Origin of the sequence: Lentibacillus kimchii (assembly GCF_042666895.1) — a bacterium.
In the GTDB taxonomy this organism is placed as follows: domain Bacteria; phylum Bacillota; class Bacilli; order Bacillales; family Amphibacillaceae; genus Lentibacillus; species Lentibacillus kimchii.
Genome location: NZ_JBHTGR010000006.1, coordinates 115,343 through 163,758 on the forward strand (window position 1 = coordinate 115,343; position 48,416 = coordinate 163,758).

Sequence of the window (48,416 nt, forward strand, 5' to 3'; positions counted from 1 at the left end):
GATTTCGAAACTGATTGACAGTTTCACAAAATTGCCAGGGATTGGCCCTAAAACTGCTGTCCGTCTGGCATTTTTTGTATTAGATATGCAGGAAGACGATGTTATGGAATTTGCCAGATCGCTGGTGAATGCCAAGCGGGAGCTGACCCATTGCTCAACGTGCGGTCATATTACCGACCAGGATCCGTGTGCCATCTGTCAGGACACATCACGGGATGGTTCTGTCCTTTGTGTCGTCCAGGATCCAAAAGATGTGATTGCCATGGAGAAGATGAAAGAATTCAACGGGAAATATCATGTGCTGCATGGTGCGATTTCACCGATGGATGGTATCGGTCCTGAAGATATTAACGTATCTGATCTGATTAGCAGACTGAAGGATGAAGAGGTCGAGGAGCTTATTCTAGCGACGAATCCGAATATTGAAGGTGAAGCGACGGCGATGTATATTTCCCGTCTGGTGAAGCCATCCGGTATTAAAACCAGCCGGATCGCCCATGGATTACCAGTTGGCGGAGACTTGGAATATGCAGATGAAGTAACACTCTCTAAAGCATTGGAAGGCAGACAAGATTTATAAAGGTGATGCGTATGAAGCAAAAAAAACAAAGGCAGGAAGCTGACAATCAATTATTGGAAGCTTTATTTTCGGCGGAAAATGAGTGGAGACAAATTCAGGCGATCATGGATAAGAGTGTTGAACCGACGGAAGGTGGCTGGTTCCAGTTAAAACTTGCACAAGCAAAATATCTATTTTTGCTGCGGGAAGCAAGACGGCGGGACGTCCGCGCGATCCAGCAGCATTGACTATTAAGGGTTCTTTTTCGCTTGTCCTTTTCATATGGTTATAGAAAGAGGCAAGGAAAAGGAGTGATGCGGCATGAATGCTACCCTGGTTATTTCAATAATGGCTGCCTTAATCATCGTTTTACTGATTGTGGGTGCACCGGTTAAGCCGATGCGATTTATTACCAGCACCACCGTTAAGCTGGGAATCGGCTTATTATTTCTATTTTTCTTCAACGTATTTGGTGGTGCGATCGGACTGCATATACCTATTAATGTATTTACCGTCGCTGTATCCGGCTTGCTTGGTTTGTTTGGACTAGCCTCCCTGGCTGCGATTCATTTGCTGATTCTGTCGTAAAAAAAGAAGATCCCCGCCATCCTGGCCTTTGTCAGATAAGAAGGTATCAGGAAGAGCCTCATAAACATAAGATTCATTAAGCCGTAAAAAAGGTTTCAATGATTAAGAGATTTGTCAGTATAAAATTCGTTAGATTAGGAGAAACTAAACTAACGGAGGTGGGGACATGGAACAAAAAATGATGGCAGAACGGTGCGGTATTTGTGAAGAAATGAAGGAAGAGGGCATTCATTTATACAAACTATTTATCTGTTGCGAATGTGAAACAAACATCATCCATACAGAACCAAGAGAGGAAAAATACCGCTATTATCTGCGAAAGCTAAAAAATGTGAATCACTCAACTCTCTATTCCTAATCAACTTAAGGTCGCTGCGAATTCGTTGCAGGGACCTTTTTTACTGGCTTATGATATAAGCAGATTACGACTAGAGAGAAGGGCAGGTGCATTATGCAGCGTGATCAGTCAAAGACGCCTTTATACACGCAATTGAAGCAGTTTAAAAATCAAAAACCGTTGTCATTTCATGTGCCCGGGCATAAAAATGGCCGGATTTTCGCGCCGAATGCCTGCCAGGATTTTCAGGAAATTTTGCCGCTTGATCTGACGGAGTTAAGCGGACTGGATGATCTGCACGCACCAAACGGTGTTATACAGAGTGCCGAAGAACTGGCTTCAGCTTTTTTTAGAGTTGACTATACGCATTTTTTGATTGGCGGGAGTACGGCTGGCAATCTAGCGATGATCCTGTCGGTCTGCTCATCCGGTGACAAGGTTATCGTGCAGCGCAACAGTCATAAATCGATTTTTAATGCCCTTGAACTGAGCGGAGCCCTGCCGGTATTTGTCGCCCCGGAATTTGATCGTGAAGCCCGCCGGCTGACAGCCCCCAATACGGCTACAGTGCAAACGGCTTTAGACAACCATCCGGATGCTAAAGCTTTGGTGCTGACCTACCCCGATTATTTCGGTAAAACCTTCCCTTTGCATGAAATGATTTCGCGGGCCCATGCCCGTCAGATACCTGTTCTGATTGATGAAGCACATGGTGTACATTTTTCCCTGCATAAGGATCTGCCGGCTTCAGCTGTAGCACTTGGGGCAGATGCTGTTGTACAGTCTGCGCATAAGATGGCTCCGGCCATGACGATGGGTGCTTATTTGCATGTGCAGTCAGCGCACTTATCCAATGCAGCCATCCAGTATTATTTACAAATGATTCAATCAAGCAGTCCGTCGTATCCGGTAATGGCTTCACTGGATCTGGCGCGTTTCTTTTTAGCTGATCTGACGAATGATGATTGGGACGATATCCACACGAGCTGCTATCATGTGAAGCAGCTGCTGGCAGAAAGCAGTCATTGGGAGGTTGCCTCGGGCGATGACCCGCTTAAGCTAATATTACAGGCAAAACGAGGATTGACTGGTTATCAAATTGCACAACTGTTTGAGCAATTTGATATTTACCCGGAATTGGCCACCCATAAGCAGGTGCTGTTTATTCATGGCCTGGCCCCTTTTACAGACTATGAACGATTAAATAATGCGATCAACTATATTAATGCAGAATTAAAAAATACAGCAAGTCATGATATAATGGAGAAAGATGAAATAGACAATCTTATGACAGAACGTGTGACAGAGCTTGCAATCGATTATGCAGCCATGAAGCAGCGCAGCACACAAACGGTTCCGTTATCACAAGCCTCAGGCTGCATTGCGGCGGAACCTATAACACCTTATCCGCCTGGCATCCCATTTATTTTAAAAGGCACGCGTATCACTCATGGGCATATCCACGTCTTATACCAGCTGCTGCAGCAGGGTGTGCATCTGCAGCCTCAGACGATCGATAAAGGCATCAGCGTTTTTCATTAAAGGAGTAGTCAGATGTGAATGGTTTGTTTATAACCTTTGAGGGCGGCGAGGGATCCGGCAAGTCGTCTATTTTAAAATCAGCAGAGCAAAAGCTGGCCGCTCGCGGCTATGACGTTCTGGCAACACGGGAGCCCGGGGGCATTGAGATTGCGGAGAAGATCCGCTCTATTATTCTTGATCCGGAGCATACGGCAATGGATGCACGTACGGAGGCCCTGCTTTATGCAGCAGCCCGGCGGCAGCATCTGACGGAAATCGTCAGGCCGGCTCTTGAGTCAGGGAAAATGGTCCTCTGCGACCGGTTTGTCGACAGCAGTCTCGCTTATCAAGGGTTTGCCAGAAGTATTGGAATGGATGAGGTGCTCGCCATTAATCAGTTTGCCATACAGGACCTGATGCCGGATCGGACTCTGTTTTTTGATATCAATCCGGAAAAGGGCCTGGACCGCATTGCCCGCAATGAGAATCGGGAGCGGAATCGCCTCGATCTTGAGCATATCCGGTTTCATGAGCAGGTATATGCAGCTTACTGGAAGCTGGTGGCAGAGCATCCGGACAGGATTCACGTTATTGATGCGGATCGGCCTTTTGCAGACGTTGAGGCGGATACAATACAGGATGTGGTTTCCTATGTAAATCACATGTTAAGAGAGGAAGAAGGAAAATGAAATTATTGATTGCCATTGTGCAGGACAAAGACACCAGTCGTTTGACTGACGTTTTAGGTGAGGAAGATTTTAAATTAACGAAACTGGCCACAACGGGTGGTTTTCTCAAAGAAGGAAACACGACACTGATGATTGGTACTGACGACGACTATGTTGACCGTGCCCTGGAAATCTTCCGGGATAACTGTTCCAAACGTGAACAAATGGTCGCCCCGATTTCGCCAATGGGCGGCAATGCGGATTCATATATTCCCCAGCCTGTTAAAGTCGAAGTCGGCGGTGCCACTGTCTTCATTATGCCGATGGAGCAATACTATAAGTTTTAACAGCTGAATTGACTCTCCTGCAATCTGCTTAATCTTTTAAGGACTGAGTTTTTATGAAAATAAATCCGGAATTACAATCCCAAATGGATACATCACCCAAAACACATCAGGTGCCGGCTGAAGGGCGAACGTCGTTCAGCAGCATGGTTCAGTCCCGGACTGAGCATTTAAAACAGCAGGAAATCGGCCAGCTGATGGATTATCTGTCACAGCAGGGTAATAGGCTGGCACGATTTCGCTCGGTCCGTGATCTGGTGAAATTTAAACAAACTGTTAAGCGTTTGTTAAAAGAGACGACCGGTGGGGGTCTTTCGCTACAAAAGTCCCGCAATTTTCGGATGAATGGTGAAAGCAGTCAACTGGCTCTAGTTAAAGCTGTTGATGATAAACTGGTCGAATTAACCGACGAGGTAATGGATGACGAACAGGAAACGATTGATTTGCTCGGACTGATCGGTGAGATTAAAGGGCTGCTCGTTAATTTATATATGTAACACAAAAGAGGGTGCACTATGAAGTCATGGGAAGAACTCACTAAGATTCAGCCGCTCGCAAGCCAATTGATGACGAACAGCATTAAAAAGGGCCGTATCTCGCATGCTTATTTGTTGCAGGGAGAACGTGGAACCGGTAAGGAAGAGATGGCGCTGTTACTGGCGAAGACGCTGTTTTGTGATGACCGGTCCGGTGTTGAACCCTGCCAGGAATGCTATGTGTGTAAGCGAATTGATTCAGGAAATTACCCTGATGTGCATTGGCTGGAGCCTGACGGGCAGTCAATCCGTAAAGAGCAGATTGAAGAACTGCAAAAAGAATTTTCCTATACCGCGCTGGAATCCAGTGAAAAGGTTTATGTTATTAAGGGTGCCGAGACGATGACGGTGAATGCGTCCAATCGTCTGTTGAAATTTCTGGAGGAGCCATCACAGAGGACAACGGCGATTTTACTCACAGAAAATAGTTCTTCGATTCTGCCGACGATTCGCTCACGCTGTCAGACGATCGATTTAAAACCGCTCAACCCGGAAGCCTTTCAGCAACAGTTAATGGACGAGGGTGTTTCATACAAATCAGCTGTTTTGTTAAGCGCTTTGACAAACCGATTGGATGAGGCCATTTCCTGGAGTCAGGATGATTGGTTTGCCCAGGCTCGAAAACGAATGCTACAATTAGTAGAAACGTATTCGACCAATCCTGAGGACATTTTTTTGTTTATTCATCAGACATGGCTGCCGCATTTTAAGGAGCGGTCACAGCAGGAATTGGGACTCGATTTACTGCTTCTGGCTTTCAAGGATATACTTTTCTGCCATCTTGGCAAAGAAGATGATATGGTTGTATTTGTTAAGGATGAGGCACGATTGGAAAATTTGGTGATGACCTTCTCACAGGAAAAATTGCTTGACATATTGCAGTTAGTGCTTGATGCTAAACACAAACTCAGGCAAAACGTCAATCCAACACTTGTGATGGAGCAGCTTACCATTCAAATACAGGGGTGATTCGATGATTGAGGTGGCAGGTGTCCGTTTTAAGCAGGTGGGCAAAATCTATTATTTTGACCCGGACAGCTATCCGCTTGAGGAGAATGATTACGTTATTGTTGAAACAGCTCGCGGAGTTGAATTCGGCAAAGTGGTTATAACGAACAGAATGGTTGAGGAAGATGATGTTGTTCTGCCGCTTAACAGAGTGATTCGCAAAGCCAGCGAAGAAGATAAAATGACAGTGGCTGAAAATAATGAGCTGGCTGACAGGGCGCTGAAAATTTCCCCTCAAAAGGTTAGAGATCACGATCTTGATATGAAGCTTGTAGATGCTGATTATACATTTGATCGTCAAAAGATTATTTTTTACTTCACAGCAGAAGGGCGGATTGATTTTCGCAACCTGGTGAAGGATCTGGCGGCAACCTTTAAAACACGGATCGAACTGCGGCAGATCGGTGTGCGTGATGAAGCAAAAAGACTTGGCGGCATTGGTCCTTGTGGCCGGCTGCTCTGCTGTTCAACTTTTCTGGCAGACTTCGAACCGGTTTCCATTAAGATGGCCAAGGATCAGAATCTGTCTCTGAATCCCGCTAAAATTTCCGGTTTGTGCGGCCGTCTTATGTGCTGCTTAAAATATGAAAATGACGACTATGAAACCGCTAAACGGGAATTGCCGGATATAGGTGAAGATGTGCGTACACCATATGGTGAAGGAAGAGTCACTGGCTTAAACATACTGGACCGTGTGATCCATATTAAGTTGCTTGAAGAAGAACGCGAGATTGAATATACATTGGATGAAATGATTGAGGAAGGCATTATAACAGCGCAAGCCACAGAATAGTGGGGTGAGAAGCGTGTCAAAACGACAAATTTTTGATCAGGTGTCCGACATGGAAACCCAAATTGGTGAGCTGTATGAACAGCTTGGTGATCTAAAAGGCAAACTGAGCCGACTTTTGGAAGAAAAGCACCGTCTGGAGATGGAAAATCATCATTTGCGGGGCCGACTGGAGCAGGCCGATGACGATTTTCAGGAAGACGAAGTCGTAAAAGATTCTCATATACCCGGCGAGGGTTATGATAATCTGGCAAGGCTCTACGAAGAAGGGTTTCATATTTGCAATGTGCATTTTGGCACGCCGAGACAAGATGAGGATTGTCTGTTCTGCTTGCAATTCTTAAGTAAAACGAAGTAACACCGCAAGAGCTGTCTCTTTTTGGGAGACAGCTTTTCTATCATAACAGGAATGGACGGGAAAAATGGTAACCATCTATGAAGACGAACGTGTGGATTATTTATTGGCTGAGCAGGATATGTCGATTATTCAGAGTCCGAATGTATTTGCTTTTTCCCTTGATGCTGTGCTGCTGGCGCGTTTCGCATATGTACCGATAAAAAAAGGAGCCATCCTCGACTTGTGCACGGGCAACGGAGCAGTTCCCTTATTATTATCAAGGCGCACTTATGCTTCAATTACGGGGATCGAGATTCAGGAGCGGCTCGCAGACATGGCCAAGCGAAGTATTCAGCTGAATTCACTGGAAGAGCAGCTTACCATCATGCACGGGGATCTGAAGGACATGAAAGACAGTATGGGGCACAGTGCATTTGACGTGGTCACGTGCAATCCGCCGTATTTTCCAACGGAGGCAAAAGCTGAACGCAACCAGAATGATTATCTGACCATCGCCAGACATGAAGTATACAGTACGCTGGAGGATGTTGTAAAAGCCAGCAAACTTCATGTAAGACCCGGAGGCAAGGTCGCCATGGTTCACCGTCCGGGCAGGCTGGTGGATATCATAACATTATTCCGGCAATATAAAATTGAGCCGAAACGCCTGCAGCTGGTTTATCCCAAGCGCGGACGGGATGCCAACATGCTGCTGATTGAAGGCATCAGAGACGGCAAAGCTGATTTGACCATGTTGCCGCCTTTATATATTTACAATGAAGACGATACCTATACAACGGAAGCTGAGGCGATCATTTATGGAAAACCATGAGCATATCGTTTATATTTTAAAGTGTGCTGATAACACGTTTTATACTGGCTATACGACAGATTTAGAAAACCGGGTGCAGATGCATGAGAACGGGGAAGGAGCCAAATATACACGCGGACGCGGCCCGTTTCAGGTTGTCTTTGTCGAGAAATATCCAACTAAAGAAGAAGCGATGAAGCGGGAATACGGGATTAAGCAGCTTACCCGCAAAGGGAAGGCGCAGTTAATCCGGGACAAGCTGAAAGAAGTGATGTACTATGAAAATTCAGAGGAGCTTTAGCAGTGACGAGGAAGTCGGCACAGTTTACGCTGTACCGACGCCAATCGGCAATCTGGAGGATATTACTTTTCGCGCATTAAAAACACTTGAGACGGTTTCTGTGATTGCTGCTGAAGATACCCGGAATACACAGAAACTGCTGCAGCATTTTGATATCCCAACACCCCTTGTCAGCTATCACGAACATAATAAGGAGAACCGCGGCCGGGAGCTGCTGAGCCGCTTGGAAAAGGGAGAATCGATTGCTGTTGTCAGCGATGCAGGAATGCCGGTTATTTCAGATCCGGGCTATGAGCTTATGACCGCGGCTATAGCTGCTGACTATCCAGCTGTTGCACTGCCAGGGGCAAATGCAGCATTATGTGCCCTCGTCGGTTCCGGACTTTCGAGTGATGAATTTTTGTTTTACGGATTTTTACCGCGCAAGAAAAAGGAAAAGGAAGCAGAACTGGAGCGCCTGAAGCCATTGTCAGCGACATTATTGCTGTATGAATCGCCTTACCGGATAAAGGACACATTAACGATGATCAAGGCCACACTTGGCAACCGGCCGATCGCCATTGCCCGTGAACTGACGAAGAAATTTGAGGAATATACGCGCGGGACGGCTGCTGAACTTCTGGACTGGGCTGATGAGACTGCTATGAAGGGTGAATTTTGCCTGGTTATTGAAGGGAACGCTGGCGATTCGGAACAGGGAAGTGACCTCTGGTGGAGTCATCTTTCGGTTGTGGAACATGTTCGTTATTATATCGATGAGACTGGGTATACCAGCAAGGAAGCTATTAAACGCGCGGCTCTTGACCGGAAAATGGCGAAGCGGGATGTTTATCAGGCATTCCATATTGATCAATAACGGGACGTATACAAACACTCTGGTATAAAAAACGGCTGCCGCTTCCGGAAATGAAGCATTAGCCGCTGCGTAACATTAATTAAGATCGAGTGACGTGTGTTATTGGTTTAAGCGTGCCTGAATTTCTGTCATTAATTGTTCTGCCCCTTCAGGACTCAGCACAATGCTGCCATTTGCTAACACCAAATTATCATCAGATTTGTGGCCGGTTACTTGACACGTCATATCGAGTGTCTGTTTTTTCAGCACAATCTTATTGTCGTCCGTGTAAATATCCAGCTCATCACTGTTGTTAATATCCAGTGTGCGTCGTAATTCAACAGGAAGCACGACACGTCCAAGTCCATCAATTTTCCGTGTGATTCCGGTCTGTTTCATATGCCATTCTCCTCTCCAGCCGGCTTTAGGCATACAGCCGTCATGATAAATAGGCCCATTCTGGCTCAACTTATGGAGTATACTACCAGCACGTCATGTAACCGTCAATTATAATGCTGTAGTTATGTGAAAATTGTTGTAACTAAACAAAGGACCGGCTGTTTGATAAAATGATACTATTCAGGCATGATTCGAATAACGGTGGTCAAGGAGACACAGAGTTATTGGCAAATGCACTTAAAAAAAGCTAAAATAGAAACCATCTGAAGGAGGTAGTGTGCAATGCCCGAGGAAAAGAAAACATTTTATATTACCACACCTATTTATTATCCGAGCGGCAATTTACATATTGGCCATGCCTATTCGACGGTTGCTGGCGATGCCATGGCCCGTTATAAGCGTTTGCGGGGCTATGATGTGATGTATTTGACCGGCACTGACGAACATGGCCAGAAGATACAGCGAAAGGCCCATGAACAGGGCAAGGAGCCACAGCAATATGTTGATGAGATGGCCAGTGGTATTCAAAATCTCTGGGAAAAGTTAAAGATTACACATGATGACTTTATCCGGACGACAGAGGACCGGCATAAAGAAGTGGTAGCTAAAATATTTGACCAGCTCGTCCAGCAGGGTGATATTTATCTGGATGAGTATGAAGGCTGGTATTGTACATCGTGTGAATCATTTTTTACAGAACGCCAGCTAGACGATGGCCACTGTCCGGATTGTGGTGACCCTGTTGAGAAAGTAAAAGAGGAATCCTATTTCTTCAAAATGAGCAAGTATGTTGATCAACTGCTCGAGTTTTATGAACAGAATCCGCAGTTTATCCAGCCGGAAGCCCGGAAAAATGAAATGCTGAACAACTTTATCAAACCAGGACTGGAGGATCTGGCAGTTTCCCGCACGACTTTTGACTGGGGAATTAAGGTGCCTGGTGATCCGAAACACGTTATCTATGTTTGGATTGATGCTTTGAGCAACTATATTACCGCTCTTGGCTATGGGACCGAAGACGACCAGTTATATAAGAAGTTCTGGCCGGCCGATGTGCATCTGATGAGCAAGGAAATTGTTCGCTTCCATACGATCTATTGGCCCATTATGCTGATGGCGCTGGATTTGCCATTGCCAAAACAGGTCTTCTCCCACGGCTGGATTCTTATGAAAGACGGCAAAATGTCCAAATCCAAGGGCAATGTCGTTGATCCTGTTCAGCTGATTGACATTTACGGACTGGATGCGGTGCGTTATTATCTCTTGCGCGAAGTGCCTTTTGGGTCAGATGGTGTGTTTACACCGGAGGGATTCGTTGAGCGCATGAACTATGATCTTGCCAATGATCTCGGTAACTTGTTAAACCGCACCATTGTGATGATCAGCAAGTACTTTGACGCTAAACTCCCAGCTTATCAGGCAGCTGAGACGGAAACGGAACAATCTCTGGAAAAAATGCAGCGGGATACCGTTCAAAAAGTGGAAGAGGCAATGGATAATCTGCAGTTCTCGGTTGCCCTGTCGTCGCTGTGGCAGCTGATCAGCCGTACCAATAAATATATTGATGAAACCGAGCCATGGGTGTTGGCGAAAGACGAGACCAAACGGGAACGTCTGGGCAATGTGATGGCTCATCTTGCTGATTCACTGCGCAAAATAGCGATTATGCTGCAGCCGTTCCTGACTGAGGCACCTGAAGAAATTTTCCAGCAGCTGGGAATTCATGCTGATGATGCCTTACAATCATGGGACAGCCTTTATCAGGATGGTGTCATCCCAGCCGGCACTGAGGTGCATAAAGATCAGCCGATTTTCCCACGGCTTAATGTTGATAAAGAGGTACAGGCGATCAAAGCGATGATGCAAAAGCCGGCTAAAACGACCGAAAAACCAGCTTCCAGCGTGCCGGAACAAAAAAGTGAGGTCACAATCGATGACTTTATGAAGCTGGATCTGCGTGTCGCAGAGGTGCTGAAAGCAGAGCCTGTCAAAGATACCGATAAATTGCTGCGGCTGCAGGTGGATGCAGGAACCGACAAACGGCAAGTCGTCTCCGGCATTGCCGAGTATTACAGCCCTGATGAGCTTGTCGGTCAAAAAGTTATCTGTGTCACGAATCTGAAACCTGTTAAATTGCGTGGCGAGCTGTCGGAAGGCATGATTCTCTGTGGCGAAACAGACAGCGGTGAGCTTGTTCTGACATCGGTTGATCAATCACTTCCGAATGGCTCGGTGGTTAAATAAATTCTGGCTGAGCAAAGGGGGCAGTTCATCATGTCTGTTCTCTTTCCTCTGAGCCATGCTTCTCCAAAAGATGCTGGAAAAACTTTATATAAGGAAGTGAGACTATGTTAGTGGATACACATGTTCATTTGAATGCGGATGAATTCGCTGAGGACCGGGAAGAAACTATTCAGCGGGCATTTGATGCAGGTGTCGAATACATGGTCGTTGTCGGTTTTGACCGGCAGACGATTCCGCTGGCGATTGAAATTGCTGAACGGTATGACACCATTTATGCCGCTGTGGGCTGGCACCCGGTTGATGCGGTGGATATGACTGATGACGACCTTAACTGGATTGAGGAACTTTCGTCACACCCGAAAGTGGTTGCTATCGGGGAAATGGGACTGGATTATCATTGGGACAAATCACCAAAAGAGATTCAGAAAGATGTCTTTCGCAGGCAGATAGCCCTTGCTAAGAGGGTCAACATGCCAATTATTATTCATAACCGGGAGGCTACTGAGGATATCAGAGACTTGCTGCAGGAGGAAAAGGCAAGCGATATCGGCGGTATTATGCATTGCTACAATACCTCAGCAGCGTATATGCAGTCGTTTCTTGATATGGACTTTTACATATCAATTGGCGGACCGGTAACCTTTAAAAATGCAACCCTGCCTAAGGATGCAGCGGCCGCGGTGCCTTCAGACCGGCTCCTGGTGGAAACGGACGCTCCTTTTCTCGCACCACATCCGAACAGAGGAAAACGCAACGAACCGGCTTATGTTAAATTGGTTGCAGAAAAAGTTGCTGAACTGCGCGGTCAGTCGTTTGAAGAATTGAGCCATATGACAACAGCTAACGCCTTTACGTTTTTTAATATCACCCCAAAAACGTAACGCACTTAATTATGAGAATGACATCTTGCACCTATTATGAAGAGACCTGTCTTAGGACGGGTCTTTTTTTGTGGGGTTTTCCGGAGCGGTCCTCTTTTGTCTGCAGATGTTTTATTACAGGCATGAATACTGCCAAAACAGATTTTAGACGTTTCACAGTAGCTAAATATTACGCTCTGTAATCTTATTGTTAGGGAACCGTAAATGAAAAGGCGTTGTAAAGGCAAGGGGCCATTAATATAATCAAGTAAGCGGATGAGAAAGGAGGCAATAAGCATGAAGGTTTTTTCAAAATTATTGCCCAGTAAAACCCGGCACTGGATTCTTTCAGGAGCTGGATTATTAGCACTTATGATTTTTTGCGGATTCATGATAGCAGAAACAACGAAAGCAGAAGTCACCGTCGCTGATAATGGCGATGAACAAACAGTTAAAACAAATGCGGATACAGTCCAGGATTTGCTGGATGAAGAAGGCATTACGTATTCAAAACACGACGATCTTTCACATACAATAGATGCACCAGTTGAGGATGGCATGACAATTAAATATGATGAAGCCAATAAGCTTACAGTAGCGATTAATAATGATAAAGATACCTATTATACAACAGCTGATACCATCAACGAATTTCTTGATAATCATGATCTGACGGTTGGTAAATATGACGAGGCATCGGAGCCAGCTGCAGCTGCGATTACCGATGGGATGGACTATTCAATTGATAAGGCATTTGATGTAACGGTTGAGGATGCCGGCGAAAAGAGAAATATTCATCCAACCACACAGCAGAGCGTCGAGGAATTACTGACTGACAATGATATTGAGGTGGATGATCTGGATCAGGTCAGCCCGTCTTTGGATGCGACGATTGAAAAAGGCGATGATATTAAAATAACACGCGTTGAAAAATCCAAAGAAACAGTCGATGAATCGATTGCTTATGACACGGAAAAACGTGACGATGACAGTCTGGAAAAAGGAAAGACCAAGATTGTTAGTGAAGGCCAGGAAGGGACGGTCGCGAAAACATATGAAGTAACAACAGAGAACGGTGAAGCTGTTGACCGGCAGCTAATGAACAAAGAAGTTAAGCAGAAAAGTGAGAACAAGATTGTTGCTCATGGCACGAAAGAAAAAGACACAAATGTGACCAAACTATCTGCTGAGAGCAGTTCTAATAATCAGGAAGCTGCCAGCAGCAGTAAAAAAGAACTGCAAATGAATGCAACGGCTTATACAGTTGACTGTCTTGGTTGTGATGGCAAAGGCCTTACAGCAACAGGCATCAATTTGCACGAAAACCCTCATGTGGTTTCCGTAGATCCAAATGTGATTCCTTTAGGATCGCGCGTTTGGGTTGAAGGCTATGGCAATGCGGTTGCCGGTGATACCGGGGGTAATATTCAAGGAAACCGGATTGACTTGCATTTCACTTCCCAAAGCAAAGCAAGCAGTTTCGGACGGCAGACGGTAACAGTCAAAGTTCTTGATTAAGATATGATATAATATTCCTGCCATAGATTAATGGCAGGAATATTTGTATAAGAGAAGAGGAATCAGCGTGAGAATTCAAGAAGTGGTGGTTGTCGAAGGCCGCGATGATACAGCCAGGGTTCGTGAGGCTGTGGATGCGGATACAATTGAAACAAATGGCTCGGCCGTTGGTGACGCTGTCATAAAACAGATCAGGCACGCACAGGCTAAACGCGGCGTCATCATATTAACGGATCCGGATTTTCCCGGCAAGCGAATCCGGCATATCATCAGCGTGGCTGTTCCGGGGTGCAAGCATGCCTTCCTGCCACGTGAAGCAGCCCGTGACAGGCGTTCAGGTCAAACGAGCCTGGGAATTGAACATGCATCAGCTGAGGCCATTCGCGACGCACTCCAAAGTGTTTACTCATTAGCTGCAGAAGAATATGCCGACATCACCCGGGAAGACTTGGTGAGCGCCGGTTTGATTGGCAGTTCTAAGGCAAGCCGCCGTCGTGATCATCTTGGTGAGATTTTGAAAATTGGTCATACGAATGGCAAACAGCTGTTGAAGCGACTGACGATGTTTCGAATTTCCCAAGAGCAATTTGACAAAGCCATGCAGCAGGTGATGCAGGAGGAAGATTATGACGGATAAATGGATTGCAACGCCGACACGCACGAAAGAGATTCTTGAAACACATGGATTTGCCTTTAAAAAGAGTTTAGGGCAGAACTTTATTGTTGATGTCAACATTTTAAATAATATTATCCGGAAGGCTGGTATAGACAAACGAGCAGGGGTGATTGAAATTGGCCCTGGCATCGGTGCGTTAACGGAGCAGCTCGCCATCCATGCTGACAAAGTGGTCGCCTATGAAATCGACCAGCGTTTGTATCCGATTCTGGATGAGACGCTTGCCTCTTATTCGAATGTACGCATTCTACAAGAGGATATTTTAGAAGCGGATGCAGCTCGCATGATCGAAACATATTTTGCATCTGATCAGCCTGTTCATGTTGTCAGTAACCTTCCATATTATATAACGACTCCTATCCTGATGCGCTTATTGCGTGATCAATTGCCAGTGACCAGCCTGACAGTCATGATCCAGAAGGAAGTAGCGGACCGGATGGCTGCTGAACCGAATCAGAAGAGCTACGGGTCATTGTCAATTGCCGTTCAGTATTATACTGAGGCCTCAGTTGTCATGAACGTTCCCAAAAATGTATTTATGCCGCCGCCTAATGTTGGGTCAAGTGTGCTGAAACTCACCAGACGGGAACAGGCGCCAGTCGAGGTAGATAATGAGGCGTACTTTTTCACCATTGTACGCGCGTGCTTTGCCCAGAGACGCAAGACATTGCGGAATAATCTTATCCGGCACTTTAATACGACTGACAAGCTCCAGGTTGTGGAGACTTTAGAGGCGTCTGGTATTGATGAAACAAGGCGTGGTGAGACGTTGACAATGGCCGAATTTGCCGTTCTTTCAAACACTTTCTATCGTTTAATTGAAAAGATGAGATGATCAGCTGTCTTCTAAAGGGCAGCTGATCTTTTTGATAATGGCACAGGACCTGCTTACACCTCATAGCCTGTAGGTAGTGATCTAAATTTATCCGGAAGAAGCTGTGAGGTGGCGTTATGAGTTTTGCAATTGGTGAACACGTAACACGCGCATCCTATCATCATGATTTATTGTTCCGTATTGCAGCCATTTCTGGAGAATTGGCTATATTGCATGGTGAGGACATTCGTCTGGCCGCTGATGCTCCACTGGGTGATCTGGTTCGTGCCAATGCAAGTGAAGTGGCGAAACGTAAAAAGCAGGAAAAAAAGCAAGAGGCATATTCTTATCATCTGTTCCGTCAGGATTACCAGCTGATGAAGGAAAAACGTGATTATCAATCGGGACATGGCTATGACCATACGGCAGGTTTTTTTCAGCTGCCGACAACTGTTTTGCATATTGATGGAGACCGGACTTATATGCGAAAGTGTACTGAATTATACCAGCGCCTGGGGCTAAATGTACACGGTGCTTATGTGCAGGAAAAAGATATGCCGCAGGAAGTTGAGGCACTGACAGACAGTGTTAAGCCGCATATCGTTGTTATTACGGGACATGATGCTTTTTCCCAGAAAAAAGGCGCCAAAAGTGACTTGGGGGCTTACCATAACACCCAGTATTTCGCGGAAGCCGTTGATGTCATCAGACAAAAACATCCGCGGCTGGATGATGTGGTTATCTTTGCAGGTGCCTGCCAGTCTCACTTTGAGTCGCTTATTCAGGCCGGTGCAAACTTTGCAAGTTCACCATCAAGGGTTAATATCCATGCACTGGATCCAGTTTATATAGCGGCGAAAATGGCCTATACCCCTTTTATGGAGAAGGTTAGCGTCTGGGATGTTCTGCAGAATACATTAACAGGTGAAGAAGGAATGGGCGGTGTCGAAACAAAAGGCCTGATGCGGATAGGGATGCCGTATACACCGTCAGATGGTGCCGATGACTAACAGGTATCTGAAACGGAGGATTGGAACGCTCGTATGCTGGTTTCACCTCCGGATTTCAGACCTTTTAATAAGGTTGTACATAGTTTTTTAAGTTTTTGCCATAATAACCACAGGATGCCAATTTTGCTTATTGACATAAATAAGGCAGCGCTGTTATAATGACAAGTTTTACTTGACTATTATACAAGCCTGTGTTATCATTATTAACAAGTGAGGTGGAGTATAGTGGCTAAAACATTGATCGAAATAAAGCAAGGTCTTGAATCGCATGTTGGTCAGCGATTGCGCCTTAAGGCGAACGGCGGCAGACGAAGAACGATTGAACGCTGCGGCACATTGGCTGAGATATACCCGTCTGTTTTTATTGTTGAACTGGATCAGGACGAGAATGCATTCGAACGTGTTTCATATAGCTATGCCGACATTCTAACCGAGACGGTGGAATTAAATTTTCCAGATGATCAGCTAGGTCACGCACTCATGGCGGAGCAGTAAATGGTGATTGCTGCTTTTTCCTTTGTCCAGGGTCCTGAGCGACGTGTGGAACATCGCTTGCAGATAGCCTGTCTCATTTATTAGTCTTAAGTATTTCCTGTTTTGTCAACAACTGTCGGGTGTTTCTTTTGCCATTTCCCATAAACTAATGTTGTCGTAAGGCACTCTTAAGAAAGGGGACGTTTCTTTCATGGCACGAAGTAAAAGCGTCATGTCGGATAAACTGAAAGAAGAAGTCGCTAAAGAGTTAGGCATTTACGACACCATACAGCAGGAAGGCTGGGGAGGCATTCGCGCTAGGGATGCCGGTAATATGGTGAAACGGGCAATTGAAATGGCCGAGCAAAACATGAAGTAATGATTGGGCAAACCCTTTAATGGGTTTGCCCTTTATATTGGGTGACTGACTTTCTCCTAAAGGTTACCCTGCAACTGGCAAAAAGATTTTGGCACTTTCATATGGCACAGTCACTTGACCATCTCAGATAACTTGATGAAGCACGTACAATAGTGGTATATTTAGTTAAAATATTCGGTTATAGTAGAGGTGGTCTATGAAACGAAGTGAGCGGCTTGTATCAATGACGCGTTATTTTCTGGAAAATCCTAAAGAACATACATCTTTGCCTTATTTTAGTGATCAATACGATGCGGCAAAGTCATCGATCAGTGAAGATCTGACAATTATTGATCGCGTCATACGGCAAGAAGGGGCCGGGTGGCTGCAGACGCTTCCCGGCGCTTCGGGCGGTGTCAGTTTTCAGCCTAGCATGGCCCAGGAAAGAGGCGGCCGGTTTATTGCTGACCTTTGTAAAACCTTGGCTGATCCTGCACGCCTTCTACCTGGCGGTTATTTATACATGAGCGATATTTTAGGCGATCCGAAGATGGTTAACCAGATCGGTCATATTTTAGCTTCTGCATTTTCTGACCGGGAAATTGACGTTGTCATGACTGTTGCAACCAAGGGTATCCCACTGGCTTATGCTGTTGCAGCCGTCCTGAATGTCCCAGTTGTGATCGTAAGACGTGATGCAAAAGTGACGGAAGGATCTTCTGTAAGTATTAATTATGTGTCAGGTTCTCCGCGAAAAATTCAGACAATGGTGCTTCCTAAACGAAGCCTGCATGCTGATGCCAATGTCTGTATCATTGATGACTTTATGAAAGCAGGGGGCACTATTAATGGCATGATCAGCCTGATTGGTGAGTTTAATGCCAACGTCCAGGCTATTGGTGTGCTGGCTGAGGCGGATGATGAAGAGGAGGAGCGTGTCGTGCAGCACTACACGTCACTTATAAAAATCAGCAACGTTGATTTGAAGCAGAGGACGATTGATGTCCGTCCTGGTCATTATAACTGACGTTGCCTTCCGCGAACGGCTGTGGAGCCCTTGGTGCCCGTCGCGCCCGCATGCCTTGGTTCCCGCAGCAATCTTCCCTCCGGTGAATCTGCGTCTTTTAACTTTGTCCTCCTTCCTGTTTGATCTGATTTTGCCCGGCGCTTCGAAATCAGGTATTATTTTCTAAATTTTTTCACTGTATAGGCAGGAATTCTTATATATGTGTTGAATTATGCCAGTAGGACAAAGGAAGGGTGGTGAAACATCATGGAAGTAACTGACGTGAGATTACGCCGTGTAAATACAGAGGGGAGAATGTGTGCAATTGCTTCAATTACAATGGACGAGGAATTTGTGGTTCATGATATCAGAGTGATTGACGGCAATCATGGCTTGTTTGTGGCAATGCCATCTAAACGGACCCCAGATGGCGAATTCAGGGACATTGCCCATCCGATCAATTCGGCTACCCGTGGTAAGATTCAGGATGCCGTATTAGGTGAGTATCACCGTGCTGGTGAAGCTGAAACCAATTACGAAGAAGCGGGTGCATCCTGATATATTTTGCAGAAGGTCTAATCTTGCCACAGGTTAGCCTTCTCTTTTTAGTTTCAAACCAGCTGCTTCAGTGGCATCTTTAAGTACTGATTTTATCCCCGGAGATGCGTGCCCTCAGTCTTACATACGATTTTCCTTCTTCTTACAACGCTAAATCTGTTGAAATTAGCGTATTTTTGAGATATATTCATAATTGGATAATAGAATGGAGGACTCCACATGGCGAATCGTTTTGCGGTGATTCTTGCTGCCGGACAGGGGACTCGAATGAAGTCGAATTTATATAAGGTACTCCATCCGGTTTGCGGCCGTCCGATGGTACAGCATGTCATCGATCAGTTAAAACCGGTGAATCCTGAACAAATGATAACAGTCGTTGGCCATGGCGCAGCAAAGGTAACTGAACTTATTGGCGAAGACAGCCAGACTGTTTTACAGGAGGAACAATTGGGCACAGGACATGCTGTGCTTCAGGCCGAGGATCTATTAAACAGCCAAGAGGGCACAACCATTGTTGTGTGCGGCGATACACCTTTGATCACCAGTGAGACCTATGAGGCACTTTTTGCGCATCATGAAGCTAAAGGTGCCAAGGCAACCGTTTTAACGGCTGGGGCTCCCGATCCGGCAGGTTATGGCCGGATTATCCGTAACAGTGACGGAGAAGTTGCACGGATTGTTGAACATAAGGATGCCTCTGATGCGGAATTACAAGTCAGCGAGATTAACACAGGCACCTACTGTTTTGATAATAAAGCACTCTTTGAAGCCCTGCATCGTGTATCAAATGATAATGCTCAGGGTGAGTATTACTTGCCTGATGTTGTTGAAATTCTGCAAAACCAGGGTGACAGGGTCAGCGCGTATCAGACAGCTGACTTTGACGAAACAATGGGCATTAATGATCGTGTTGCTCTGGCACGTGCTGAAAAAGCTTTTAAAAAGCGCATCAATGAATACCATATGCGAAACGGCGTAACGCTGATTGATCCGGATCATACATACATTGAACCGGGTGCTGTCATCGAGCCGGACGTGCTGATTCAGCCCGGTTCGAGCATTAAAGGTGAGACAACCATCAGCCAGAATACGGAAATCGGTCCGTATACAGAAATCGATGACTGCTTTATCGGTGCAGACAGCCTTGTCAGACAGAGTGTGGCAGAAGACAGTCATATTGGCGACCGGGTGCAAATCGGTCCATATGCCCATATCCGGCCAGAGGCATCGATTGGCGACGACGTCAAAGTAGGAAACTTTGTTGAAGTGAAAAGATCAAATGTAGGCAATCAGACTAAGCTGCCTCACTTAAGTTATATTGGCGATGCTGATGTAGGCAGACGTGTTAATCTGGGATCCGGAACGGTTACAGTTAATTACGATGGGAAAGAGAAACATCTGACGACGATTGAAGACGATGCATTTATTGGCTGCAATACGAATTTAGTTGCACCGATAACTGTCGGGAAAGGTTCTTATGTGGCGGCAGGCTCAACCATTACAGATAAAGTGCCTGAGAATTCACTGGCGATTGCCAGAGAGCGGCAGACGACTAAAGAAGGGTATGCATCACGAGCCAAAAATCAGGAAGAAGACTAACGGGGGGTTAATCTCATGCCAGATGGCAAAAAATTTCCGACGCTGAAAGTGTTATCGTTAAATTCGAATCCGGAGTTGGCCGAAGATATCGCTGATCATATGGGGACAACACTGAGCAAATGCACAGTGACGTCGTTCAGTGATGGTGAAATCAAAATTAGTATTGATGAAAGTGTTCGCGGCTATGATGTCTATGTTGTGCAATCGACATCGGCACCCATTAATACACATATTATGGAGCTGCTGATTATGATTGATGCTCTGAAACGTGCGTCAGCAAGAACTATTAATATTGTGATGCCCTATTATGGCTATGCCAGGCAGGACCGAAAAGCGCGTTCCAGAGAGCCCATTACATCAAAGCTTGTAGCAGATCTTTTGGAAACTGCCGGCGCCGACCGTGTCATCACACTTGATTTGCATGCACCGCAGATTCAAGGCTTCTTTAATATGCCAATTGATCACTTGCAGGGTGTGCCTATTTTAGCCAACTACTTTGAAAAGAAAGACTTTGACGACATCATCGTTGTGTCTCCGGATCATGGTGGTGTAACACGGGCCAGGATGATGGCGGATTATCTTAAGGCGCCGATCGGGATCATTGATAAACGCCGTCCGCGTCCAAATGTTGCGGAAGTGATGAATATTGTCGGTGATATTGAAGGGAAGACAGCCATCCTGATTGATGATATTATAGATACAGCAGGTACAATCACACTTGCTGCGGATGCTTTGGTGGAAAATGGAGCAAACGCCGTTTACGCCTGCTGTACACATCCGGTTTTATCGGGACCGGCCATTGAACGTATTGACGATTCCAAAATTAAGGAATTAGTCGTAACGAACTCAATTCCGCTTTCAGAAAGCCAGCAGAGTGAAAAGATCACTGAATTATCAGTAGCACCGCTCATTGCCGAGGCGGTTACACGTGTCCATGAGTTGAAATCAGTCAGTACTTTGTTTGACAATACCTAATGGCCAGTGATTTTGTGTAAAAGCATCAATTATGTTTTAATAGAAACGTTATAGAATAAAATTTGCCATAGGAGACCCGGCAGAATCCGGGTCTTGACTAATGGAGGGTGATGGAAATGGCAGTAGCATTAAAAGCAGAGAAACGCGACAACCTAAAAACATCCGTAACAAAACAGATTAGAGCAAATGGTGACGTTCCATCTGTTGTTTATGGTAAAAATAAGGAGTCGAAGGCCATTACGGTCAACAATGTCGAATTGGTTAAAACGATTCGTGATGAAGGCCGGAATGCGATTATTTCCCTTGCTGTTGAGAACGAACAGCCGGTTGATGTCATGCTGCATCAGTATCAGACAGATCCGCTGAGAGATGAGATGACGCATGCGGACTTCTATATTGTTAATATGGACGAGGCGATGGATGTGTCCGTAGGGATTACGCTTGATGGCGAACCAGCAGGTGAAAAAGAAGGCGGTGTTCTCCAGCAGCCGTTATATGAAGTCCAGGTACGGGCTAAGCCAGCTGATATTCCGGACACGGTCACCGTTGATGTTTCTGAGCTGAACATTGGTGATACACTGTCAGTCAGTGATCTGCCTCACTCAGCCAGCTATGAAATCAATGATGAAGAAGATACAGCTATCGCAACCGTTATTCCGCCGGATACCATCGAGGATACAGACGAGGCAACGGATGAGAATGCAGAACCTGAACTGGTTGATGCATCAGATGATAACAACAACGAATAACTTAAAGGCGGAACCCTCCTGGTCAGCTAATAGGAGGGTTCCGCTACATTCAAATATGGCTTAAAGGAAGTTGTCACATGAAGTGTATCGCAGGCCTTGGCAATCCAGGCAAAAAATTTGATAAAACGCGTCATAATACAGGATTCATGGTGATTGATGAGCTGGCTGAACGTCACCAGTGGACGTTAAAAAAAGATAAATTCGAAGGTGTGTCCACCGTGGAAACGCATGATGGCGAAAAAGTTATTCTGCTTAAGCCGCAAACATACATGAATGCTTCGGGGGAATCAGTACGGCCGTTAATGGACTTTTATAAATTAACCCCAGAAGATTTGCTGGTAATCTACGATGATCTTGATCTGCCCACAGGCAAAATCCGTTTGCGCCATACAGGCGGACACGGGGGTCATAATGGCATCCGCTCAGTCATTGATCACTTAGGCACGAAAGAATTTAAACGACTGCGGTTCGGAATCAGCAAACCAGATAAAGCCATGTCAGTGGTGGATTATGTTTTGCAGTCTTTCGCCAGTGAGGAAAAGAGCGATGTCCAGTCAAGCATCCAAACAAGTGCTGATGCGTGTGAAATGTGGCTGCGGCAGCCGTTTGCCGAAGTTATGAATGCGTATAACAGCTAACTGAATGATAATTGGTTCAGTAACACGCCTTCTTGCATAGCTGCATACGGTATAATTATACGTTTTTCGGATAAACTTGGGGATACCGATTGTTTATGCGAGGAGGATTGTTATGGCAATTATTTATGAGTGCCGGCATTGCAGCCGGGAGATTGGGCGAGTTGACGAGCAAATGACGGATGATACGATGCTCGGGCTCGATCAATTATCATCAGAGGAAAAACGTGATATGCTTAGCTATGAAGCAGATGGCAGTATGCGGATAACAGTTATATGTGAGCATTGTGAAGCATCACTCAGCCGTCATCCGCATTATCACGAATTGGACTATTTTATACAGTAATATCATATATTAAGTCAAAAGCTTTGGTTATCCCTAAAAGTGGTTCAGGGATAGGACGATTAACTATCTTAAACGCGTTCTATTGATGAAAAACCAAGGCATTTTTGCACGTAAACAGGTGGGAAAAAATGGACGGTATTCAGAATTTTTTAAAGTCTAAGGAAGATATAGCATCTGTCATTGATGGGATCTCCAAGGGCATGCAGGAGCAGCTGATAGCAGGTCTCTCAGGGTCGGCCAGAAGTCTTTTTGCTTCGACTGTCAACGCATCACTCGAGAGACCCGTATTGCTGGTGACAAATCAGCTCGATCAGGCTCAACAGCTGTATGATGACCTGTCAGACTTTATAGGTGAGGACCAAGTGCACTTATATCCGGTTAATGAACTGATTGCGTCTGAAATTGCTGTAGCCAGTCCGGAATTGAAGGCCCGCCGAATTGAGGCGCTGACAGAATGGTCAGAGACGCGATCGGGCATTTTAATAGCTCCTGTGGCTGCTTTGAAACGCATACTGCCACCGCCCGACTATTGGTATCAATACCAGCTGCCTTTTTCGACAGGGGAAGAAATTGATGTAGATGCTTATCTGCAGTCGTTGGTAGATATGGGGTATGAACGTGCATCGATGGTGACATCACCCGGTGAGTTCAGCCGGCGTGGCGGGATTATCGATATTTATCCTTTAACAGAGCAGCATCCTCTGCGTATTGAATTGTTTGATGATGAAATCGATTCCATACGCTCATTCGATCCGGACAGCCAGCGTTCACTGGAAAAAAAGACAGCCATCACGATTGGGCCGGCAACGGAAATGCTGTTGACAAAAGAAGACAGACTGCAAACAGCTCAGCGTCTTGAGACGGCATTGGCGGCATCATTGAAAAAGCTGTCTTCAGACGAAGCCAAAGAAACACTTTCTGAGACAATTGACTATGCAGTTGAGCGGTTTAAAAATTTAGAATCCTTCCAGGAGATGTATCAGTATATTGGCTTCTTCTATGATAAGCCAGCTAGTTTGTTAGACTATTTGCCGTCAAATGGTCTGATTATCCTGGATGAAATGAGCCGGATTCAGGAGACGGCCACCAATCTTGATAAAGAGGAAGCGGAATGGTACAGCACCTTACTGGAATCCAATAAAATGGTGCGGGACAGTCATTTTTCCTATGACTGGGATACAGTCTGGAAAGGTCTTGACCGCCAGCGTATTTATATGTCGGTTTTTTTGCGTCATATAAGTGGCACCCAGCCGCAAAACATTGTTGATTTATCGACACGAACAATGCAGGCATTTCATGGTCAGATGAACTTGTTTAAAAATGAACTGCAGCGCTGGGAAAAAGGTGATTTTTCAGTTGTCGTTCTGGCACCAGATGCCGAGCGGGCAGAAAAAATTCAATCGATTTTCCTGGACTATGGGATTGAAGCAAACGTCACAAGAGACTTGCAGCTCCCTGTGACACGTCCAACAATTACGACTGGCAATATCACCAATGGCATCGAATTTCCAATGCATAAACTGGTTTTGATTACAGAAAATGAACTGTTTAAAACACAAAAAACCAAACGCCCGCGTAAAAAACAGAATATCTCGAATGCTGAACGGATCAAAAGCTATCAAGAGCTTAAAGTGGGCGACTTTGTTGTTCATGCACACCACGGTATTGGTAAATACTTAGGGATTGAAACGCTGGAGATGAATGGCCAGCATAACGACTTTATGCTGCTTAAATACTCGGGTGATGACAAATTATATGTTCCGATCGACCAGATTAATCTGGTGCAGAAATATGTCGCTTCTGAGGGCAAAGAGCCTAAGCTGTATAAACTGGGCGGCAGTGAGTGGAATAAAGTTAAACGAAAAGTCCAATCCAATGTGGAGGACATTGCGGATGATCTCATTGAACTATACGCTGAACGCGAGGCACGAAAAGGATATGCCTTTAGTGAGGATACGGAATTGCAGCAGGAATTCGAAGCAGCCTTTCCTTATGAGGAAACGGACGATCAGCTGCGGTGTATAACCGAAATTAAAACGGACATGGAAAAGGAACGCCCGATGGACCGTCTCTTGTGCGGTGATGTCGGTTACGGGAAAACCGAAGTGGCTATACGGGCTGCCTTCAAAGCTATTGTAGACGGCAAGCAAGTTGCTTTTCTGGTCCCGACAACGATTTTGGCTCAGCAGCATTATGAAACACTCCGTCAGCGATTCCAGGATCAGCCTGTCACGATTGGCATGCTAAGCCGTTTTCGTTCCAAAAAGGAACAGCAGGAAACAATTGAGGGTGTTCGTAAGGGTACGATTGATATTGTGATTGGCACCCATCGCTTACTGTCCAAGGATGTCACCTACCGCGACCTGGGCTTACTCGTCGTGGATGAAGAACAGCGATTTGGTGTTAAACATAAGGAAAAGATCAAGCAGCTGCAATCCAATATCGATGTCCTGACACTGACGGCAACCCCGATTCCGCGCACATTGCATATGTCAATGCTTGAAGTCCGTGATCTGTCAGTGATTGAAACGCCTCCGGAAAATCGTTTTCCCATCCAGACGTATGTCATGGAGTACAACCCGATTTTTGTGCGTGAAGCGGTTGAGCGTGAAATGGCTCGCGGCGGCCAGGTGTTTTACCTTCATAACCGCGTGGATGATATTGATAAGGTTGCCAGAGATTTAGGAATGCTGGTTGATGATGCCCGGATCGCTGTGGCTCATGGCCAGATGAATGAAACGGAACTGGAGAATATCATTGTCGCTTTTCTGGAAGGTGAGTATGATGTACTGGTCAGTACAACAATCATTGAAACAGGTGTTGATATGCCAAATGTCAACACGCTAATCGTTAATAACTCAGACCGCATGGGTCTCAGTCAGCTTTATCAGCTGAGAGGACGGGTGGGCCGCTCCAACCGGGTTGCTTACACGTATTTCACTTACCAGCAGGATAAAGTTCTTAGTGAAGTGGCTGAGAAACGGCTGGAAGCAATCAAAGAATTCACAGAACTTGGCTCTGGTTTTAAAATTGCTATGCGTGATTTGTCCATCCGCGGTGCAGGTGATCTTCTTGGCGCCAATCAGCACGGATTTATCGATTCGGTTGGATTTGATATGTATTCACAGATGCTTAAGGAAGCCATTGAAGCTCGTAAAACCGGCAAAAAGCTTGATGAAATCGAAACGTTTGAACCGGAGTTAGCATTAACGCTGGATGCCTATATTCCAGAATCTTATATTTCTGATGAAAAACAAAAAATTGATATTTATAAACAATTCCAGGCTGTCTCGTCGGCGGATGATATCGGGGACCTGCAGGATGAGCTGATCGATCGTTTTGGTGATTATCCTGAAGAAATTGCTAATTTATTCACAGTAACATCACTTAAACGGCAGGCAAAAGAGCAGCGGGTTGAGTCTATTACTGAAAGACCTGGCAAATTGGAAATGCTTATAAGTGAAAACCGCAGTCAGGAAGTTGATGGGTCTAAGCTGTTTGAATTGGCGAATCAGTTTGGCCGCGGTTTGCAGCTGGGGACAGAAGGAAGCAAACTGAAAGTACTGTATAAATGGACACGGGATACTGAGCAGCAGCGGTATGACGTTCTGGAAAATTTCATCAGTCAGTTATCTGAGGTTAACCGGCAGGAAAGCAACACTGGTTCTTGACATGTCGCTTCAGTGCGTTGTTTTTGAATTCTGGTGTTAGAGAGATGTATAGTCGAGCGGGGATGATTCATACTAAACCCACAACTGGTGTTTTTTTCTCATTAAGGAAAACTACTGAATACATACACCAGACACAAACATCGCAGAAAGTGAGGCTCCAGACTGATGAAAGCAACAGGAATTGTACGCCGTATTGATGATTTAGGCAGAGTGGTTATACCAAAAGAGATCAGACGAACGCTGCGTATCCGTGAAGGTGATCCATTAGAAATATTTGTTGACCGTGAATCTGAGGTCATTTTAAAGAAATACTCGCCCATTAATGAATTGAGCACATTTGCTAAAGAGTATGCCGAGGCATTGTTTGAATCGCTTAATTACCCAGTAATGATCTGTGATCGTGATGAAGTTATTGCTGTAGCCGGCGATTCCAAAAATGACTATTTAAATAAAGGCATCGGTTTACAACCGGAAAGGGCTATGGAAGATCGTACGCCGTCATTTCAAACAGAACCTGTTACAGCTCAGCTGATCAGCGGGGAGGATGAAGATCTGGCTGCGTTATGCATCAGTCCAATTATTGCGAACGGTGATCCAGTTGGCTGTGTGGTGCTGTTTGCAAGAGAAGGCGAGCTGACGGAAGTTGAGCAAAAGTCAGTTCAGACAGCTGCCAGCTTCCTGGCCCGGCAAATGGAGTAATTAGAGGTTTCTTACATGAACAGCGAAGAACGAAAAGGTGTCATGGCTTATTAGCGATGGCACTTTTTTGTATGATTGGATGATTGCTCTCGGGTCAGTCTTTTTAAGCTTATGCTATACTGGATACCGGCATTACTTAGCCGGAAAGGGTTTAACATGGAAAAGGACAAACCGACGCAGCAGACATTGCTTAAGGGAGCTGTATGGCTAACGCTGGCCGGCATGGCTGGTAAATTGCTGAGTGCCGGTTACCGGATCCCGCTGCAGAATTTAACAGGGGATACCGGTTTTTACGTTTATCAGCAGATCTATCCATTCTTGAGTATTGCTATGATGCTTGCTTTATATGGTTTTCCCTCTGCTGTCTCTAAAATAGTTGTGGTTATCACATCGCGGGGCCAGAGTCTCTCCTGGCGTTCGTTTTATATTCCGGTGTTTGTGTTATTATCAGTTATAGCCGGAAGCATTTGGATTATTATGTACTTGAGTGCCCCGAAAATCGCTATGATGACAGGTGATCCTGAACTGGTGCAGACCTATCGGCTGGCTTCGTGGATTTTTTTACTGATTCCTTTACCGGCTCTATTGCGCGGGACATTTCAGGGAATCGGGCTGATGCAGGCAACTGCCATTTCACAAATCAGTGAACAGCTGCTGCGTCTCAGTGTGATCATCACTGCAGCGGCAGGGGTATACCTGTGGCAGCAGCCTGTCTACACGATTGGTCCAGGGGCTGTTGCAGCTTCGTGTGCTGGCCTTCTCGCTGCTGTGATGATTCTGCTTGGGTTTCTTATCCATTACCACCCGGTTACAGACGAATGGTTCTCCGTTCCCTGGCGGTATTATGTGACAACGCTTGTCGTTTTAGGTACGACGGCGGCTTTGAATCAGATGGTGCTTGTGATTATTCAGTTAGCAGATACCTTCACCCTTGTCCCGGGGCTGAAGGCATACGGTCTATCTGTCGATGATGCCAGACAGGCTAAGGGTGTTTTTGATCGCGGGCAGCCGCTTATCCAGCTTGGTACGGTACTTGGTTCGTCATTTGCTTTGGCATTGCTTCCCGCTCTATCGGGTGATAAGCTAAAACAAGAACCTGACATGATGCATCAGTTGATTCGCAGTGCCAGTTTAATCAGCTTTTATTTAGCGATTGGGGCGACTGCTGGATTGATCATAATTTTTCCGGAAACCAACCGGCTGCTGTTTCAGAATACAAACGGGACAGATGCTTTAAGACTGCTCGCGCTTGCAGTTTTTCTCAGCTCGATTGGGATAACTGCTGCCTCAATTCTGCAGGGCTTAGGCTATATGAAGCGGACGGCCGCTTTTGTTGCCATTGCTTTTTGCCTAAAATGGACAGCCAATTATGCTTTGGTTCCTTTTTTCGGGATCACCGGAAGCGCTTTGGCTACTGTTCTCAGCTTAACGATGTTCGCGGGATTGATGATCGTTTCTCTGAGACGGAAATTACCCGAATTAAAGGTGCTGCAGCAGGTTAACTGGCTGGCGCTTCTGCTTGCTCTGGCAGGCATGATCGGTTTTATTCTGGGAGTTCATTACCTGACAGGCCCAATTGTCTCAAGAGCCGGTTCAGCTGTTTACGTTATCACAATGGCGCTTGCGGGGGCGGCGATTTATTCTGGCCTTTTGCTGCGTCTCGGGGCTTTCCGTGAGCAGGATCTGTCGCGGCTGCCGCTTGGCTGGTTATTCATTCGACTCCATAAAGAAAGGAATTCCTAATGGCCTATACAATCGATATTATTGGACTTGGTGCTGGTGATTTAGACCAGGTGCCGCTTGGTATTTATAAGAAACTGAAGAGCCAGACATCAGCTGTTTATGTGCGCACAGCTGATCATCCGGCAGTCAGACAATTCGAGGAAGAGGATATCCGTTTCCAGTCATTTGATTATATTTATGAGGAAATGGATCAATTTGCGGACGTCTATCAGCAAATGACTGATACGCTTCTGATGACGGCCGCGCAGCAGTCGCTTGTCTATGCGGTTCCGGGTCATCCTATGCTGGCGGAGAAGACCGTTCAGCTGCTGTTGGATCAGGATGAGGTGCCTGTGAACATCATTGGCGGAGACAGTTATCTTGATGCGTTATTCGCTTCACTTAAAATTGACCCGATCGATGGCTTGCAATTTGTTGATGGCCTTCATTTTGAACGGCGGCAATTGGATTATCGTCATCATATTGTGTTCGCTCAGGTCTATGATCAGATGACCGCAGCCAATGTTAAACTGACCCTGCTGGAGGATCTGCCGCACGATTACCCAGTCAAAATTGTTGCCTCAGCTGGCAGCTTTGAAGAAAGGATAACAGATGTGCAGCTGGATGAGCTGGACCGTTCCTTCACGGATGTCCATAATCTCACATCTATTTATATTCCGCCTGTACCGGATGCCTTGCTTCATCATACATTTGCCCAGATGCGCGAGGTGATCAGACAATTGCGGGCTCCTGGCGGCTGTCCCTGGGATCGTGCCCAGACACATGAGTCATTGCGCATGTATGCAATCGAGGAAGTCTATGAGTTACTGGAGGCGATTGATCAGCAGGATGATGACGGTATAGTGGAGGAGCTGGGTGATCTCTTGCTGCAGGTTATGCTGCATAGTCAGATTGGTGACGATAACGGCTATTTTACGGCCGATGATGTTATACGTTCGCTGACTGACAAAATGATTCATCGTCATCCGCATGTGTTTGCTGATCAGTCGGCTGAAACCGAGCCAGACGTTGCTAAGACATGGGACGCACTGAAACAGGAAGAAAAAGGCGAAACGCGGACGTCTGTTTTAGATGGGGTGCCAGCTGGTCTTCCTGGTCTGGCTAAGGCGTTCAAATTACAGAAGAAGGCTGCCAAAGTCGGATTTGGCTGGGATGATATCCAAGGCATATGGGAGAAGTTCCAGGAAGAGCTGGACGAGGTGCAGGTGGCTATTCGCCAGGAAACGCACACGGAGATCGAGGCGGAGATTGGCGATGTTTTATTTGTCATTGCCAATCTGGCGCGAGGTTACAGCATCAACCCGGAACTAGCCCTCCAGCAGGCAAACACGAAATTTATGTCGCGTTTTACCTTTATTGAACAGGCTCTTAATGAGCAGGGGAAAACGGTGAATCAGACATCACAGGAAGAAATGGATCTGTACTGGAATCAAGCAAAGGAAAGAGAGTGATTGGATTGCGGCTGGATAAATTTTTAAAGGTTTCAAGACTTGTTAAACGCAGACCCTTGGCTAAAGAAATTGCAGGCCAGGGGCGGATTACGATAAACGGACAGCCGGCAAAGGCGTCGACTGTTCTTTCTGAAGGCGATGAACTGGTGATTAAATTTGGCCAGAAAGTGGTTACGCTGGACGTGACAAATTTAAGAGAAGATGCGAAAAAAGATGAAGCCGAAACGATGTACCGGGTGACCCATGAAGAACATGTGAATTAGGTTCTATCCTTGTCCCTTCTGTCATACAGTAATAGTGATTGGAGGGCGAGGCATATGAGTGACTATGAACAGCAGTCTGTTAAACAGCAGACATATGCGACACAAGACAGCCATACGGTCAAAATGAATAACCGCAAAGATCTGGAAATAACCGGCGTCAAAGAAGTCGACAGTTTTGATAATGAGGAATTTTTACTGGAGACTGTCATGGGCTACTTAATTGTCCGCGGCCAGAATCTGCATATGAAAAATCTGGATGTAAGTGACGGCCTGGTTACGATTAAGGGCAAGGTGTACGAGCTTTCCTATGTTGACGAGCACCAGCAGGAGAAAGCTAAAGGCTTCTTTAGCAAGTTATTCAAATGACACTTGATGTGCAGTTTTTGACCATGATTTCCATGGCAGCTGGTGGGTTTTGGCTGGGAATGGCGCTGGAGACATTTCGGCGTCTTTCCATCTACTGGCGGGAACGTGCTTTTCTGGTTTATGTTATGGAAATCAGTTTCTGGCTGACGCAGACCCTGCTGCTGTATTACATATTGTTCCGGGTCAACAGCGGTGAGCTGCGTTTCTATGTGTTTGCAGCCCTGGTACTGGGATTTGCTATCTACCAAGCTCTTGCGGCTAGTCTGTATAAACGGCTGCTGGAGTATGTCATTTATGTTATGGCGGCAATTCATCGTATGCTGACGCGGATTATCAGGGCGGTCATCGTGACTCCAATTGTGTTTAGCGTGCAATTGCTGCTTGCAGCCGTCGGGTTTATGGGCAAATGGCTGTGGCATTTGCTTCGTTTTATCCTGAAGGTCTTTTGGGTGCCGGTTTCTTGGCTGTTGCGACTGGGATTCCAGATGCTTCCTCAAACAATACAAAAAAAGATACACAAATTAGCAGGATTTTATAGTACAATAAAGAATAGATGCAAAAAATGGATCCAACACATAATGTTCAAAAGGAGGTAGGCCTGTGCCATTCCAGAAGAAAGATGTGACTCGGCTGGAATCACATTATATGCAGGAGTATGATGCTTATGTCGAACGACAGGCCCGCAAGAAAAAACGGCTGATACGCCGGCTGGTTCTATTTTCACTTCTGATGGCCCTAGCTATTGGCAGCCTGGCGGTTTATCATGTTAATCAGCAAGCGCTTTATACGGAAAAAAAGGAACAGCACGAAGCATTGCAAAGTGAATTGGCTGCACTTGAGGATAAAGAAGACAGTCTTCGGAATGAAATTGATTTGCTTAATAACGAGGACTATGTCCTGGATATCGCACGGACAAACTATTTCTTCTCTAAAAAAGATGAATTAATTTTCAATATCCCTGGAGAAAAGCCCGATTATTGACACACTTTCACACAACTGGCTATAATATATAAGAAGTATATCTGTTAAATTTCTAAGGAGGAGCACTTTTTTTATGTCAATCGAAGTAGGCAGCAAGCTGCAGGGTAAAGTAACCGGGATCACACACTTTGGGGCCTTTGTAGAGATTGAGGAAGGTAAAACAGGTCTTGTGCATATCAGTGAGGTTGCTGACACGTATGTGAAAGATATTAACGACTTTTTGAGCGTCGGTGACGAGGTTACGGTCAAAGTGCTCAATATCCAGGATGATGGGAAGATTGGCCTTTCCATAAAAAAAGCGAAAGACCGGCCGCCACGTCAGCAGAATCAGCAGCGTTCGGAATCGTTTGAATCGAAAATGAACAAGTTTCTCAAAGATTCGGAAGACCGTTTAGCCTCATTGAAGAAGCATACGGAATCTAAACGCGGAGGCAGAGGTGCTAAACGGGACTAACAGTTTGCTGTCTATGAACCATTGATGTTAAATGATGCTAAAAAAGCAGGTGCCACATTCCAAATGTGGCACCTGCTTTTTGTTTTGATGGCGGTAGAGGGATTCGAACCCCCGACCCTACGGGTATGAACCGTATGCTCTCGCCAGCTGAGCTACACCGCCAAATTCACTCACAGAAAACATCTTACAACAGCAATCACTTTGTGTCAATGGAAAACATTTATGTGGTTATCCACTCGCAGTCGAAAAGCCGACAACACTAAACAGAATACGCAGGGCAAGTGCAGAAAACTTTTATCAGTGAAGAAACCAGTCGAACGATTTTAGGAATACGCTCCGATGTTTTGACAAAAAACGAATGCTGCATGTGTTTAAATGAATGGCAAGAAGGAGTGGTAGACTATGATCAATTCAGTCTCGGGAATGGAATCCAAGGGAGTTAACATTCAGCAGGGCTGGTGGAAAAAAGGTTATATGAAGTTCGCTGCATCCATGAAAAAGTTACTCTTTGAAAAGAGCTGGCTGTTTTACCTTGCCGGCTTTTTGCTTGGACGAGCTGTCATTCTGTCGGTTGTATCACCGTTTGCCATTGCATTTTTGGCGGCAGTCTGGGTTATCCATCGAGAAAAGGCACCCAAAGTGATGGCAGCTATTTTGGCCGGCGCGTTTACCTTTTCCCTGCCTCACAGTGCCTTTATCGCTCTGGCTATGCTCCTCTTTGTGTTGCTGGCGGGCATTTTTAAACATGTGAACAAGCAGCAGATTCTAATACCGCTGTTTGTTTTTATTGCCACTGCCGCTCCCCGTCTGTTTCTTGATTCGGTATGGGGACAGCTGACATCCTATGAATGGATGCTTTTGACAGTCGAAGGCGTTTTAGGAACGGTTCTTGTTCTTATCTTTATGCAGAGTATCCCGTTATTATCACCACAGCGTTTTAAACTTACTTTAAAAAATGAGGAGATTGTCTGTCTGATTATTCTTCTGGCATCGATTTTGACCGGAACAATCGGCTGGGACGTCTATCAGGCATCAATCGAACAAATTTTTTCCCGGTATTTTGTCCTGCTTCTGGCATTTGTGGGCGGGGCGGCCATCGGATCGACAGTCGGTGTTGTCGTTGGCCTGATCTTATCACTGGCCAATGTCGCCAACCTTTACCAAATGAGTTTGCTTGCTTTTTCCGGTTTGCTCGGAGGTCTCTTGAAAGAAGGCAACAAAATCGGTGTCAGTGCCGGTCTTCTGGTCGGAACGTTTCTGGTTGTGCTGTATGCTGATGCGGCGAGCATCCTGCCTTCTATAACGGAAACACTTATAGCGATTGCCCTGTTTCTGTTAACACCATCAAGCTGGATCAAAAAACTGTCACGGTATGTGCCTGGGACAGAGGAGCATACCCAGGATCAGGAACAATATTTGCAGAAAGTCCGTAATGTCACAGCTAAACGTGTTGAGCAATTTTCCAATGTATTCGAGGCGTTGTCGAAAAGCTTTTCGACAGCGGAACAAGCAAACGATGATAACTCGGGAAGCCGTGAGACTGATTATTTTCTGAGTCAGGTAACGGAAAAAACGTGCCAGTCCTGTTTTTTAAAGGAACGGTGCTGGGAGCAGCAGTTCGATAAGACGTATTCGTTAATGGAGGATCTGAAGGGTGACATTGAACAAGGAAATGAACCAAATCATAAGTCGCTTCGTGCATTTGAGAATCACTGTGTTAAACCTAAAAAAGTATTAAATACAATGCGGGAAGAAATGTCCGTATTCGAGGCCAACAAACAATTGCAAAAACAGGTGACGGAAAGCAAGCGGTTTGTTTCCGATCAATTGCAGGGTGTCTCAGAGGTCATGGAGGACTTTGCAAATGAAATTATGAAAGAACGTGAACATCATGAAACGCAGGAAATGCAGATCATCAGCACGTTAAAAAATATGGGGATTGTGCTGGAAAAACTGGATATTTACCGGCTGGAAAAAGGAAATGTCGACATTGAAATGACACTGTCTTTTTATGATTATCGCGGGGAGGGATCAAAGCTGATCGCTCCTGTCCTGTCTGATATTTTAGATGAAATGATTGTTGTGAAACAAGAGGAGGTATCACCGTTTCCGAATGGGTATTGTCAATTGGTATTTGGGTCAGCAAAGGAATATGTGATTGATACTGGGATTGCCAATGCCGCAAAGGGCGGTGGTCTTGTATCCGGCGACAGCTACCGGACCATTGAACTTGGAGAAGGCAAATATGCTATGGCGATCAGTGACGGCATGGGTAACGGTCATCGTGCCAGTGAAGAAAGCGAGGAGACCTTAAGGCTGCTGCAGCAGATTTTACAGACAGGGATTCCGGAAAGTGTGGCGATTAAATCAATTAATTCAATCTTATCCCTGCGCACAACAGATGAGATGTATGCCACTCTCGATCTCGCGGTGATTAACCTGCATAATGCATTCGTTCAGTTTTTGAAGATCGGTTCGACACAAAGTTTTATTAAACGGGGTGATGAGATTATTCATGTTGAGGCAAGTAATTTGCCTATGGGGATCATTCAGGAATTTGATGTGGAAATTGTCGGTGAACAGCTGCAGCCGGGGGATATATTAGTCATGATGAGTGATGGTATCCTGGAAGGACCGAGACATGCTGAAAGTACGGATGAGTGGCTGAAACAGAGGATCCGGACTATGGAGACTGCTGACCCCCAGGACATCGCTGATTTAATACTTGAGGAAGCTGTCCGGACAGGTGAGGGAGCTATTAACGACGATATGACGGTGGTTGTGGCGAAAGTAACCAAGAATTCACCGCAGTGGACATCGATCCCGATTTATCCAGCTGCAGCCGGAGAAACTTAGATGGCCCTGTCTGGCTAATGATACAGCAGTTCGCTATTGTTCCGATTCGTGGTGCATACGAGCTGCTTTTTTTATACGTATATCCGTCAGTCATTGTGGTGATGATGGTAGTGGATAAAAAGGGAGGTATGTCAGGTGAAAAAAGGGACGTTAAAACAAATTCTATTAATCACAGACGGCTGTTCCAACAGAGGAGAGGATCCGTCAGTAACCGCCGCACTTGCAGCTCAGCAGGGCATAACCGTTAATGTTATTGGTATTCTTGGTGATGATCAGACAGAAAAGCCTGCAGGACTGCAGGAAGTGGAGGATATTGCCTCATCTGGCAGCGGCATCAGCCAGATTGTTTATAAAGAGGCGCTTGCCCAGACTGTCCAAACTGTCACAAAACAGTCGATGACTCAGACCCTGCAGGGTGTTGTCAATCAGGAACTGGAGCAGATACTCGGCCCGGACCAGACACTGGATGAAATAGAACCGGCGAAACGGGGCGAAATCATGGAAGTCGTGGAAGATATGGGCGAGACATCTGATCTGGAGGTGCTTGTGCTGACAGATACGAGTGCCAGCATGCATGATAAGCTCCCTACTGTCAAAGAAGCTCTGACCGATTTATCGGTTAGCTTAAATGCCCGGATCGGACGCAACCGCTTTGCCATTTACAATTTTCCGGAAAAGCGCAAAAACATTGGTAAGGTTCTTGATTGGTCACCCAGGCTGGATGGCATCAACAGCGTGTTTCCTAAACTGACAAGCGGCGGCATAACGCCAACAGGTCCGGCGATACGGGAAGCCATGCACCAATTCAGCAAAAAAGGTTTGCTAAAAAAGCTGAGGAGCAACGATGAAGCAGACGTGGAAGAAGCAGAGTCCTAGCATCAGACCTGGCACCGTTATTACCGGAAAGTGGCATCAGCGCCGTTATACGATACAAAAAAAACTTGGTCAGGGAGCAGTTGGCACAGTCTATCTGTGTGTGTATGGCGATAGGCAAGCCGCTCTGAAAATCAGTGACAATTCAACATCCATGATGATGGAAGTCAATGTCCTAAAGTCACTTGAGAAGGTCCAAGGCACCCGTCTTGGGCCTTCTTTAATCGATGTTGACGACTGGACGGCAGCGCCGCAAAAAAAATACGCATTCTATGTCATGGAGTTCTTGCAGGGTGAACCATTAGGCCATTTTATTAAGAAACATGGATCTAAATGGATCGGTGTTTTGCTGCTGCAGCTGCTCGACGACCTGGAACGGCTGCATCAGGCCGGCTGGGTCTTCGGGGATTTGAAAACAGACAATCTCCTTGTGCTTGCAAAGCCGCCAAAAATACGCTGGATCGATGTCGGCGGGACAACAAAAATGGGCCGATCGATCAAAGAGTATACGGAATTCTATGATCGCGGTTATTGGGGAATGGGTTCACGCAAAGCTGAACCTAGTTATGATTTGTTCGCATTGGCCATGGTGTTTTTAACGCTCGAGTATCCAAATCACTTTCAAAAAGGTACGAATCCCAAGGCAACTTTAATGAAAAAAATAAATGATGCCCGCTTGCTTCGCGCCTGCAAAGCGCCGCTTAAAAAGGCGCTTCTCGGCTACTACTCGACAAGTGCGGCTATGCGGCGTGATGTTATACGACTTATGACTCAAAAACAGAGCCGGAGAAGGCACTCTGCATACGCCTATGACAGCAAAACAGCACCCCCGGCATTTGCTGAGGGCAGTGGAATCTTTCTGGCAGCGCTTTTTTACTATGTTTCCTCATTGTTTGTAATGTGACATTTTGTCATATTCAGCAATTGTGATAAAATATAGACGTACTAAAAGGCTATTTTCTGATCAGGAAAGGAACTGCGTATGGATAATACAGTTCGTGCGTTCATAAGGCATCACCAAATGGTCCGCAGTCACACAACGGTCTTGCTTGCCGTTTCGGGCGGACCGGATTCTATGGCTCTTTTGCACTTTTTTTATAACATGCAAACGATATGGGATTTGCGTCTGATTGTTGTCTCCATTGATCATGGCCTGCGCGGGCAGGAATCACTCGATGACCTTAACTTTGTCAGACAGACGTGTCAGGAATGGGGTATTGCGTTTGTCGGGACGTCTCTGGATGTAGGAGCCTATCAGGCCGAAAAACAGATCGGGACACAGAAAGCCGCCAGAGATATGCGCTATCAATTTTTTGCTGAACAGATGAATCTGTATCAGGCAGATTATCTGGCGTTTGGCCATCATGCTGACGATCAACTGGAAACGATGCTCATGGGGCTTATACACTCGGCTAGTGTTAAGTCGCTCGCGGGGATTCCGCTGGAGCGTGCATTTGCATCCGGTAAAATCATTCGGCCTTTGTTAGGCGTTACGAAGGATCAGATTGAACATTATTGCAGGCAGCATGCTCTGAGACCGAGACGTGATCCATCCAATGCGAAGGATACGTATACACGTAATGATTACCGTCATAATATTCTTCCCTTACTGAAAGCAAAAAACCATAGTTGGCACCGGACAATCCGGCATATGAGCGCATCACTGCAGGAAGACGACCTTTTTCTGCAGCAGGAAGCCAGAAAAATGGTTCATAACGTCGTAAACTTCGATGGACCGGGTTTGTGTGCACGTTTCAATATTTATATATTTAAATCGTACTCCCGTCCTTTACAAAGGCGGGCTCTTCATCTAATATTGGATTATCTGTATAAGGATAATAAGGATAGTATTTCCTATAGTCATGAGGAACAGTTTTTTGCGATGCTTATGGATGATCATGGTCACAGCAGGCTTGACTTTCCGCAATCATTAAAGCTTGTTAGATCTTATGCGTCCATAACGTTTTACTTCCAGAACACGCCAGCACAGCCGTACCATAAAGTGATGAACATTCCCGGCGAGACGGAGATTCCAGGCGGGACGCGCTTTTCCGCCGTTATAACCGCTCAGACGGTTGCGGACGGGCATATGGTTTATCTGTGCCCTGAACAAGGAGTTGCATGGCCGTTGCATATACGGACGCGCCGTTCAGGTGACCGTATGCGCTGGTCAGGGCTAAATGGAAGCAAAAAGCTGAAAGATATTTTTATTGATGCTAAAATTCCAGTAAATGAGAGGGATATGTGGCCGGTTATCACTGATAATAATGATAACGTATTATGGCTTCCTGGTTTAAAAAAGGGGCTTCCGCCAATACAGGCCGAAAAGGGATCCTGCATCCAGATCAGTTATACAAAACGGGGTACATAACATAGGAGGAGCAGCATGCACAACGATATAGAACGCGTATTAATAACTGAAGCGGACATTGCCGCTAAATGTAAAGAACTTGGAAGTCAGCTGACAAAGGAATATGATGGGCGCTTCCCGCTGGCTGTCGGCGTCCTGAAGGGTGCGCTGCCTTTTATGTCAGATGTTTTGCGTCACATCCATACGCACTTGGAGATGGACTTCATGGACGTATCCAGTTATGGCAACGGCATGCGCTCTTCAGGGGAAGTTAAGATTGTTAAGGATCTGGATACGAAAGTTGAAGGCCGTGATCTCTTGATCGTTGAGGATATCATCGACAGCGGCCTGACCTTAAAATATTTGGTGGATTTATTTAAATATCGCCAGGCAAACTCCATTAAAATTGTTACGATGCTTGATAAACCAACGGGCAGAACGTCACACATTAAAGCCGATATGATGGGGTTTGAAGTACCGAATGAATTTGTCGTTGGCTACGGACTTGATTATCAGGAGAGTTACCGGAATCTGCCGTATATCGGGGTTCTGAAACCGGAAATTTACGGCGGTGACAAAGCGTGAGTAAACGTCTTAAACAAGCTGGATTCAGCCGGCAGATGAGGTAAATACAATTAGTTGTGTAGGCTGTTTTTAATATGGTACTATGATCTATAGTTTTCCCCGCTTGGGAGGAGGTAAGGAATGAATCGTATATTTCGAAATGTCATATTTTATTTACTGATATTTTTAGTTGTTATCGGTGTAATAGGCGTTTTTCAAGGACAAGGCGATGAGAAAAAAGAATATGATTACCAGGCCTTTGTAAATCAGCTGGACAGTGGTGAAATCAGTGAAATGACGATGCAGCCTTCTAATGGCATTATGCGTATCACCGGTGAGTTGTCCGGCGGTAAGGAATTTGTCGCACAGGTTCCTGATACAACAGATATTGTTACGCAAATTACGAGCAAGGCAAAAGGTCAAAGTGAACTTAATGTTGCTGAGGAAGAACAACCAAGCGGCTGGGTTACATTTCTGACAACGATTATTCCATTTCTGATAATAGGACTGTTTTTCTTCTTTATTCTGAGTCAATCACAAGGCGGCGGTGGTGGCGGCCGCGGCGTCATGAATTTTGGCAAGAATAAAGCGAAAATGGCCAGTGATGAACATAAAAAAGTGCGGTTTAAAGATGTTGCTGGGGCAGATGAAGAAAAGCAGGAACTTGTTGAAGTTGTTGACTTTCTGAAGGATCCTCAAAGATTCTCCTCTGTTGGTGCACGCATTCCAAAAGGGGTGCTTCTGGTAGGCCCTCCAGGGACAGGTAAGACATTGCTTGCACGTGCTGTTGCGGGAGAAGCCGGAACACCATTCTTCTCGATCAGCGGGTCAGATTTCGTGGAAATGTTTGTTGGTGTTGGTGCTTCGCGTGTACGTGATTTGTTTGAAAATGCCAAGAAAAACTCACCTTGTATCATCTTCATTGATGAGATTGATGCGGTTGGCAGGCAGCGTGGTGCCGGTGTTGGCGGCGGCCACGATGAACGTGAGCAGACGTTGAACCAGCTTCTGGTTGAAATGGATGGTTTCGGCGTCAATGAAGGCATTATCATTATTGCCGCAACCAACCGTCCGGATATTCTTGACCCGGCTCTCTTGCGTCCTGGACGTTTTGATCGTCAGATTACGGTTCACCGTCCTGATGTGAAAGGACGTGCGGAGGTACTTGAAGTTCATGCCAAGGATAAACCAATGGACGATACCGTTGATATTGACACAATTGCCAGACGTACACCAGGATTCACAGGTGCCGACCTGGAGAATCTGCTGAATGAGGCAGCACTGGTGGCAGTGCGTTCTGACAGAGACAAACTTAACAAAGATGATGTTGATGAAGCGGTTGACCGGGTCATTGCCGGACCGGCTAAACGGAGTAAGGTCATCTCAGAAAAAGAACGCAATATTGTTGCCTATCACGAGAGCGGTCATGCGATCATCGGTCTGGTGCTGGACGGTGCTGACGATGTTCATAAGGTAACGATAGTGCCACGCGGTCAGGCAGGCGGCTATTCGGTTATGCTCCCGCGGGAGGACCGCAGCTTTATGACCAAGCCTGAGCTGTTCGATAAAATTACAGGGCTGCTGGGTGGCCGTGTTGCTGAGGAAGTTATTTTTGGTGAAGTAAGTACAGGTGCTTCTAATGACTTTGAGCGTGCCACTGATATTGCACGCAAGATGATCACAGAATATGGCATGAGCGACAAAATCGGCCCGCTGCAGTTTAAGAGCGGCGGCGGCGGACCTTTCCTTGGCCGGGATATGCAGGAAGATTCAGGATACAGTGATTCAATCGCTTATGAAATTGATAAAGAGATCCAAAACTTTATTAATTCCTGCTATGAACAAGCTAAGTCAATCCTTACCGAACATAAGGATAAACTGGAATTGTTTGCTCAGACATTGAAAGACATCGAAACCATTGATAAGCAGCAGATCACATCTCTCTTTGAAGATGGTGAGCTGCCGGAGCCAGAAGAAGATGATAAATCATCGGCAGATGTTAAGGTTAACATTCAGTCTCAAGATGATGATGATGGCGAACCGGAATTCCAATCCTATGAAGAAGCGAAGGAAGAAGAGAACGAAAAGCGGGAGCAGGAACGCAGCGATGAAACAGACGACGGCGATTCGTCGACTGAAGCAAATCCGGATGACGATAATCAGCGTAAAGACGAATAAATGCCTAATAGACGATACAGCCTCTCAAACAATTGAGGGGCTGTTTTCATCTCAAGTAACATCAGAAAGGCCAATTTTTCATGGGCATACTGTTTTGTGATATAGTAAACAAAAATATCTATAAGGAAGGTTTGGTCGTGAATGCTTTTTGTACTTGATGCAGGCAATACAAACACAGTACTGGGTATTTTTAAGGATGATATATTAATTCACGAATGGCGCATAAAAACAGATCGTTATAAGACGGAAGATGAATTTGCCGCTCTAATCAAGTCACTTATGTGGGATGCAGGCATCTCATTTTCTGATATAAAAGGTGTCATAATATCATCTGTTGTCCCGCCCATTATGTTTGCTCTGGAGAAAATGTGCTCTAAATATTTTGATCTGGAACCGATGGTGGTTGGCAGAGATGCCGTTCACTCGTATTTAGAGATGTCTTATCCTTACCCTGAGGAAATTGGCGCTGACCGGATTGTGAATGCTGTTGGTGCAATTGAGGAATACGAAACGCCGCTGATTATCATTGATTTTGGAACAGCAACGACCTACTGTTATATCAATGACGATGCAGCTTATCATGGCGGCTTGATTGCTCCTGGTATTTTAATCTCGGTGGAAGCTCTTAATAAGCAGGCTTCAAAGCTTCCTAAGATTGAAATCCAGCCGCCTGACCATGCAATCGGCCGGTCCACGGTGGAGGCGATGCAGTCTGGCGTTTTTTATGGCTTTGTTGGTCAGGTTGACGGCATTGTCAGTCGTATGAAGCAGGAAACTGAGAGGGAACCAACTGTCATTGCCACCGGGGGATTGGCATCGCTGATTGCTGATGCATCTGACTCGATTGACTATGCGGATAAGTATTTGACGTTAAAAGGTTTATATCTGATTTATAACAAAAATATGGAACAAAATAATGCTTCGTTTAAAGGAGACTGACGATGAAAGACTATTTAGTAAAGGCAACGGTCTATAACGGAAAAGTTCGTGCGTATGCCATTAACTCAACCGATACAGTGGACGAGGCAAGGCGGCGTCAGGATACGTGGGCAACAGCTTCAGCTGCTATGGGGCGGACGATGACAGTCAGTGCTATGATGGGCGCTATGCTGAAAGGCGATGATACAATTACTGCTAAAGTAGAAGGAGGCGGCCCAATTGGCACCATTGTTGCGGATAGTGACGCGACAGGTGATGTGCGCGGCTATCTCACCAATCCGCATGTTGATTTTGATCTGAATGAACAGGGCAAGCTGGATGTGGCACAGGCCGTTGGTACAGAAGGAACCTTGAGCATTGTCAAAGATTTAGGAATGAAAGAACATTTCACAGGTCAGGTACCAATTGTTTCAGGTGAGATTGGCGACGATTTCACGTACTACTTTGCCAATTCAGAACAAGTGCCCTCAGCGGTCGGCGCCGGTGTCCTGGTCAACCCGGATTTGAGCATACAGGCGTCCGGTGGTTTTATTGTGCAGATCATGCCTGATGCTGAAGATGAGGTCATTAAGCATCTGGAGCAGAAGATTCAGTCCTTTCCGGCTGTTTCGACACTGATCCGAAAAGGCTATTCGCCTGAACAGATACTGGAGGAACTTTTTGGAGATGATGACGTAACAATTCACAGCCGTTTACCAGTCCGTTTCCAGTGCGGGTGCTCGAAAGAACGTGTTGAACGGGCGATCACCGGACTGGGACAGGAGGAAATTCAAAGTATGATTGATGAGGATCATGGCGCGGAAGCTACCTGTCATTTTTGTAACGAGGTCTATCAGTTTTCAGAGCAGGATCTGGAGGAACTCAAAGAATCGATCAGCTGATATGCTGGCTCGAGATTTACTCGGAAAATGATACATTCGTGATGTGAGTTATTTGACATTTTTTTGAGTGAAGCATAGATTATATATAAAACCTATGAGTTTACTCAGGATTTAGGAGGGGTCATGTTGCAGACAGCGAATAGTATAGCTGATCTGATTGGTGAAACACCGATTGTTAAACTGAATCGATCGACTGACGCGAACAGTGCTGAGATTTATTTGAAACTTGAATTTATGAATCCAGGCAGTTCAGTGAAAGATCGTATTTCACTTGCCATGATCGAAGCTGCTGAAAAGAAGGGTGAGCTGAACGAAGGGGACACCATCGTTGAGCCGACAAGCGGTAATACGGGCATCGGACTTGCTATGGTTGGAGCTGCAAAGGGCTACAAGACAATATTGGTAATGCCGGATACAATGAGTCAGGAACGGCGTAACCTGTTGCGCGCTTATGGTGCTGAGCTTGTTCTGACACCAGGTGCCGATGCCATGACGGGCGCTATCAATAAAGCTGAAGAACTTCAGCAGGAATATGGCTATTTCATGCCGCAGCAATTCAGTAACGAGGCTAATGCAGAGGTGCACGAACGCACAACTGGTGAAGAAATTGTCCGGCAGATGGATGAAGGTTTGGATGCCTTTATTTCCGGAGTTGGTACCGGCGGGACAATAACTGGTGCTGGACGGGTGCTTAAACGCCACTATGACGGCATTAAGCTTTATGCTGTTGAACCTGAAGACTCAGCTGTCCTATCTGGTGAATCACCCGCGCCGCATAAGATTCAGGGGCTTGGTGCAGGGTTCGTGCCGGATGTTCTCGATACCAGCGTATATGATGATGTCATTCGTATTTCCAATGATGAATCCTTTCAAACGTCTCGTGAGGTAGCCCGACAAGAAGGCATTCTGGGCGGCATATCTTCTGGAGCAGCTATAGCGGCAGCCCAAAAAGTTGCGCAATCGTTGGGACGGGACAAAAAAGTGCTGGCGATTATACCTGATAATGGGGAACGCTACTTGTCAACGCCACTTTTTCAGTATGATGATTAAAGGGTCTGTCAGGCTGAAGGATTGGCATCAGGTTATCTGATGCTAGTCCTTTTTTTCATGCTGTGATAGGATTAGAGTAAACGTCAGAAAGAAGGCACGCTATGAACTTAACGACTGGTCCTAAAACCCTGAACTTAGCCGATCGGACACATATTATGGGTATTTTGAATGTGACGCCTGACTCCTTTTCCGACGGAGGTCATTATTCAACGGTCGATCACGCTGTTACCCAGGCTGTCTTAATGGAGCGTGAGGGAGCCGATATGATCGATATCGGCGGTGAATCAACGCGTCCGTCTCACGAGCCAGTTTCAGAGAATGAAGAACTCGAACGCATCTTGCCAGTTATTGAGGCTGTTAAGCAGCATGTCCATGTTCCGATTTCCGTTGATACGTATAAAGCCGAGACGGCGCGCCAGGCGATTGCCTCAGGCGCTGATATGATTAATGACATCTGGGGGGCAAAACAGGAACCTGCTATTGCCCGGGTTGCGGCTGAGCATCATGTCCCGATTATCCTGATGCATAATCGGACAAATCAAAACTATACGTCACTTATTTCGGATATGAAGACGGACTTGCAGGAAAGTATAGCTATTGCTCTTGAATCCGGCGTATCTCCCGAGCAGATTGTGCTTGATCCCGGCATCGGATTCGCGAAGACGTCTGCGGATAACGTAACCGTGATGAATCATCTGGATGCGTTCACGGAGCTTGGGTATCCGGTCCTGCTTGGCACATCGCGCAAGTCATTTATCGGTAAAATTCTGGATTTGCCGCCTGATGAGCGCGATAATGGCACCGGAGCAACGACTTGTCTCGGGATCACCAAGGGTGTGCAGATCGTTCGTGTCCATAATGTGAAATTACATGCTGAACTGGCCCGGGTGACAGATGCCATTCTTGGCAAGCAAGGAGTGACCAGTCTTGGATAAAATTATACTTAAGCAAATGATGTTTTACGGTTATCATGGTGTGTATGCTGAAGAGACCAGGCTCGGGCAGCGCTTTTATGTCGATGCCGAATTGATGCTTGATTTACACACTTCGAGCCGCACAGATGATATGCGGGATTCGATTGACTATGGCAAGGTATTTGAAGCGGTGAAAACAGTTGTAGAAGGGAAACCGAAGAATTTAGTTGAAACTGTTGCTGAGGCTATTTCTGACGAATTATTTCGAGCTTTTGACAAGCTTCAGGCCTGTCAATTAAAAGTCACCAAACCAGACCCGCCTATACCCGGCCATTACCAGTCTGTTGGCGTAGAAATTTTCCGGGAGCGTGACATATGAATAACAGCTACATAGCCTTAGGATCAAATATCGAACCCCGGGAAACCTACTTGCAGCAAGCTGTCAGTACTTTGAATAATTGCCCATCTCTAACCGTTGTTAAACAATCATCTGTTTATGAGACTGTGCCCGTTGGTTATACCAAACAGGCAGACTTTTTAAATATGGTTATTGAAGTAGCTTCGTCTCTTTCTGCCCTTGAACTTTTGGATCTCTGCCAGACGATTGAACAAGAGCTCGGAAGGAAACGGACGGTCCGCTTTGGGCCGCGTACAGTGGATCTTGACATTTTAATGCATAATCAGGAGAATAGAGAAACAGAACGACTGACCCTTCCGCATCCGCGCATGCTTGAACGGGCTTTTGTGCTGGTGCCGCTGTGCGAAATTGCACCTGATTTAATGGTGCCGGCGACTGGAAAAACTATATTGGATTATAGGCATGAATTATCCGGAAGCGAAACAGACGGCGTTGTCTTTTGGCCCGGCAGCAATCCGGCAGATGACTAAAAGCATCACCGTTAATTGGAAACTGGACGACTAGAGACTTGCGCGGCGCGGTTACCGGCTGTTTTTCCCCTGAGGCATTTTTCCGTCCAGCTGTTTTGGCTTTTGAAATGTTAATCGATAAGAAATTATTCCGGATGAATTGGAGTGATAATGGTGACAGAAGAATTAAATGATCATATGCGCGCTCGGCGTGAGAAATTGGCCTTTTATCAGGAGAAAAATGTGTCCCCGTTCGGCGGCAGATTTGAACGGACCCATTTTGCCGCGGATCTGATCAGCCAGTATGATCAATTTTCAAAAGAAGAATTGGAAGAAAAAGACGACACAGTAACAATTGCCGGACGTATTATGACAAAACGCGGCAAGGGAAAAGCAGGCTTTGCCCACGTACAGGACTTAAGCGGCCAAATTCAGATCTATGTCCGGAAAGATATGATTGGTGAAGACGCTTATGAGATTTTCCAGTCTGCTGACATGGGTGATATTGTCGGTGTTACCGGTGTAATGTTTAAAACAAAAGTTGGCGAACTGTCTGTGAAAGCATCAGAATTTACACTGCTCAGCAAATCGTTAAGACCTCTTCCGGAAAAGTATCACGGGCTGAAGGATGTTGAGCAGCGTTACCGTCAGCGTTATCTTGATTTAATTACCAACCCGTCCAGTAAAGAAACATTTATCCTGCGCAGTAAGATTATACGCTCAATGCGCCGTTATCTGGATGAACGAGACTTTCTTGAAGTGGAAACACCGATGATGCATGGTATTCCAGGAGGGGCATCCGCCCGACCATTTAAGACATACCATAATGCCCTGGAAATGCCGCTGTATATGCGAATCGCCATCGAATTACATTTGAAACGACTGATCGTTGGCGGTATGGAAAAGGTGTATGAAATTGGGCGTGTATTTCGTAATGAAGGGGTATCGACCCGGCACAATCCGGAATTTACGATGATGGAGCTGTATGAAGCGTACAGTGACTTCACCGATATTATGACACTGACAGAAAATCTTCTGTCTCATATTGCCCAAGACGTTCTTGGAAGTACACGGATTCAGTATGGAGAAGACACTATTGAGTTGGAACCGGAATGGCAGCGACTGCATATCGTTGATGCTGTTAAGGCGTACACGGGTGTTGACTTCTGGCCGGATATGAGTGACGAAGAAGCGCGGGAATTGGCCCGGGAGAATGGTATTGAAATTGAGGACACGATGACATATGGTCATGTTCTTAATGAATTCTTTGAACAAAAAGTAGAGGAATCGCTGGTGCAGCCGACGTTTATTTACGGCCACCCCGTAGCAATATCCCCGCTTGCAAAACGGAATGAAACAGATGCGAGGTTCACGGACCGCTTCGAATTGTTTATCGTTGGCCGGGAGCACGCGAATGCATTCAGCGAATTAAATGATCCGATTGACCAGCGTGAACGTTTTGAAGCACAAGTGAAAGAACGAGCGGAAGGCAATGATGAGGCTCACTTAATGGATGAAGACTTCCTGGAGGCACTGGAATATGGAATGCCTCCAACAGGTGGATTAGGGATTGGAATTGATCGCTTAGTGATGCTTTTAACCAATTCCCCGTCTATTCGGGATGTATTGCTGTTTCCGTTGATGCGCAGTAAATAATGGCGTACTGCACGCTGTCCATAGGGGAGATAGCCCCGGTCAGGGCTGACTTAAGGTTTTGATCGGGGTATTCAGCCTCTTAGGCCATCTGGTTTGCAGCAATTGTGCAGACGCACAGTCGGCTGAAAGTTATACAGTAAATGATGTGTTAAGCAGAGATTGCTGGATACAACAACACAGTTGCACGTCATACAGCTTTTGCTATAGACTGTTTATCTGACCCTTCATAAGCACGTACAGACTGTCTATCGTTAAATAAGGGTTTATCAATAAAAAATAATAACTTTTTTGTTTAAACCTATTGATTCAGGCTGAAATTCGTGGTAAATTAACAAATGTCGCGTTAAGAGACGTGATCAGCAATAAAAAAACAAAAAATCATTGTTGACTACATTGTTGAAAGATGTTATATTAATTAAGTCGCTTTTGAGAGGCGGCATCCGATTTGCTCCTTGAAAACTGAACAAAACAACCAGCCTGAAACAGATGTCAGGTAAGAGGCTCCCGGTCATATGTATTCATATGATTGGATGAAGCTTTTTGAGACATTATGAACGCTGAGATAAAACGATTGATCGGTGTCAGTCGTTTGCATCTCTCTTATTTATTGGAGAGTTTGATCTTGGCTCAGGACGAACGCTGGCGGCGTGCCTAATACATGCAAGTCGAGCGCGGGAAGCAAGCAGATCCCCTTCGGGGATGATGCCTGTGGAACGAGCGGCGGACGGGTGAGTATCACGTGGGCAACCTGCCTGTAAGACCGGGATAACTCGTGGAAACGCGAGCTAAAACCGGATAACACCT

Annotated in this window: 52 protein-coding genes, 1 tRNA gene and 1 rRNA gene (1 of these 54 cut by a window edge); 52 read left to right on the plus strand and 2 right to left on the minus strand. The window is 45.8% G+C overall.

Features of this window, described 5'->3' with window-relative positions; translation table 11 throughout:
- From recR to rsmI, 14 genes are all read left to right on the plus strand, one after another.
- Positions 1 to 580, plus strand: the 3' portion of a protein-coding gene (gene recR, locus ACFQU8_RS04770) for a recombination mediator RecR (RefSeq protein ID WP_382358051.1). It extends 17 nt beyond the left edge of the window; 580 of the gene's 597 nt are visible here — the last part of the coding sequence; its start codon lies off the left edge, out of view; it ends in the stop codon at positions 578 to 580.
- Positions 581 to 591: 11 nt separating this feature from the next.
- Entirely contained in the window at positions 592 to 807 is a 216-nt protein-coding gene (locus ACFQU8_RS04775) for a YaaL family protein (RefSeq protein WP_382358052.1), read from the plus strand.
- A 73-nt stretch (positions 808 to 880) separates the two neighbouring features.
- Positions 881 to 1,147, plus strand: a complete 267-nt coding sequence (locus tag ACFQU8_RS04780) for a pro-sigmaK processing inhibitor BofA family protein (protein WP_382358053.1) — start codon at positions 881 to 883, stop codon at positions 1,145 to 1,147.
- A 166-nt stretch (positions 1,148 to 1,313) separates the two neighbouring features.
- The gene (locus ACFQU8_RS04785; RefSeq protein WP_382358054.1) at positions 1,314 to 1,505 is read left to right on the plus strand and encodes a sigma factor G inhibitor Gin; all 192 of its coding nucleotides are present in this window, start codon (positions 1,314 to 1,316) and stop codon (positions 1,503 to 1,505) included.
- Between the two features lie 93 nt (positions 1,506 to 1,598).
- Entirely contained in the window at positions 1,599 to 3,026 is a 1,428-nt protein-coding gene (locus ACFQU8_RS04790) for an aminotransferase class I/II-fold pyridoxal phosphate-dependent enzyme (protein ID WP_382358055.1), read from the plus strand.
- Positions 3,027 to 3,040: 14 nt separating this feature from the next.
- A complete protein-coding gene (gene tmk, locus ACFQU8_RS04795; protein ID WP_382358056.1) occupies positions 3,041 to 3,694 on the plus strand; it encodes a dTMP kinase in 654 nt (217 codons plus the stop codon).
- The gene (locus ACFQU8_RS04800; protein WP_382358057.1) at positions 3,691 to 4,020 is read left to right on the plus strand and encodes a cyclic-di-AMP receptor; all 330 of its coding nucleotides are present in this window, start codon (positions 3,691 to 3,693) and stop codon (positions 4,018 to 4,020) included. The genes tmk and ACFQU8_RS04800 overlap by 4 nt, the downstream gene beginning before the upstream one ends.
- A 53-nt stretch (positions 4,021 to 4,073) precedes the next feature.
- Positions 4,074 to 4,514, plus strand: a complete 441-nt coding sequence (locus ACFQU8_RS04805) for a YaaR family protein (protein WP_382358058.1) — start codon at positions 4,074 to 4,076, stop codon at positions 4,512 to 4,514.
- Between the two features lie 18 nt (positions 4,515 to 4,532).
- Entirely contained in the window at positions 4,533 to 5,522 is a 990-nt protein-coding gene (gene holB, locus ACFQU8_RS04810; RefSeq protein WP_382358059.1) for a DNA polymerase III subunit delta', read from the plus strand.
- 4 nt (positions 5,523 to 5,526) lie between these two features.
- Positions 5,527 to 6,354: a PSP1 domain-containing protein gene (locus ACFQU8_RS04815; RefSeq protein ID WP_382358060.1), complete on the plus strand. Its 828-nt coding sequence runs from the start codon at positions 5,527 to 5,529 to the stop codon at positions 6,352 to 6,354.
- A gap of 13 nt (positions 6,355 to 6,367) precedes the next feature.
- On the plus strand, positions 6,368 to 6,709 hold the full coding sequence (yabA, locus tag ACFQU8_RS04820) for a DNA replication initiation control protein YabA (protein ID WP_382358061.1): 342 nt from the start codon (positions 6,368 to 6,370) through the stop codon (positions 6,707 to 6,709).
- A 64-nt stretch (positions 6,710 to 6,773) separates the two neighbouring features.
- A complete protein-coding gene (locus ACFQU8_RS04825; RefSeq protein ID WP_382358062.1) occupies positions 6,774 to 7,520 on the plus strand; it encodes a tRNA1(Val) (adenine(37)-N6)-methyltransferase in 747 nt (248 codons plus the stop codon).
- On the plus strand, positions 7,507 to 7,800 hold the full coding sequence (locus ACFQU8_RS04830) for a GIY-YIG nuclease family protein (RefSeq protein ID WP_382358063.1): 294 nt from the start codon (positions 7,507 to 7,509) through the stop codon (positions 7,798 to 7,800). Before ACFQU8_RS04825 ends, ACFQU8_RS04830 begins: the two co-directional genes overlap by 14 nt.
- Positions 7,778 to 8,656 carry a 16S rRNA (cytidine(1402)-2'-O)-methyltransferase gene (rsmI, locus tag ACFQU8_RS04835; RefSeq protein WP_382358064.1) on the plus strand — a complete coding sequence of 293 codons (879 nt, stop codon included), beginning with the start codon at positions 7,778 to 7,780 and terminating at the stop codon, positions 8,654 to 8,656. Before ACFQU8_RS04830 ends, rsmI begins: the two co-directional genes overlap by 23 nt.
- A gap of 99 nt (positions 8,657 to 8,755) precedes the next feature.
- Here rsmI and ACFQU8_RS04840 read toward each other — a convergent pair whose 3' ends face one another.
- Positions 8,756 to 9,034 (minus strand): AbrB/MazE/SpoVT family DNA-binding domain-containing protein, encoded by a 279-nt coding sequence (locus tag ACFQU8_RS04840; protein ID WP_382358065.1) that lies wholly within the window; start codon positions 9,032 to 9,034, stop codon positions 8,756 to 8,758.
- A 282-nt stretch (positions 9,035 to 9,316) separates the two neighbouring features.
- Between ACFQU8_RS04840 and metG the strand changes: the two genes are divergently transcribed.
- From metG to ACFQU8_RS04960, 24 genes are all read left to right on the plus strand, one after another.
- Complete coding sequence (gene metG / locus ACFQU8_RS04845; RefSeq protein WP_382358066.1) at positions 9,317 to 11,278, plus strand: methionine--tRNA ligase; 1,962 nt, start codon at positions 9,317 to 9,319, stop codon at positions 11,276 to 11,278.
- 104 nt (positions 11,279 to 11,382) lie between these two features.
- Positions 11,383 to 12,159, plus strand: coding sequence for a TatD family hydrolase (locus ACFQU8_RS04850; protein ID WP_382358067.1), 777 nt, complete (start codon positions 11,383 to 11,385; stop codon positions 12,157 to 12,159).
- A gap of 276 nt (positions 12,160 to 12,435) precedes the next feature.
- A complete protein-coding gene (locus ACFQU8_RS04855) occupies positions 12,436 to 13,656 on the plus strand; it encodes a ubiquitin-like domain-containing protein (protein WP_382358068.1) in 1,221 nt (406 codons plus the stop codon).
- Positions 13,657 to 13,723: 67 nt separating this feature from the next.
- Positions 13,724 to 14,293 (plus strand): ribonuclease M5, encoded by a 570-nt coding sequence (gene rnmV / locus ACFQU8_RS04860; protein ID WP_382358070.1) that lies wholly within the window; start codon positions 13,724 to 13,726, stop codon positions 14,291 to 14,293.
- Positions 14,283 to 15,167 (plus strand): 16S rRNA (adenine(1518)-N(6)/adenine(1519)-N(6))-dimethyltransferase RsmA, encoded by an 885-nt coding sequence (gene rsmA / locus ACFQU8_RS04865; protein WP_382358071.1) that lies wholly within the window; start codon positions 14,283 to 14,285, stop codon positions 15,165 to 15,167. The genes rnmV and rsmA overlap by 11 nt, the downstream gene beginning before the upstream one ends.
- Positions 15,168 to 15,283: 116 nt before the next feature.
- Positions 15,284 to 16,156, plus strand: a complete 873-nt coding sequence (gene yabG / locus ACFQU8_RS04870; RefSeq protein ID WP_382358072.1) for a sporulation peptidase YabG — start codon at positions 15,284 to 15,286, stop codon at positions 16,154 to 16,156.
- Positions 16,157 to 16,381: 225 nt separating this feature from the next.
- Positions 16,382 to 16,651: a biofilm formation stimulator Veg gene (veg, locus tag ACFQU8_RS04875; protein WP_382358073.1), complete on the plus strand. Its 270-nt coding sequence runs from the start codon at positions 16,382 to 16,384 to the stop codon at positions 16,649 to 16,651.
- A 190-nt stretch (positions 16,652 to 16,841) separates the two neighbouring features.
- Positions 16,842 to 17,009, plus strand: coding sequence for a small, acid-soluble spore protein, alpha/beta type (locus tag ACFQU8_RS04880; RefSeq protein ID WP_382358074.1), 168 nt, complete (start codon positions 16,842 to 16,844; stop codon positions 17,007 to 17,009).
- 196 nt (positions 17,010 to 17,205) lie between these two features.
- Complete coding sequence (gene purR / locus ACFQU8_RS04885) at positions 17,206 to 18,015, plus strand: pur operon repressor (RefSeq protein WP_382358075.1); 810 nt, start codon at positions 17,206 to 17,208, stop codon at positions 18,013 to 18,015.
- A 246-nt stretch (positions 18,016 to 18,261) separates the two neighbouring features.
- Positions 18,262 to 18,552, plus strand: a complete 291-nt coding sequence (spoVG, locus tag ACFQU8_RS04890; protein WP_382358076.1) for a septation regulator SpoVG — start codon at positions 18,262 to 18,264, stop codon at positions 18,550 to 18,552.
- Positions 18,553 to 18,771: 219 nt separating this feature from the next.
- Entirely contained in the window at positions 18,772 to 20,151 is a 1,380-nt protein-coding gene (gene glmU, locus ACFQU8_RS04895; protein ID WP_382358077.1) for a bifunctional UDP-N-acetylglucosamine diphosphorylase/glucosamine-1-phosphate N-acetyltransferase GlmU, read from the plus strand.
- A gap of 15 nt (positions 20,152 to 20,166) precedes the next feature.
- Entirely contained in the window at positions 20,167 to 21,126 is a 960-nt protein-coding gene (locus tag ACFQU8_RS04900) for a ribose-phosphate diphosphokinase (RefSeq protein WP_382358078.1), read from the plus strand.
- Positions 21,127 to 21,242: 116 nt separating this feature from the next.
- Complete coding sequence (locus tag ACFQU8_RS04905; RefSeq protein ID WP_382358079.1) at positions 21,243 to 21,875, plus strand: 50S ribosomal protein L25/general stress protein Ctc; 633 nt, start codon at positions 21,243 to 21,245, stop codon at positions 21,873 to 21,875.
- 77 nt (positions 21,876 to 21,952) lie between these two features.
- Positions 21,953 to 22,513 carry an aminoacyl-tRNA hydrolase gene (gene pth / locus ACFQU8_RS04910; RefSeq protein ID WP_382358080.1) on the plus strand — a complete coding sequence of 187 codons (561 nt, stop codon included), beginning with the start codon at positions 21,953 to 21,955 and terminating at the stop codon, positions 22,511 to 22,513.
- A gap of 112 nt (positions 22,514 to 22,625) precedes the next feature.
- Positions 22,626 to 22,856: an anti-sigma-F factor Fin gene (locus ACFQU8_RS04915; RefSeq protein WP_382358081.1), complete on the plus strand. Its 231-nt coding sequence runs from the start codon at positions 22,626 to 22,628 to the stop codon at positions 22,854 to 22,856.
- A 128-nt stretch (positions 22,857 to 22,984) separates the two neighbouring features.
- The gene (mfd, locus tag ACFQU8_RS04920) at positions 22,985 to 26,527 is read left to right on the plus strand and encodes a transcription-repair coupling factor (RefSeq protein ID WP_382358082.1); all 3,543 of its coding nucleotides are present in this window, start codon (positions 22,985 to 22,987) and stop codon (positions 26,525 to 26,527) included.
- Positions 26,528 to 26,692: 165 nt separating this feature from the next.
- Entirely contained in the window at positions 26,693 to 27,226 is a 534-nt protein-coding gene (gene spoVT / locus ACFQU8_RS04925) for a stage V sporulation protein T (protein WP_382358083.1), read from the plus strand.
- A 111-nt stretch (positions 27,227 to 27,337) separates the two neighbouring features.
- Positions 27,338 to 28,969, plus strand: a complete 1,632-nt coding sequence (locus ACFQU8_RS04930) for a putative polysaccharide biosynthesis protein (protein WP_382358084.1) — start codon at positions 27,338 to 27,340, stop codon at positions 28,967 to 28,969.
- Entirely contained in the window at positions 28,969 to 30,420 is a 1,452-nt protein-coding gene (locus ACFQU8_RS04935) for a bifunctional methyltransferase/pyrophosphohydrolase YabN (RefSeq protein WP_382358085.1), read from the plus strand. Before ACFQU8_RS04930 ends, ACFQU8_RS04935 begins: the two co-directional genes overlap by 1 nt.
- A gap of 5 nt (positions 30,421 to 30,425) precedes the next feature.
- A complete protein-coding gene (locus tag ACFQU8_RS04940; RefSeq protein WP_382358086.1) occupies positions 30,426 to 30,683 on the plus strand; it encodes an RNA-binding S4 domain-containing protein in 258 nt (85 codons plus the stop codon).
- Between the two features lie 54 nt (positions 30,684 to 30,737).
- Positions 30,738 to 31,049, plus strand: a complete 312-nt coding sequence (gene yabP, locus ACFQU8_RS04945; protein WP_382358087.1) for a sporulation protein YabP — start codon at positions 30,738 to 30,740, stop codon at positions 31,047 to 31,049.
- Complete coding sequence (gene yabQ / locus ACFQU8_RS04950; RefSeq protein WP_382358088.1) at positions 31,046 to 31,645, plus strand: spore cortex biosynthesis protein YabQ; 600 nt, start codon at positions 31,046 to 31,048, stop codon at positions 31,643 to 31,645. The genes yabP and yabQ overlap by 4 nt, the downstream gene beginning before the upstream one ends.
- Before the next feature lie 4 nt (positions 31,646 to 31,649).
- Positions 31,650 to 32,030: an FtsB family cell division protein gene (locus ACFQU8_RS04955; protein ID WP_382358089.1), complete on the plus strand. Its 381-nt coding sequence runs from the start codon at positions 31,650 to 31,652 to the stop codon at positions 32,028 to 32,030.
- Between the two features lie 73 nt (positions 32,031 to 32,103).
- Entirely contained in the window at positions 32,104 to 32,484 is a 381-nt protein-coding gene (locus ACFQU8_RS04960; protein ID WP_382358090.1) for a S1 domain-containing RNA-binding protein, read from the plus strand.
- Positions 32,485 to 32,572: 88 nt separating this feature from the next.
- Here the strand turns inward: ACFQU8_RS04960 and ACFQU8_RS04965 are convergent.
- A tRNA-Met gene (locus tag ACFQU8_RS04965) sits at positions 32,573 to 32,646 on the minus strand.
- Between the two features lie 240 nt (positions 32,647 to 32,886).
- Here ACFQU8_RS04965 and spoIIE point away from each other — a divergent pair.
- From spoIIE to ACFQU8_RS05035, 14 genes are all read left to right on the plus strand, one after another.
- A complete protein-coding gene (gene spoIIE / locus ACFQU8_RS04970; protein ID WP_382358091.1) occupies positions 32,887 to 35,340 on the plus strand; it encodes a stage II sporulation protein E in 2,454 nt (817 codons plus the stop codon).
- 135 nt (positions 35,341 to 35,475) lie between these two features.
- The gene (locus ACFQU8_RS04975; protein ID WP_382358092.1) at positions 35,476 to 36,216 is read left to right on the plus strand and encodes a VWA domain-containing protein; all 741 of its coding nucleotides are present in this window, start codon (positions 35,476 to 35,478) and stop codon (positions 36,214 to 36,216) included.
- Positions 36,185 to 37,117: a protein kinase domain-containing protein gene (locus tag ACFQU8_RS04980; RefSeq protein ID WP_382358093.1), complete on the plus strand. Its 933-nt coding sequence runs from the start codon at positions 36,185 to 36,187 to the stop codon at positions 37,115 to 37,117. The genes ACFQU8_RS04975 and ACFQU8_RS04980 overlap by 32 nt, the downstream gene beginning before the upstream one ends.
- Positions 37,118 to 37,195: 78 nt before the next feature.
- Entirely contained in the window at positions 37,196 to 38,584 is a 1,389-nt protein-coding gene (gene tilS, locus ACFQU8_RS04985) for a tRNA lysidine(34) synthetase TilS (RefSeq protein ID WP_382358094.1), read from the plus strand.
- Positions 38,585 to 38,599: 15 nt separating this feature from the next.
- Entirely contained in the window at positions 38,600 to 39,148 is a 549-nt protein-coding gene (gene hpt / locus ACFQU8_RS04990) for a hypoxanthine phosphoribosyltransferase (RefSeq protein ID WP_382358095.1), read from the plus strand.
- A gap of 120 nt (positions 39,149 to 39,268) precedes the next feature.
- A complete protein-coding gene (ftsH, locus tag ACFQU8_RS04995; RefSeq protein WP_382358096.1) occupies positions 39,269 to 41,305 on the plus strand; it encodes an ATP-dependent zinc metalloprotease FtsH in 2,037 nt (678 codons plus the stop codon).
- 141 nt (positions 41,306 to 41,446) lie between these two features.
- Positions 41,447 to 42,244: a type III pantothenate kinase gene (locus ACFQU8_RS05000; RefSeq protein ID WP_382358097.1), complete on the plus strand. Its 798-nt coding sequence runs from the start codon at positions 41,447 to 41,449 to the stop codon at positions 42,242 to 42,244.
- Between the two features lie 2 nt (positions 42,245 to 42,246).
- Positions 42,247 to 43,125, plus strand: a complete 879-nt coding sequence (gene hslO, locus ACFQU8_RS05005; protein WP_382358098.1) for an Hsp33 family molecular chaperone HslO — start codon at positions 42,247 to 42,249, stop codon at positions 43,123 to 43,125.
- Between the two features lie 123 nt (positions 43,126 to 43,248).
- Positions 43,249 to 44,175, plus strand: coding sequence for a cysteine synthase A (gene cysK / locus ACFQU8_RS05010; RefSeq protein WP_382358099.1), 927 nt, complete (start codon positions 43,249 to 43,251; stop codon positions 44,173 to 44,175).
- A 101-nt stretch (positions 44,176 to 44,276) separates the two neighbouring features.
- Positions 44,277 to 45,110: a dihydropteroate synthase gene (gene folP / locus ACFQU8_RS05015; RefSeq protein WP_382358100.1), complete on the plus strand. Its 834-nt coding sequence runs from the start codon at positions 44,277 to 44,279 to the stop codon at positions 45,108 to 45,110.
- Positions 45,103 to 45,468 (plus strand): dihydroneopterin aldolase, encoded by a 366-nt coding sequence (gene folB / locus ACFQU8_RS05020; RefSeq protein WP_382358101.1) that lies wholly within the window; start codon positions 45,103 to 45,105, stop codon positions 45,466 to 45,468. Before folP ends, folB begins: the two co-directional genes overlap by 8 nt.
- Complete coding sequence (gene folK, locus ACFQU8_RS05025; RefSeq protein ID WP_382358102.1) at positions 45,465 to 45,977, plus strand: 2-amino-4-hydroxy-6-hydroxymethyldihydropteridine diphosphokinase; 513 nt, start codon at positions 45,465 to 45,467, stop codon at positions 45,975 to 45,977. The genes folB and folK overlap by 4 nt, the downstream gene beginning before the upstream one ends.
- Before the next feature lie 153 nt (positions 45,978 to 46,130).
- On the plus strand, positions 46,131 to 47,612 hold the full coding sequence (gene lysS, locus ACFQU8_RS05030) for a lysine--tRNA ligase (protein ID WP_382358104.1): 1,482 nt from the start codon (positions 46,131 to 46,133) through the stop codon (positions 47,610 to 47,612).
- A 604-nt stretch (positions 47,613 to 48,216) separates the two neighbouring features.
- A 16S ribosomal RNA gene (locus tag ACFQU8_RS05035) occupies positions 48,217 to 48,416 on the plus strand; the annotation flags it as partial.

Excerpts from the sequence above, each read along its gene's own strand:
- metG (WP_382358066.1), top strand. The coding sequence starts at position 9,317 with ATGCCCGAGGAAAAGAAAACATTTTATATTACCACACCTATTTATTAT.
- purR (WP_382358075.1), top strand. The coding sequence starts at position 17,206 with ATGAAACGAAGTGAGCGGCTTGTATCAATGACGCGTTATTTTCTGGAA.
- holB (WP_382358059.1), top strand. The coding sequence starts at position 4,533 with ATGAAGTCATGGGAAGAACTCACTAAGATTCAGCCGCTCGCAAGCCAA.
- yabQ (WP_382358088.1), top strand. The coding sequence starts at position 31,046 with ATGACACTTGATGTGCAGTTTTTGACCATGATTTCCATGGCAGCTGGT.
- ACFQU8_RS04935 (WP_382358085.1), top strand. The coding sequence starts at position 28,969 with ATGGCCTATACAATCGATATTATTGGACTTGGTGCTGGTGATTTAGAC.
- cysK (WP_382358099.1), top strand. The coding sequence starts at position 43,249 with ATGTTGCAGACAGCGAATAGTATAGCTGATCTGATTGGTGAAACACCG.
- rsmI (WP_382358064.1), top strand. The coding sequence starts at position 7,778 with ATGAAAATTCAGAGGAGCTTTAGCAGTGACGAGGAAGTCGGCACAGTT.
- hslO (WP_382358098.1), top strand. The coding sequence starts at position 42,247 with ATGAAAGACTATTTAGTAAAGGCAACGGTCTATAACGGAAAAGTTCGT.
- ACFQU8_RS04850 (WP_382358067.1), top strand. The coding sequence starts at position 11,383 with ATGTTAGTGGATACACATGTTCATTTGAATGCGGATGAATTCGCTGAG.
- yabP (WP_382358087.1), top strand. The coding sequence starts at position 30,738 with ATGAGTGACTATGAACAGCAGTCTGTTAAACAGCAGACATATGCGACA.
- glmU (WP_382358077.1), top strand. The coding sequence starts at position 18,772 with ATGGCGAATCGTTTTGCGGTGATTCTTGCTGCCGGACAGGGGACTCGA.
- ACFQU8_RS04840 (WP_382358065.1), bottom strand. The coding sequence starts at position 9,034 with ATGAAACAGACCGGAATCACACGGAAAATTGATGGACTTGGACGTGTC.
- ACFQU8_RS04905 (WP_382358079.1), top strand. The coding sequence starts at position 21,243 with ATGGCAGTAGCATTAAAAGCAGAGAAACGCGACAACCTAAAAACATCC.
- ACFQU8_RS04775 (WP_382358052.1), top strand. The coding sequence starts at position 592 with ATGAAGCAAAAAAAACAAAGGCAGGAAGCTGACAATCAATTATTGGAA.
- ACFQU8_RS04930 (WP_382358084.1), top strand. The coding sequence starts at position 27,338 with ATGCTATACTGGATACCGGCATTACTTAGCCGGAAAGGGTTTAACATG.
- ACFQU8_RS04785 (WP_382358054.1), top strand. The coding sequence starts at position 1,314 with ATGGAACAAAAAATGATGGCAGAACGGTGCGGTATTTGTGAAGAAATG.
- hpt (WP_382358095.1), top strand. The coding sequence starts at position 38,600 with ATGCACAACGATATAGAACGCGTATTAATAACTGAAGCGGACATTGCC.
- ACFQU8_RS04800 (WP_382358057.1), top strand. The coding sequence starts at position 3,691 with ATGAAATTATTGATTGCCATTGTGCAGGACAAAGACACCAGTCGTTTG.
- ftsH (WP_382358096.1), top strand. The coding sequence starts at position 39,269 with ATGAATCGTATATTTCGAAATGTCATATTTTATTTACTGATATTTTTA.
- folK (WP_382358102.1), top strand. The coding sequence starts at position 45,465 with ATGAATAACAGCTACATAGCCTTAGGATCAAATATCGAACCCCGGGAA.
- ACFQU8_RS04825 (WP_382358062.1), top strand. The coding sequence starts at position 6,774 with ATGGTAACCATCTATGAAGACGAACGTGTGGATTATTTATTGGCTGAG.
- ACFQU8_RS04830 (WP_382358063.1), top strand. The coding sequence starts at position 7,507 with ATGGAAAACCATGAGCATATCGTTTATATTTTAAAGTGTGCTGATAAC.
- tilS (WP_382358094.1), top strand. The coding sequence starts at position 37,196 with ATGGATAATACAGTTCGTGCGTTCATAAGGCATCACCAAATGGTCCGC.
- ACFQU8_RS04980 (WP_382358093.1), top strand. The coding sequence starts at position 36,185 with ATGAAGCAGACGTGGAAGAAGCAGAGTCCTAGCATCAGACCTGGCACC.
- rsmA (WP_382358071.1), top strand. The coding sequence starts at position 14,283 with ATGACGGATAAATGGATTGCAACGCCGACACGCACGAAAGAGATTCTT.
- spoIIE (WP_382358091.1), top strand. The coding sequence starts at position 32,887 with ATGATCAATTCAGTCTCGGGAATGGAATCCAAGGGAGTTAACATTCAG.
- ACFQU8_RS04815 (WP_382358060.1), top strand. The coding sequence starts at position 5,527 with ATGATTGAGGTGGCAGGTGTCCGTTTTAAGCAGGTGGGCAAAATCTAT.
- spoVG (WP_382358076.1), top strand. The coding sequence starts at position 18,262 with ATGGAAGTAACTGACGTGAGATTACGCCGTGTAAATACAGAGGGGAGA.
- yabG (WP_382358072.1), top strand. The coding sequence starts at position 15,284 with ATGAGTTTTGCAATTGGTGAACACGTAACACGCGCATCCTATCATCAT.
- mfd (WP_382358082.1), top strand. The coding sequence starts at position 22,985 with ATGGACGGTATTCAGAATTTTTTAAAGTCTAAGGAAGATATAGCATCT.
- pth (WP_382358080.1), top strand. The coding sequence starts at position 21,953 with ATGAAGTGTATCGCAGGCCTTGGCAATCCAGGCAAAAAATTTGATAAA.
- ACFQU8_RS04805 (WP_382358058.1), top strand. The coding sequence starts at position 4,074 with ATGAAAATAAATCCGGAATTACAATCCCAAATGGATACATCACCCAAA.
- ACFQU8_RS04960 (WP_382358090.1), top strand. The coding sequence starts at position 32,104 with ATGTCAATCGAAGTAGGCAGCAAGCTGCAGGGTAAAGTAACCGGGATC.
- ACFQU8_RS04900 (WP_382358078.1), top strand. The coding sequence starts at position 20,167 with ATGCCAGATGGCAAAAAATTTCCGACGCTGAAAGTGTTATCGTTAAAT.
- ACFQU8_RS05000 (WP_382358097.1), top strand. The coding sequence starts at position 41,447 with ATGCTTTTTGTACTTGATGCAGGCAATACAAACACAGTACTGGGTATT.
- ACFQU8_RS04855 (WP_382358068.1), top strand. The coding sequence starts at position 12,436 with ATGAAGGTTTTTTCAAAATTATTGCCCAGTAAAACCCGGCACTGGATT.
- spoVT (WP_382358083.1), top strand. The coding sequence starts at position 26,693 with ATGAAAGCAACAGGAATTGTACGCCGTATTGATGATTTAGGCAGAGTG.
- ACFQU8_RS04915 (WP_382358081.1), top strand. The coding sequence starts at position 22,626 with ATGGCAATTATTTATGAGTGCCGGCATTGCAGCCGGGAGATTGGGCGA.
- folP (WP_382358100.1), top strand. The coding sequence starts at position 44,277 with ATGAACTTAACGACTGGTCCTAAAACCCTGAACTTAGCCGATCGGACA.
- ACFQU8_RS04790 (WP_382358055.1), top strand. The coding sequence starts at position 1,599 with ATGCAGCGTGATCAGTCAAAGACGCCTTTATACACGCAATTGAAGCAG.
- ACFQU8_RS04880 (WP_382358074.1), top strand. The coding sequence starts at position 16,842 with ATGGCACGAAGTAAAAGCGTCATGTCGGATAAACTGAAAGAAGAAGTC.
- ACFQU8_RS04780 (WP_382358053.1), top strand. The coding sequence starts at position 881 with ATGAATGCTACCCTGGTTATTTCAATAATGGCTGCCTTAATCATCGTT.